47 protein-coding genes, 2 pseudogenes and 1 other annotated feature (1 of these 50 running past the window's edge) are annotated in these 57,671 nt (G+C 26.5%); of the genes and pseudogenes, 33 read left to right on the forward strand and 16 right to left on the reverse strand.

Annotated features, from left to right (window positions below; all coding sequences use genetic code 11):
- From argH to I2A66_RS03065, 3 genes and pseudogenes are all read left to right on the forward strand, one after another.
- Positions 1–613, forward strand: a pseudogene (gene argH, locus I2A66_RS03055) (argininosuccinate lyase) (it extends 701 nt beyond the left edge of the window).
- 70 nt (positions 614–683) lie between these two features.
- Complete coding sequence (gene lipA, locus I2A66_RS03060; RefSeq protein WP_122639413.1) at positions 684–1,541, forward strand: lipoyl synthase; 858 nt, start codon at positions 684–686, stop codon at positions 1,539–1,541.
- Between the two features lie 11 nt (positions 1,542–1,552).
- Positions 1,553–2,536, forward strand: a complete 984-nt coding sequence (locus I2A66_RS03065) for a lipoate--protein ligase (RefSeq protein WP_122639412.1) — start codon at positions 1,553–1,555, stop codon at positions 2,534–2,536.
- A 48-nt stretch (positions 2,537–2,584) separates the two neighbouring features.
- On the opposite strand, the gene I2A66_RS03070 is transcribed toward I2A66_RS03065, so the two are convergent.
- Positions 2,585–2,980, reverse strand: coding sequence for an RrF2 family transcriptional regulator (locus tag I2A66_RS03070; protein ID WP_122639411.1), 396 nt, complete (start codon positions 2,978–2,980; stop codon positions 2,585–2,587).
- A gap of 117 nt (positions 2,981–3,097) precedes the next feature.
- The gene (locus I2A66_RS03075; RefSeq protein WP_122639410.1) at positions 3,098–3,940 is read right to left on the reverse strand and encodes a L,D-transpeptidase family protein; all 843 of its coding nucleotides are present in this window, start codon (positions 3,938–3,940) and stop codon (positions 3,098–3,100) included.
- A 211-nt stretch (positions 3,941–4,151) separates the two neighbouring features.
- Here I2A66_RS03075 and hcp point away from each other — a divergent pair, with 211 nt between their 5' ends.
- Positions 4,152–5,876: a hydroxylamine reductase gene (gene hcp / locus I2A66_RS03080; protein WP_330566185.1), complete on the forward strand. Its 1,725-nt coding sequence runs from the start codon at positions 4,152–4,154 to the stop codon at positions 5,874–5,876.
- A 48-nt stretch (positions 5,877–5,924) separates the two neighbouring features.
- Here hcp and I2A66_RS03085 read toward each other — a convergent pair whose 3' ends face one another.
- Positions 5,925–6,398 (reverse strand): DUF2798 domain-containing protein, encoded by a 474-nt coding sequence (locus I2A66_RS03085; protein ID WP_122639408.1) that lies wholly within the window; start codon positions 6,396–6,398, stop codon positions 5,925–5,927.
- A gap of 172 nt (positions 6,399–6,570) precedes the next feature.
- Between I2A66_RS03085 and I2A66_RS03090 the strand changes: the two genes are divergently transcribed.
- Positions 6,571–6,996, forward strand: coding sequence for a MarR family winged helix-turn-helix transcriptional regulator (locus tag I2A66_RS03090; protein WP_122639407.1), 426 nt, complete (start codon positions 6,571–6,573; stop codon positions 6,994–6,996).
- A 66-nt stretch (positions 6,997–7,062) separates the two neighbouring features.
- Complete coding sequence (locus I2A66_RS03095; protein ID WP_147515423.1) at positions 7,063–7,845, forward strand: hypothetical protein; 783 nt, start codon at positions 7,063–7,065, stop codon at positions 7,843–7,845.
- Between the two features lie 43 nt (positions 7,846–7,888).
- Here I2A66_RS03095 and I2A66_RS03100 read toward each other — a convergent pair whose 3' ends face one another.
- Positions 7,889–8,704, reverse strand: coding sequence for a MerR family transcriptional regulator (locus tag I2A66_RS03100; RefSeq protein WP_122639406.1), 816 nt, complete (start codon positions 8,702–8,704; stop codon positions 7,889–7,891).
- A gap of 205 nt (positions 8,705–8,909) precedes the next feature.
- Here I2A66_RS03100 and I2A66_RS17080 point away from each other — a divergent pair, with 205 nt between their 5' ends.
- The 3 genes from I2A66_RS17080 (at position 8,910) to I2A66_RS03110 (ending at position 12,215) form a co-directional block, all read left to right on the forward strand.
- Positions 8,910–9,458, forward strand: a complete 549-nt coding sequence (locus I2A66_RS17080; RefSeq protein WP_330615447.1) for an MATE family efflux transporter — start codon at positions 8,910–8,912, stop codon at positions 9,456–9,458.
- Positions 9,459–9,471: 13 nt separating this feature from the next.
- On the forward strand, positions 9,472–10,107 hold the full coding sequence (locus I2A66_RS17085; protein WP_243238635.1) for an MATE family efflux transporter: 636 nt from the start codon (positions 9,472–9,474) through the stop codon (positions 10,105–10,107).
- Between the two features lie 239 nt (positions 10,108–10,346).
- The gene (locus I2A66_RS03110; protein WP_195250932.1) at positions 10,347–12,215 is read left to right on the forward strand and encodes a PAS domain-containing sensor histidine kinase; all 1,869 of its coding nucleotides are present in this window, start codon (positions 10,347–10,349) and stop codon (positions 12,213–12,215) included.
- Between the two features lie 43 nt (positions 12,216–12,258).
- Here the strand turns inward: I2A66_RS03110 and I2A66_RS03115 are convergent, their stop codons facing one another.
- Positions 12,259–13,254, reverse strand: a complete 996-nt coding sequence (locus I2A66_RS03115) for a LacI family DNA-binding transcriptional regulator (protein WP_122639404.1) — start codon at positions 13,252–13,254, stop codon at positions 12,259–12,261.
- A 380-nt stretch (positions 13,255–13,634) separates the two neighbouring features.
- Between I2A66_RS03115 and I2A66_RS03120 the strand changes: the two genes are divergently transcribed.
- The 11 genes from I2A66_RS03120 (at position 13,635) to I2A66_RS03170 (ending at position 28,653) form a co-directional block, all read left to right on the forward strand.
- On the forward strand, positions 13,635–14,900 hold the full coding sequence (locus I2A66_RS03120) for a sugar ABC transporter substrate-binding protein (RefSeq protein WP_147515421.1): 1,266 nt from the start codon (positions 13,635–13,637) through the stop codon (positions 14,898–14,900).
- A gap of 50 nt (positions 14,901–14,950) precedes the next feature.
- A complete protein-coding gene (locus I2A66_RS03125; protein WP_279265826.1) occupies positions 14,951–16,261 on the forward strand; it encodes a sugar ABC transporter permease in 1,311 nt (436 codons plus the stop codon).
- A 2-nt stretch (positions 16,262–16,263) separates the two neighbouring features.
- A complete protein-coding gene (locus I2A66_RS03130; RefSeq protein WP_122639402.1) occupies positions 16,264–17,118 on the forward strand; it encodes a sugar ABC transporter permease in 855 nt (284 codons plus the stop codon).
- A gap of 16 nt (positions 17,119–17,134) precedes the next feature.
- Positions 17,135–19,180: a beta-galactosidase gene (locus I2A66_RS03135; RefSeq protein WP_122639612.1), complete on the forward strand. Its 2,046-nt coding sequence runs from the start codon at positions 17,135–17,137 to the stop codon at positions 19,178–19,180.
- 180 nt (positions 19,181–19,360) lie between these two features.
- Positions 19,361–19,617: a binding site (T-box leader), on the forward strand.
- Positions 19,618–19,755: 138 nt separating this feature from the next.
- A complete protein-coding gene (locus I2A66_RS03140) occupies positions 19,756–20,322 on the forward strand; it encodes a tryptophan transporter (protein WP_122639401.1) in 567 nt (188 codons plus the stop codon).
- Between the two features lie 202 nt (positions 20,323–20,524).
- Positions 20,525–22,459, forward strand: coding sequence for a sensor histidine kinase (locus tag I2A66_RS03145; protein WP_195250933.1), 1,935 nt, complete (start codon positions 20,525–20,527; stop codon positions 22,457–22,459).
- Positions 22,460–22,573: 114 nt separating this feature from the next.
- Positions 22,574–22,999, forward strand: coding sequence for a hypothetical protein (locus tag I2A66_RS03150; protein WP_195250935.1), 426 nt, complete (start codon positions 22,574–22,576; stop codon positions 22,997–22,999).
- Positions 23,000–23,300: 301 nt separating this feature from the next.
- A complete protein-coding gene (locus I2A66_RS03155) occupies positions 23,301–24,002 on the forward strand; it encodes a response regulator transcription factor (RefSeq protein ID WP_122639397.1) in 702 nt (233 codons plus the stop codon).
- Positions 23,989–25,230 (forward strand): sensor histidine kinase, encoded by a 1,242-nt coding sequence (locus I2A66_RS03160; RefSeq protein WP_122639396.1) that lies wholly within the window; start codon positions 23,989–23,991, stop codon positions 25,228–25,230. Before I2A66_RS03155 ends, I2A66_RS03160 begins: the two co-directional genes overlap by 14 nt.
- A 117-nt stretch (positions 25,231–25,347) precedes the next feature.
- On the forward strand, positions 25,348–26,025 hold the full coding sequence (locus I2A66_RS03165) for an ABC transporter ATP-binding protein (RefSeq protein WP_122639395.1): 678 nt from the start codon (positions 25,348–25,350) through the stop codon (positions 26,023–26,025).
- Positions 26,026–28,653 (forward strand): ABC transporter permease, encoded by a 2,628-nt coding sequence (locus tag I2A66_RS03170; protein WP_147515417.1) that lies wholly within the window; start codon positions 26,026–26,028, stop codon positions 28,651–28,653. It abuts the gene before it with no gap.
- A 47-nt stretch (positions 28,654–28,700) separates the two neighbouring features.
- Here the strand turns inward: I2A66_RS03170 and I2A66_RS03175 are convergent, their stop codons facing one another.
- Positions 28,701–30,848, reverse strand: a complete 2,148-nt coding sequence (locus tag I2A66_RS03175) for a YhgE/Pip domain-containing protein (RefSeq protein WP_122639393.1) — start codon at positions 30,846–30,848, stop codon at positions 28,701–28,703.
- A 233-nt stretch (positions 30,849–31,081) separates the two neighbouring features.
- Here I2A66_RS03175 and I2A66_RS03180 point away from each other — a divergent pair, with 233 nt between their 5' ends.
- From I2A66_RS03180 to I2A66_RS03190, 3 genes are all read left to right on the forward strand, one after another.
- A complete protein-coding gene (locus I2A66_RS03180; RefSeq protein ID WP_122639392.1) occupies positions 31,082–31,783 on the forward strand; it encodes an ABC transporter ATP-binding protein in 702 nt (233 codons plus the stop codon).
- Positions 31,774–34,200, forward strand: coding sequence for an FtsX-like permease family protein (locus I2A66_RS03185; protein WP_195250937.1), 2,427 nt, complete (start codon positions 31,774–31,776; stop codon positions 34,198–34,200). Before I2A66_RS03180 ends, I2A66_RS03185 begins: the two co-directional genes overlap by 10 nt.
- 211 nt (positions 34,201–34,411) lie before the next feature.
- Positions 34,412–34,960, forward strand: a complete 549-nt coding sequence (locus I2A66_RS03190; RefSeq protein ID WP_122639390.1) for an NADH peroxidase — start codon at positions 34,412–34,414, stop codon at positions 34,958–34,960.
- Between the two features lie 51 nt (positions 34,961–35,011).
- Here the strand turns inward: I2A66_RS03190 and I2A66_RS03195 are convergent, their stop codons facing one another.
- Positions 35,012–35,776 (reverse strand): PucR family transcriptional regulator, encoded by a 765-nt coding sequence (locus I2A66_RS03195; protein WP_147515411.1) that lies wholly within the window; start codon positions 35,774–35,776, stop codon positions 35,012–35,014.
- A 64-nt stretch (positions 35,777–35,840) separates the two neighbouring features.
- Positions 35,841–36,836, reverse strand: coding sequence for a hypothetical protein (locus I2A66_RS03200; RefSeq protein WP_122640045.1), 996 nt, complete (start codon positions 36,834–36,836; stop codon positions 35,841–35,843).
- 132 nt (positions 36,837–36,968) lie between these two features.
- Between I2A66_RS03200 and I2A66_RS03205 the strand changes: the two genes are divergently transcribed.
- Both I2A66_RS03205 and I2A66_RS03210 read left to right on the forward strand, forming a co-directional pair.
- Complete coding sequence (locus tag I2A66_RS03205) at positions 36,969–37,889, forward strand: hypothetical protein (RefSeq protein WP_122640044.1); 921 nt, start codon at positions 36,969–36,971, stop codon at positions 37,887–37,889.
- Positions 37,890–37,973: 84 nt separating this feature from the next.
- Positions 37,974–39,584: a hypothetical protein gene (locus I2A66_RS03210; protein ID WP_195250939.1), complete on the forward strand. Its 1,611-nt coding sequence runs from the start codon at positions 37,974–37,976 to the stop codon at positions 39,582–39,584.
- 24 nt (positions 39,585–39,608) lie between these two features.
- On the opposite strand, the gene I2A66_RS03215 is transcribed toward I2A66_RS03210, so the two are convergent.
- From I2A66_RS03215 to I2A66_RS03225, 3 genes are all read right to left on the reverse strand, one after another.
- Positions 39,609–40,448 carry a CotA family spore coat protein gene (locus tag I2A66_RS03215; protein WP_122640042.1) on the reverse strand — a complete coding sequence of 280 codons (840 nt, stop codon included), beginning with the start codon at positions 40,446–40,448 and terminating at the stop codon, positions 39,609–39,611.
- Between the two features lie 131 nt (positions 40,449–40,579).
- Entirely contained in the window at positions 40,580–41,341 is a 762-nt protein-coding gene (locus I2A66_RS03220) for a CotA family spore coat protein (RefSeq protein ID WP_122640041.1), read from the reverse strand.
- Positions 41,342–41,548: 207 nt separating this feature from the next.
- Positions 41,549–42,658 (reverse strand): ABC transporter ATP-binding protein, encoded by a 1,110-nt coding sequence (locus I2A66_RS03225; RefSeq protein ID WP_122640040.1) that lies wholly within the window; start codon positions 42,656–42,658, stop codon positions 41,549–41,551.
- 220 nt (positions 42,659–42,878) lie between these two features.
- Here I2A66_RS03225 and I2A66_RS03230 point away from each other — a divergent pair, with 220 nt between their 5' ends.
- The 5 genes and pseudogenes from I2A66_RS03230 to I2A66_RS03250 all read left to right on the forward strand — a co-directional run bounded on the left by I2A66_RS03230 (position 42,879) and on the right by I2A66_RS03250 (position 50,429).
- Positions 42,879–43,919, forward strand: a complete 1,041-nt coding sequence (locus I2A66_RS03230; RefSeq protein ID WP_147515409.1) for a response regulator — start codon at positions 42,879–42,881, stop codon at positions 43,917–43,919.
- A gap of 159 nt (positions 43,920–44,078) precedes the next feature.
- Positions 44,079–46,790, forward strand: coding sequence for an ATP-binding protein (locus tag I2A66_RS03235; protein ID WP_195250941.1), 2,712 nt, complete (start codon positions 44,079–44,081; stop codon positions 46,788–46,790).
- A gap of 122 nt (positions 46,791–46,912) precedes the next feature.
- Positions 46,913–47,467 (forward strand): ferritin family protein, encoded by a 555-nt coding sequence (locus tag I2A66_RS03240; RefSeq protein WP_122640037.1) that lies wholly within the window; start codon positions 46,913–46,915, stop codon positions 47,465–47,467.
- Positions 47,468–47,782: 315 nt separating this feature from the next.
- Positions 47,783–49,375: pseudogene (locus I2A66_RS03245) on the forward strand (amidohydrolase).
- 154 nt (positions 49,376–49,529) lie between these two features.
- Positions 49,530–50,429, forward strand: coding sequence for a polysaccharide deacetylase family protein (locus I2A66_RS03250; RefSeq protein WP_243113368.1), 900 nt, complete (start codon positions 49,530–49,532; stop codon positions 50,427–50,429).
- A 310-nt stretch (positions 50,430–50,739) separates the two neighbouring features.
- On the opposite strand, the gene I2A66_RS03255 is transcribed toward I2A66_RS03250, so the two are convergent.
- Positions 50,740–51,090: a cupin domain-containing protein gene (locus I2A66_RS03255; RefSeq protein ID WP_122640035.1), complete on the reverse strand. Its 351-nt coding sequence runs from the start codon at positions 51,088–51,090 to the stop codon at positions 50,740–50,742.
- Positions 51,091–51,424: 334 nt separating this feature from the next.
- Here I2A66_RS03255 and I2A66_RS03260 point away from each other — a divergent pair, with 334 nt between their 5' ends.
- Entirely contained in the window at positions 51,425–51,769 is a 345-nt protein-coding gene (locus tag I2A66_RS03260) for a C-GCAxxG-C-C family protein (protein WP_330615441.1), read from the forward strand.
- Between the two features lie 78 nt (positions 51,770–51,847).
- Positions 51,848–52,657 (forward strand): CPBP family intramembrane glutamic endopeptidase, encoded by an 810-nt coding sequence (locus I2A66_RS03265; protein ID WP_122640034.1) that lies wholly within the window; start codon positions 51,848–51,850, stop codon positions 52,655–52,657.
- Positions 52,658–52,733: 76 nt separating this feature from the next.
- Here I2A66_RS03265 and I2A66_RS03270 read toward each other — a convergent pair whose 3' ends face one another.
- The gene (locus tag I2A66_RS03270; protein WP_195250943.1) at positions 52,734–52,997 is read right to left on the reverse strand and encodes a hypothetical protein; all 264 of its coding nucleotides are present in this window, start codon (positions 52,995–52,997) and stop codon (positions 52,734–52,736) included.
- Positions 52,998–53,223: 226 nt separating this feature from the next.
- On the opposite strand from I2A66_RS03270, the gene I2A66_RS03275 reads away from it, so the two are divergent.
- On the forward strand, positions 53,224–53,490 hold the full coding sequence (locus I2A66_RS03275; RefSeq protein ID WP_122640032.1) for an HPr family phosphocarrier protein: 267 nt from the start codon (positions 53,224–53,226) through the stop codon (positions 53,488–53,490).
- Positions 53,491–53,563: 73 nt separating this feature from the next.
- On the opposite strand, the gene I2A66_RS03280 is transcribed toward I2A66_RS03275, so the two are convergent.
- The 3 genes from I2A66_RS03280 to I2A66_RS03290 all read right to left on the reverse strand — a co-directional run bounded on the left by I2A66_RS03280 (position 53,564) and on the right by I2A66_RS03290 (position 57,423).
- On the reverse strand, positions 53,564–54,946 hold the full coding sequence (locus I2A66_RS03280) for a DNRLRE domain-containing protein (protein ID WP_207734715.1): 1,383 nt from the start codon (positions 54,944–54,946) through the stop codon (positions 53,564–53,566).
- 85 nt (positions 54,947–55,031) lie between these two features.
- The gene (locus tag I2A66_RS03285; RefSeq protein WP_195250945.1) at positions 55,032–56,858 is read right to left on the reverse strand and encodes an SdrD B-like domain-containing protein; all 1,827 of its coding nucleotides are present in this window, start codon (positions 56,856–56,858) and stop codon (positions 55,032–55,034) included.
- 244 nt (positions 56,859–57,102) lie between these two features.
- Positions 57,103–57,423, reverse strand: a complete 321-nt coding sequence (locus I2A66_RS03290; protein ID WP_124097566.1) for a hypothetical protein — start codon at positions 57,421–57,423, stop codon at positions 57,103–57,105.
- Positions 57,424–57,671 lie beyond the last annotated feature (248 nt).

Here is a 57,671-nt window from a genome sequence, read left to right on the forward strand (position 1 = left end):
AGAACTAATGAGTGATTTTTCTATAATAATGCATTTAAGTAGACTAAGTGAAGAGTTAGTACTATGGAGTAGCAAGGAGTTTAGTTTTGTAGAAATAGATGATTTATATACTACAGGAAGCAGTATAATGCCTCAAAAGAAAAATCCAGATGGAGCAGAATTAATAAGAGGAAAAACTGGAAGGGTCTATGGAAATTTGATAGGTCTTTTAACTGTTATGAAGGGATTACCATTAGCATATAACAAAGATATGCAAGAAGACAAAGAAGGATTCTTTGATAGTGTAAAACAACTAAAAATGTGTATACAAGTAATGGAAGAGATGATAGCTACATTAAAAGTAAATAAGGATCAAATGAAGTCGAGTGTACAAGGTGGATTTTTAAATGCGACAGAGGTGGCTGATTACTTGGTTAAAAAAGGAATTCCATTTAGAAGTGCTCATAGTATAGTTGGTTCTATTGTAATTTATTGTGAGGATAATAATAAATCAATAGAAGATTTAAATCTAGAAGAGTTAAGACAATTCTCCAATATATTCGATAACAAAATATATGATTTTATAGATTATGAAAAAATACTAGATAAAAGAATAAAACAAATAATTAAATAGTAAGATGAAGGAATTTAGAAGTTTTTATCTAATATTGTTCAAGTAATAAATTTTTATTAGGGGGAATAAAATGAGCATTAAAACTTCTAAAAGAAAGCCAGACTGGTTAAGAGTAAAGATTAATAGTGAAGAAACTAAAGAAGTTGAGTTTATGATGAGAGAATTAGAATTAAACACTGTATGTAAAGAAGCTAGTTGTCCGAATTTATGTGAATGTTATAAAAAAAGAACTGCTACATTTATGATAATGGGAAGTCAATGTACTAGAAATTGTAGATTTTGTAATGTTAATAATGGAAATCCGCAGCAACTTGATGAAAATGAGCCAATGAATGTTGCTAAAGCAGTTAAAGAATTAGGACTAAGTCATGCAGTTATAACAAGTGTTACAAGAGATGATCTAGATGACTGTGGAGCAAGTCATTTTGCAAAAACAATTAAAGCAGTTAAAGAACTTAATCCTAATACAACTATAGAAGTCTTAATACCTGATTTAAAAGGAATTGAAAAAAATTTAGATATAGTAATAAAAGAAAATCCACAAGTTATAAATCATAATATTGAGACAGTAAAGTCATTATATGATAAGGTAAGACCAGAGGCAATATACGAGAGAAGTTTAAATGTATTAAAGTATATAAAGACTAAAGCACCTAATATACTAACTAAAACAGGTATAATGGTAGGTTTAGGTGAAAGTGACAAAGAAGTTTATAATGTTATGGATGATGCTTTATCTGTAGGATGTGATATTTTTACAATAGGGCAATATTTAAGACCTTCAAAGAATCATATAGAAATTGAAGAATATATTACTCCAGAAAAATTTGAAGAATATAGGTTAGAAGGGATAAAAAAAGGATTTAAATATATAGCTAGTAGTCCCTTAGTAAGAAGTTCATATAAAGCAGAAGAAGCTATAAAATAAAGGAGTAAAATATGATATATGTAGAAAGTAATTCATTGAGTCCATATTTTAACTTTGCCCTAGAGTATTACCTAATGACTGAAAAAGAACTAGGTGATGATAATATATTTATGTTTTGGAGAACTAAGCCAACTCTGATGATAGGAAAATTTCAAAATACTATAGAAGAAATAAATCAAAAGTATGCAGAAGAAAATAATATAAATGTAGTTAGACGTATGAGTGGTGGAGGAACTATATATACTGATATGAATGGTTGGCAATTTACCTTTATAAATAAGAATTATAAAGGTAGTGGAATTGATTTTAGTGAATTTACAAAGCCAATAATACATGCATTAGAAAAACAAGGTATAAATGCATATTTTAATAGTAGAAATGATTTATTAATAAATGGACGAAAATTTTCTGGAAATGCTCAATATATAAAAAATGGTAGTAGACTTCATCATGGATCAATATTATTTAATACAGATATTGAATCTATGGTAAAAAGTATAACTGTAGCTGAAGATAAAATTATTTCAAAAGGAATAAAGTCTGTAAGAGAAAGAGTTACAAACATATCGGAACATCTAGATAAAGATATTAGTACTTTAGAATTTAAAGAAATTATGTTAGAAAGTTTGCTTAAAAATACTAAAAACATATATACACTTACTGATGAAGATTTATACAGAGTAAATGAGATATCAAAAGAAAGATTCGAGTCTTGGAACTGGAATTATGGTGCATCTCCTAAATTTAATATAACTAAGTCTAAAAGATATAGTGGTGGAAAAGTTGAATTTAAAATAAATATAGATAAAGGTATAATTAGGGATATATTTATAAATGGAGATTTCTTTGGAGAAGGTGAAGTTGAAGATATATCTAAATTACTTAGTGGATGCAGATATTCGAAAGAATCTATTATAGAAGTGATTAATAGTATCGATATAGAAAAATACTTTTATAAAATAAGTAAAGAAGATATTTTAGATTGTATAATCTAAATAAAAAATAGATGTATAAATTTATACATCTATTTTTTATTTAGAAATTTAAAGGATATCTTCTAAAGTATATTCACTAAATTTTTGTTTAAATGCATCTAAAGCATCATTTATTATAGGCTTTAGACTACATCTACCATTAAGATTACATGTATTACTATCATCAGAAAAACATTCAACAATATTTAAATTATCTTCTGTTATTTCCAATAAATTCCCTAGATTTATATTTTTAGGATCTGTTACTAATTTAATACCACCATTTCTACCTTTAGAAGAGAGAATATAGTTATTCTTTGCTAGTTTATAAATTATTTTTTTTATATGATGAGTAGATAAATCAAGTATAGAAGAAAGCTCATCTACTGTAAAAAGTTCGTTTGGATGATTTCCTAAATATATTAAGATTCTGAAACTATAGTCTGTAAATTTTGACAAGTACATAGAATACTCCTTAGTTAAAACGTTATTTATTAATTATTATTATTATATAAATAACTATATAATAAACACAATAATAAATATTGAATTAAATAAAATATTTTTTTATTAAAGTAAGAATTAATTGATTATTATAGTAGTAGTATCTAATATATTATCATAAATCCATTGAGCATTATCGACTGCTAATCTTATACATCCATGGCTTAAAGCTAATCCTAATCTATCATCAATTATCTCAGTACCCTGAGCATTAAATAAAATTGAGTGATAATAATAACTACCTCTAATTCTAGTTGCATATTTTACTCTATAAGTAGAAGATCCAAAATAAGGTTTTCTACCACTTACATAAAATGTACCTTTTATAGTTGGAGTACTAGGTTTTCCGATTGTACAAATCCATTTATATAGTAAAATCCAGTTATTATTAGAATCTTTTTCAAATATATAAGTAAATTTATTTTCCAAATTTGTTACAATTAAATTTTTAGTAGGACTCTTTATATTATTATCATTTACAAATTTAGTCATGTCTGTATTAAAATTAGTGAAATCATAACCTTCTGGAGGATTACCATCATCAGATAAAAAATAGCTAAATATATATCCTTCATCGTTATTATACATAACATGGCTCCAGTCTCCATTTACTGATAAAACTTGGACCATAGATTTATGAGGAAGTACTGTTACTGGATTTGACTCAGATGATGGATAAGATCTTAAGGTAACATCAGTCCATGTGAATTTAGTTTGTGATAGATACTCATTATATACATATCCTCTTTGGTTGTTATATATTACTTCATACCAATCTTCCTCACCATCAATTACTGTAACTCTTGATCCTGCTGGTATAACTGATATTATATTTGAAGATGTAGATTTACCTTCCCTTAAATTAAGGTTTGCTAAGGTGTATTTGTATACTTCTTGTGACTGTCTTTTATATTTCTTCATAATTCCACCCCATACTTAGACTTTAAAATATTCTATGATAAATTTAAAATAATTGTGTAAGGCTTTTCTCTTAAATATTAGAGTAAAGCCTATATAATTTTGAATTAATTTAAATAAATTAGAAATCTGTAACTTATGTTACGGACTTTATTTATATTTAAACTTATAATGTGTATATAAAATAAACATTAGAAATCTTGGAGGAATAATTATGGAAAAAATGTTTTGTTTTCAATGTCAAGAGACAGCAGGATGTACAGGATGTACTAAATTTGGAGTATGTGGAAAATCACCAGATTTAGCAAGAATGCAAGACTTATTAGTATATACAACTAAAGGATTATCAGAAGTAACAACAAGACTTAGAGCAGAAGGTAAGCAAGTAAGTAGCGAAGTTAATCACTTAATAACTATAAACTTATTCACTACAATAACTAATGCTAACTTCGATGATGCGGTATTTTATGCAAGAGTTAAAGAAACTTTAGCTATTAAAGAAGAGTTATTATCTAAGTTAGATAATAAAGAAAACTTATCAGAAGCAGCATTATGGAATGCAACTTCAAATGAAGATATGGATGTGAAAGTAGGAGTATTAGCTAAAGTAAAAGATGCTATACTTGGAAGCGGAAAAGAAAAAGAATCTGATGATATAGATAAATTATTAGATGAAAAATCTACTACAGTAGGAGTATTAGCTACTAAAGACGAAGATGTAAGAAGTTTAAGAGAACTTATAATATATGGATTAAAAGGTATGTCAGCTTATATGAAGCATGCTAATGCATTAGGATATGATAGTGAAGAGATAAATGCATTTATGCAAGCTACTTTAGCTAAAACTTTAGATGATAGCTTATCTATAGATGAATTAATAGCATTAACTTTAGAAACTGGTAAAGTAGGGGTAGATGGTATGGCTCTACTTGATAGTGCAAATACTGGAACTTATGGACATCCAGAAATAACTAAAGTTAATATAGGTGTTAGAAATAACCCAGGAATACTTGTATCAGGACATGACTTAAAAGACTTAGAATTATTACTAAAGCAAACAGAAGGAACTGGAGTAGATGTTTATACTCACTCAGAAATGTTACCAGCTCATTACTATCCAGCATTTAAAAAGTATTCTCACTTTGCAGGTAACTACGGAAATGCTTGGTGGAAACAAAAAGAAGAATTTGAAAGCTTCAATGGTCCAATATTAATGACTACAAACTGTATAGTACCACCAAAGGATAGCTATAAAGATAGAATATACACAACAGGAGCAGCAGGATTTGCTGGAGTTAAGCATATAAAAGGTGAGAGCGAAGATAATAAAGATTTTTCACAAATAATAGAACAAGCTAAAAAATGTGCTCCTCCAACAGAAATAGAAACAGGAGAAATAGTAGGTGGATTTGCACATAACCAAGTATTTGCACTTGCAGATAGCGTAGTAGAAGCTGTGAAAACTGGAGCTATAAAGAAATTCTTTGTAATGGCTGGATGTGATGGAAGAGCTAAATCAAGAAATTATTATACTGATTTTGCTTTAAGCTTACCAAAAGATACAGTAATACTTACAGCAGGATGTGCTAAATATAAATACAATAAATTAGATTTAGGTGATATAAATGGAATACCTAGAGTATTAGATGCAGGACAATGTAATGATTCTTACTCATTAGCACTTATTGCACTTAAATTAAAAGAAGTGTTTGAGCTTAATGATATAAATGAATTACCAATAGCATATAATATAGCTTGGTATGAACAAAAAGCTGTAATAGTATTATTATCACTATTATACTTAGGTGTTAAAAAGATACACTTAGGACCAACATTACCAGCATTCTTATCACCAAATGTTGCTAAAGTTTTAGTTGAAAACTTTGGTATAGGTGGAATAACTAATGTTGAAGATGATTTAGAAATGTTCTTAAAATAATATATAAAAAAAGTAGCAATAATAAAAATATTATTGCTACTTTTTTAGTTAAGCTACATTCGTATCTATTGTAGGAGGAAATATTTTAAAGAATAAACCTCTAATTAAAGGAGATACAATAAGTAGATTTAAAGGTATAGCGAAGATAAAGTTTTTTACTATACCCATACTATAAGCAGGTAACAAGTTAGGCCCAAAACCTACATTTGTAACGGCTCCAAAGAATGACATCCAAAGAACCATACCGCATCCTGTAAAGAAGGACATACATATTCCTACCTTCTTCATACTATCTCCAGGTTTAATTATTTTGCTAGCTATAATTTTTACTATTTTACCAACTATAAATAAATCTCCTATTAATGCAAATATAAATGCGGGGATGAATCCCATAATAGCATGTTTAAAAACATTTACTGAAAAGCCTTCTATTAATGTTATATTGTAACAACTCATTATGAATACCATAGTTGTACATATCATTAAAACAAATATAAGATGTTCTTTTTTATTTTTTCCCATTATTAGAAAATACCTCTTTCTTTAATATTGTAAACTTAGTTGACATAGATATGTTAACATAATGGAAAAATAATGTCAACTAAGTTTACGATATTAAAATTGTACTTAAAAAAACTTTGTAAAAAAGATATAATACTAATAGATACTAATTATAGAAAATAGGAGACAATATATGCAGTCATATTTTAAAGATTTAAATATAATAGACTTAATAAGCGAAAAGCATGCAAAACTTAGAAAATTGGTAAGAGATAAATGGGTAGAGTTGGGTGAGGAATATATAAGTGATACAGAATCGTATATATTAGCTATAATAGAAAGGGAACCTATGAGTGTAGCTCAGATAGCTAGAATAATAGATATATCACGTCAAGGTGTTCATAAATGCACAAAAGATTTAATTCTAAGAGGATATATATACACTGAATATGTAGAAGGTAACTCGAGAGATAAGATATTACTACTAACAGAAAAAGGTAAAAGATTTTTTGAAGAAACCTTATTATTAAAGGAGAGTATAGAAGAAGAGATAAAAACATCTATAGGAAGAAAAGAATTTGAAATATTAAAAGACTGCTTAAGTAAAAGATGGTTTTAAAAAATTATTTTATAAATAGAAAAATTGGGTATGAATATAAAAATAAATTTATAAAAAGGAAATAATATGAAAGATAAATTAATAAATGCAGTAATAAAAAATAAAGAAAAACTATCCTATATAAATATAAGCGAAGATAATAAGTATAATGGGTGGGTGTATAAGTTCAATATAATATTACCTAATAATAAAAATATGGGATTAGACTTAAAAGATGAAAATGATTTATTTTTATTATTTGTTCTATCATCATCATGGTCAAAAACAGGACCTTGGGAAAATACAGCATTTTTTATAACTTATCTGAAATTAAACAATAAAGATAAAATAGAATTATGGATGAATGATGATTTTGTAAATGATGAGATTGAAAGTCGTAATATTAATGCTAATGATATAGTAAAAATGTGTAGTGGATTAGTTCCTAGGAAGAAAGTAAGCTTTAGAAAGGACTATTATTCAAGTATATCTATAATAGCTAATAATTGGAATGATATAAAAGAGAGTTTAAAAATTTCTAATGAAAACAATGACTTTAGTATATTTATAAATTATATAAGCCAGATTGAAGGTTTAGGATCTGGTAAAAATAAAATGAGAATAAAAATTCCTTTAATTTTAAGAGAATTAAGGTGTCAAGAGGTATATGATAATATTCCTGGAGTGTTATGCTGTGTTCCTGATGAAAGAGTGAAATTGTCAGCAAAGAAAGTGGGTATAACAATTCCTAATGTAACATCAATAAGTAGTTTACTTAAAGCATCTAAAATTATTTATGAAAACTTTGGAGATTTATATGATATACCTTTATTTGCATATGAAGAAATAATAGACGATATAAAAGCCTAAGAGTAGATTATATAATCTATTCTTAAGCTTTTTATTTATAAAATTATTTTACTTTAATAGAAACTTTAATAACATAATTATTTATATCTTTAACGGATACCTCATCTATTAGAATATCCTCATAAGCATCTCCATTAATATGTAAATTATTTTCATTTATATAATCAAGTATTTTTTGATAAATAATCTGTACACTGTCATAATATCCTTTATGATATCCAACAACATATATACCTTTAGGCTTAATAAATATTTTTTCATTAGGAATATTCTCATCAACTTTAGTAAAATAGTAGCTATACTTAGATAAATTTCTTGTGAGCAAATCTTCATAGCTAATTATTCCACCCGCAGCAAATCCAATATTTAGATTATTATCAAAGCAATAATTTATATGATCTGAGTAGGTTTGGATATCATAAATTTGTTTTGTGTTATCAATTGGGTCACTTAAAATAAGATACTCTTCTTTTTGATTTTCTAAAAAAATAGATTTTGTAAAATTTTTACCCTCAGTAATTAGCTTTATCTTGTTAGACATTTGGACTTGCAACTTTTTTAGTCTATTAATTTCATTTTCAATTTCAATAATCTCTTCTTGAAAAAGATTTATTATATTATCAGGAGTTCTTCTCTCTATAAAATTTTTAATTTCTTTTAAAGGCATACCTATAGATTTTAAAATATATATAACATTTATAACTTCTAATTGGTGATGAGAGTAATATCTATATCCATTTGACATAACTTTTTCAGGTTTAAATAATCCTATTTCATCATAATGAAATAGCGTTTTTTTATTTATATTACATAATTTTGCAAATTCACCTGTAGTGAAATATTTTACTTTATTCTCCATATTTTATTCTCCTTATTGACTATCCTCTTACAGGATACTTTATTATAGTTTACATAAGAGTATTTTTCAAGGAGGAAATTATGAGTAATGCATTAGAAAAAAAGATTACATTAGGATCTTTGATAAAATATACATTGCCAACAATAGCAATGATGGTATATTTATTTCTAGGTTTGTAGGAGTAGATGTATTATCTGCATCAAATATAGTATATCCTGTAATTAATTTACTTATAGGAGTAGGGGTAATGTTTTCTACTGGAGGAGGAGCTATTGTAGCTAAGCTAATGGGAGAAGGCAAAGATAAAGAAGCTAAAGAAGGTTTTACAAGTATAGCAATTAGTGGCTTAGTAGTAGGTTGTATCGTATCTTTAATATGTATTATTTTTATAGATAAAATTATATATACTTTAGGTGGAAATGATCAATTATATAAGTATTGTTATGATTATTTATTATGGATGTTAATATTCACACCTTTTTTAATTTTAAAAATATATTCAGATTACTTTTTAATAACAGCAGGTGTATCTAAATTAGGCTTAATAAATGCTATTGGAGGAGGAGTATTAAATATAGTTTTAGATTATATATTTTTATATATTTTTAAAATGGGTATTACTAGTGCTGCTATAGCAACAGGGTTAGGATATGGAGTTCCTTCAATAATAGGTATAATTCATTTTTCTAAAAAAAGTAGTGCAATTCATTTTGTTAAATTTAAATTTAATTTTAAATTAATAAAGTTGTTTTAATGGATCTTCGGAAATGGTAACTCAGTTAGCAATTTCTGTAACCACATTTTTATATAATATAGTTATAATAAGATTTTTAGGAGCAAATGGAGTAGCTTCAATAACTATAATCTTATATATTCAATTTTTATTAAATGCAGTTTATTTAGGTTTTACATCTGGCGTATCTCCTAGAATTAGCTATAATTATGGTAGTAAAAATGAAGTAGAAATTAGGAAGTTAGTAAAATATAGTTTCTTAATTATAAGTGTATTTGGAATAGCTACATTTATTATATCTAGAGTTTTCTCAGATGTATTAATAGGTATATTTGTAGATGACAAGCAATTATTTAAGACAACGTTAGATGGATTTATAATTTTTTCGTTTAGTTTCTTGTATTCAGGTTTAAATATATTTATATCTGGAATGTTTACAGCATTTTCAAATGGTAAGATATCAGCAATACTTTCATTATTTAGAACATTTATTTTATTTATAATTGGAATTATAATTTTACCAATGATATTTGGTCTTAATGGAGTTTGGTTAGTTGTTCCAATTTCTGAGTTGATTGCTTTGTTTATATCTTTTATATTTGTATATAATAATCGATTTAAATATATGTATAGTAGAGCATTTAAAAATAAATCTTTATCCTATGAATAAAATGATTATTTGAGTTTATAAATTGTATAAATATAAAAAAGTTGCTTAATGTAATTACTTAATTATATTAAGCAACTTTTTTGTGTTAAAATTTTATATATAGGGAAAATAAGTAATAAAATGCAAAATAAACAATAAGTTACTTGTAAATATAGTAAAATATAGTAAAATATGGAATAGTAATAGAACATTGTGAATTTTTTAAGGAGATTAGCAAATAGGGATATATGGAAGAAAATATGTATAAGAAAATAGTAAAAAATAGTCCGATTGCTTACTGTTGTGCGGATATAATAAATGATAATTATGGCAATCATTTGGGCATAAAAATAAAAGATATAAATAAATCTTTTGAGGAGTTATTTGAGACAAAACTAGAATATATCAATAATAAGAATATAATGAATATGTTATCTGATGAGCAAATAAAAGATTGGATAAGTACATATAAAGAAGTTGATATTAACTCTAAGAAAACGATAAGAAAATATAATAAATTTATGAATATTATCTATGAGATGGATATTTATAATAAAGAAGATAAAGAATTATATATGGTATTTAGGCAAGTAAGTAAAGTATCACCAGCAATATCACCAGCAATGAGTAAAGCACCATTTCCAGCATGGATTAAAGATATAGATGGTAAGTACACAGACGTTAATAATGCATTTCTCAAATCTATGGGTTTAAAAATTACTGATGTTATAGGAAAAACAGAGTATGATATAATGGAAAAAAATCAAGCTGAAGAATCAAATTTTTATGATAAATCCGTTTTAAAAAAAGATACGCTTCATACATATAGACAAGCAATTATTAAAGATAATAAAAAAGAATATTATGAAATAACAAAATGGCCATGTATAGATTATACAAATGGATGCACAATAGGTACTATGGGAATATCCGTTGAGATTACGAAAGAAGTTATATCAATAGAAGAATTAGAAAAGAATCAAGAAATATTATCTCAAATAACAAATAATATAGATGAAATAATAATAATTGAAAATGATAAAACCCCTGTATATATAAGTTCCGCATTTGAAAAAATGTTTGGTATAAGACCAGAAGATATGAACTTATATGATAGTTGTGAAAATTGGGACAAGTATTGGGATGATAGAATAGAATACGAAAAAAAATACAATGAATATGATAATGAAAAAGAAATAGGTATATCGAAATTTAAAAATGAGTATGGATATAAATGGCTGAAAAAGGAGTATATGCCAATAAGGAGTAATAGTGATGATGTAAAAAAAAGGGTAGGAATAATAAGAGATATAACTAAGGATGTAGAAGCAAATGAGAGTCTAGAAAAATTAAGAATGGATTTTTTTGCGAATTTGTCACATGAGCTGAGAACACCTATAAATATAATTTTAAGTTCATTACAGGTAATAAACTTAAGGTTAGATAAATTAAATCAAGATGACTATGAATATTTTACAAAATACTTAGGAATACTTAGGCAAAATGGGCTTAGGTTACTTAAGCTTGTTAATAACTTAATAGATACAACTAAGGTTGATTCTGGTCACTTTGATCATAGCCCACAGAATGGCAATATAATAAGTTTTATAGAAGATGTGTGTATGTCTGTAAGTGAATTTATAAAAAATCATAATTTAAATTTAATATTTGATACAGATTGTGAAGAAAAAATAATTGCATTTGATAAAGATAATATGGAGAGGATAATGCTGAATTTATTATCTAACGCAATTAAGTTTAGTAAAGATAAAGGTAATATAGAAGTAAGTATATATTGTGAAGAAAGTATAAAAATAAAAGTAAGAGATAATGGAATTGGTATTCCTAAAGATAAGTTAGATGGCATATTTGGTAGATTCGAACAAGTAAAAAGTAAGATGAAAAATGAAAGAGAAGGAAGTGGAATAGGTCTTTCATTAGTTAAATATTTAGTAGAAATGCATGACGGAAGTATCTCTGTAGATAGTGAGTTAGAAGTAGGTTCAGAGTTTATAATAAATTTACCTGATAAGTTGTGCGAAAATAACAAAAATAAAGTTGATAGAGTCAACAATGTTAATCTAACCAATATAAGCAATATGAATATAGAGTTTTCGGATATATATTAAAAATAGCCTTCAATTTTATGAAGGCTATTTTAATATATGCTTATTATAAGCAAAAACTTTTTCTAATTATTAACTCAGAATTTAAAAGAACAGTCTTTTTAATAGTTCTACCATCTATTATTTGTTCTGATAGTAATGATATTGATGTTTTACATAGTTCAGGTATATCAATATGGAATGTACTAAGCGGTGGAGATACATATTTTGAAATATCAATGTTATTAATACTTATAACGCTAACTCTTTGAGGAATAGATATATTATGCTCATTTAATGCTTGAAGAACACCTATAGCTATAGCATCTGATGCAATAAAAAATGCTGTAGGTAAGTTATCATTTAAAGTTTCAATAGCTTTTTTAGTCATTTTATATCCTGTCTCTACTGAAAATTTTTTATCTATAAAAATATTATTTTCATTTAGTAAATTTTTATTATATAAATATGTTCTAAAAGCAATTTCTCTTATATCTTTTTCATGAACATTTGTGTCATGATTTAAATATGTACCACCTATAAATCCTATATTTGTATGACCAGCATTAATAAAATAATCCAGAGCCTTATGTGTTATTCTAGAAGTATTTGGTTGTACTGAATCGTATAAATCTGGAGTAGGATTTGAATCTATAAAAACACCATTCTTAGTTATTTTGTTCAGTTCTAATATTTCACTTGTTGAGAATCCACCTACAGCAATAAATCCACTTATATCTTTAGGTATTTTGCTTATACCATCTTGCTTTTTTATAGTGATTAACTCCATATTTTTCTCATTAGCATATTTTTCTATTTGTAAACGCATTTCCTTAAAATAAACGTCTTCTAACTCCTCTGTATCAGTAATCCAAAATAGTAATGCAATTTTTTCTATAATAGTTTTAATATACTTTCTTTCATATCCTAGGGATAAAGCTGTATTTAAAATCTTACTTTTTGTTTTTGGTGAGACTGATAAAGAGGTATCATTATTTAATAACCTAGATACTGTAGAAGTAGAAAATCCAGATTTCTGAGCTATTTCTTTTATAGTAACCATTAAATAACCTCCAATTTATTTTATTTAAAATTATATTTTTAACAAATTAAATTATAAAAGAGCTGATGTTTTAATTTATCATATATACATTATAACCATAATTAATCTTTATAGTAAAGATATTTACTATTTATATTTAGTAAATAATTTTACTAATAATATAAATGTTAATACTATTTTTAGATTAAAATTACTATAAATAATATTTAAAATAGTGTTTTATTTAAAATGTTTAATTTATGAAAAGTTAATTATAGAACTATAGTTATATCATTTACTATTTATTAATACTTTTTTAGTAAATATATTTACAAAATCAATTTACTTAATTATAATTAAAAGTGTAAAAACGATTTCATGAAAATTAGGGGGAATTAAATATGTTTAAAAGAATTTGTTCACTAATATTATGTGGAGCATTAGTAGTAGGTATGACAGGTTGTGGACCTTCAGATAGTAAAGGAGATGCCTCAACTAGTTCAGGAAATAATTCTGATTATGATTTATTAGTTTGGGAAGATCAAAGTAAATCAGGTGGGATAGAAGATGCAATTAAGAAATTTGAAGAAGAAAAAAATGTAAAAATAAAAGTTGTTGAAAAAACTTATGCAAATCAAATAGAGGACTTAAGATTAGATGGTCCAGCAGGGACAGGTGCAGATGTAATAACAATACCTGGAGATCAAATAGGAACAGCAGTTACATCAGGATTACTTAAAGAATTAGAAATAGATGAGTCAACTAAAGAGATATATACAGACTCAGCTATGGAATCACAAATAGTTAATGGGAAGGTTTACGGACTTCCAAAGGCTGTAGAAACTCAAATTTTATATTATAACAAAGATATAATATCTGAAGAAGATTTACCACAAACTACAGATGAATGGCTAGAGTATTCAAAGTCTGTTACTAAAGATGGTAACTACGGATTATTAGCATTATGGGATCAAATATACTACGCACAAGGTGTTATGAGTGGATTTGGCGGATATATATTCGGTAAAAATGAAGATGGAAGTTTTAATGCTGAAGATATAGGTCTTAATAATGAGGGTGCAATAAAAGCAGGAGAATACGTATCTAAGTTTTATGATAGTGGAGTATTTCCAAAAGGAATAGTTGGAGAACAAGGTATAAATACTTTAGATTCATTATTCACAGAAGGTAAAGCAGCTGCAGTAATATCAGGTCCTTGGAATATAGAACCATATAAGCAAGCTGGAATAAACTATGGTGTAGTAGAATTACCGACATTACCAAATGGAGAACATATGGGGTCATTAATAGGAGTAAAAAGCTACAATGTAAGTTCATATAGTAAGAACCCAGAATTAGCAGAAGAATTAGTTGAATTTTTAGCAAATGAAGAAAATTCAAAAGCTAGATATGAGGTAACTCAAGAAGTTCCAGCAATAAAAACATTAGCTGAGGATGAAAATGTACTTAGTACTGATAGTGCAAAAGCAGTTGCAGCTCAATCTCAATATGCAGAATTAACTCCTGGTATAACAGAAATGAACTCTGTATGGGAGCCAATAGATTCAGCTTTACAAACAATAGCTACAGGAAAAGCAAAGGCTAAAGATGCACTGGATAATGCTGTTACAACTATAAAAAATACAATAGCAGCAATTAATAAGTAATATAGTTTTATTTAAAGTAAAACAGTTACGATCAATAAGGGGGAATATAAATGGTAGAAGAAGTTACTAGTCAAGTATCACCAAAGATGAGTAATCAAAAAAAGTCTGACCATGGAAAAAAAGCAGCATTACTATCTTTAATACCTGGACTAGGTCAAATATATAACAAACAAATAGTAAAAGGATTGATATTTTTAGGTTTCTTTTTATCTTTCATCTTTGTATTTAAAGATTTATTTAATATGGGGTACTGGGGAATATTTACCCTAGGAGAGCAAGTACCTAGAGATAATTCAATATTCCTTTTAGCAGAAGGTTTAATTGCAATAATAGTAACAGCCTTTGGACTGCTATTTTACTATTTAAATATAAAAGATGCTTATGCTAATGGGAAAAGAAGAGATGATGGGTTCTCAGTTTACTCTGTAAGAGAACAATATCAAATACTTTTAGAAGAAGGATATCCATACTTTATAACAAGTCCAGCGTTTGTATTACTAGTATTTTCAGTAATATTCCCTATACTATTTAGTTTTGCTTTAGTATTTACAAATTATGATCTTTATCATAGTCCACCAGCTAGCTTAGTTAGCTGGGTAGGACTTGAAACATTAAAAGATATATTTACAGTAGAAATTTGGAGATCTACATTCTTTGATGTATTAGGATGGACTGTTGTATGGACGCTTGTAGCATCAACAATCCAAATTGCACTAGGTATATTTTTAGCAGTAGTAGTACATCAAAAAGGAATTAAATTTAAAAAGTTCTGGAGAACGATATTTGTATTACCTTGGGCAGTACCTGGTTTTGTAACAATACTTATATTTACAGGAATGTTTAATGATACATTTGGTGCTATGAATAATGTAATACTTCCTATGTTAGGTATTAGTGAAATACCATGGTTAACAGATGCTAACTTTACAAGACTTGCATTATTAATGGTTCAAGGTTGGTTAGGATTCCCATATATTTTTATAGTAACAACAGGTGTGCTTCAATCAATTCCAGAAGAATTATATGAAGCAGCAACAGTTGATGGAGCTACTTCTTTACAAAAATTTAAAAATATAACTTTACCTTTAGTTTTATACTCAATGGCTCCAATATTAATAACACAATACACATTTAACTTTAATAACTTTAATATTATATATCTATTCAATGCGGGTGGTCCAGCTGTACCTAACTCAACTGCAGGAGGAACTGATATATTAGTATCTTGGATATATAAACTAACAATGCAATCAGGTCAATATGCATTAGCAGCAGCACTTACTCTTTTATTATCAGTATTTGTTATAGGATTGGCTATATGGCAGTTTAGAAGAACAAATTCATTTAAGGAGGTAGAATAAATATGAATGTATTAAATTCAAAAAGTAAAAATAATATAAAAAAGGCATTAATATATTTACTATTAATTTCGGTATGTGTAATTATTATCTACCCACTTTTATGGACAATAGGAGCTAGCTTTAATCCAGGTAATAGTTTAGTGAGTACAAGCCTTATACCTGAAAATCCTACAACAGAACATTACTCACAGTTATTTGCGGGTGTAGGAACTCTACATTATAAACAATGGTATTTAAATTCATTAAAGATAAGTATATTTACAATGATATTCTCACTAATATCGGTATCATTTACAGCATATGCATTTTCTAGATTTAGATTTAAAGGAAGAAAAAATGGATTAATGGCGTTTATGCTTTTACAAATGATACCACAATTTTCAGCGCTAACAGCAATATTTGTTTTGGCACAAATGTTAGGATTAATAAATAGTCACTGGTTATTGATATTCATATATGTAGGAGGTCAAATTCCTATGAATGCATATCTTTTAAAAGGGTATATGGATTCAATTCCAAGAGATTTAGATGAAAGTGCAAGAATAGATGGTGCTAGTAGAACTAGAATATTTTGGCAAATAATAATGCCTTTATCAAGGCCTATGTTAGCAGTTGTAGCAATGAATGGATTTACAGGTCCTTTAGGAGATTTTGCTCTTTCATCAGTTATACTTAGAGAGCCTGAATCTTATACTTTACCAATAGGTCTTTACAAGCTAGTTAGTGATAAGATGGGAGCTAGTTACACAACATTTGCAGCGGGAGCAATATTAATTAGTATACCTATAGTAATAGCTTTCTTAGCATTACAAAAACACTTTGTATCAGGACTTGCAGCAGGTGGAACAAAAGGATAAAATGGGGGATATAAATATGGAATTTACATATAACAATGAGAAACGATTACTTCATGGAGGAGACTATAATCCAGATCAATGGCTAGATTATCCAGAAATTCTAGAAGATGATATGAGATTGATGAAATTAGCAAATGTAAATACTATGACAGTAGGTATATTTGCATGGAGTGCACTTGAGCCAACAGAAGGAAATTATAATTTTGAATGGCTAGATAAAATAATTGATGATATATATAAACAAGGTGGTAGGGTAATACTTGCCACTCCAAGTGGGGCAAGGCCAGCTTGGATGTCTAAAAAATATCCAGAAGTATTAAGAACAAATGAAAGAAGAGAAAAAATGCTTCATGGAGGAAGACATAATCATTGCTTTTCTTCACCGGTGTATAGAGAAAAAACACAATCTATAAATCGTAAATTAGCTAATAGATACAAAAATCATCCGGCATTAATAATGTGGCATATCTCAAATGAATTTAGTGGAGAATGTCATTGTGATTTATGCCAAGAAAATTTCAGAAATTGGCTTAAAAATAAATATAAGACCGTGGAGAATGTAAATAAAGCTTGGTGGGGACCATTTTGGAGTCATTCATACTCAGACTGGTCAGAGATAGAGTCACCTTCATCAATAGGAGAAGGTGCAGTTCATGGATTAAATTTAGATTGGAAGAGATTTGTAACTGATCAAACTATAGATTTTTATGAAAATGAAATTAAACCATTGAGAGAGTTAACACCTAATATAGCGATAACTACAAACTTTATGGCAGATACAAATGATTTAATACCATTTCAAAGCTTAGATTATGAAAAATTTTCAAAACATGTAGATATACTAAGTTGGGATTGTTATCCAGCTTGGCATAATGATTGGGAGAAAACTTCAGATTTAGCAAGTAAAGTTGGATTTATAAATGACTTATATAGAAGCTTAAAGCAACAGCCGTTTTTAATAATGGAATGTACTCCAAGTGGAGTAAACTGGCATAATGTCAATAAATCAAAAAGACCAGGTATGCATAAATTATCAGCAATGCAACTTGTAGCACATGGATCAGACAGTGTACTTTACTTCCAATGGAGAAAATCAAGAGGTTCTTCTGAAAAATTCCATGGTGCAGTAATTGATCATGATAATTCAAGTGAAAATAGAGTATTTAAAGAAGTTTCTCAAGTTGGAGAAGCACTTGAAAATATAAAAGAAATAAAAGGAAGTATGAAAAACTCAAAAGTAGCTATTGTATATGATTGGGATAATGACTGGGCATTAAAAGATGCTCAAGGGTTTGGAATAGAATCAAGAAGATATCCTCAAACGCTACAAGAACATTACAAATATTTCTGGAATAAAAATATATCTGTAGATGTTATAACTCCAAGAGCTGATTTATCTAAGTATAAATTAGTAGTTGCACCAATGATGTACCTTATGACAAAGGAAACTATGGATAATTTTAAATCATATGTAAGCAATGGTGGAGTTTTAGTTGGTTCATATATAAGTGGATTAGTTAATGAAAATGATTTAACTTATATAGGTGGATGGGCAAATACTCTTAAAGAGATATATGGTATAGATATATTAGAGTTAGATACATTATATCCTAAGGATAAAAATAGTATTAATTATAATGAGAAAAATTTTGATGTAAAAGATTATTGTAATGTAATATCTACTATAAATGCAGAAGTTTTAGCTAATTATGAAAATGATTTTTATAAAGGTAGTCCAGCTATAACTATGAATAGATTTAATAAAGGTAAAGGGTACTATATAGGTGCTAGAACAAATCAAGATTTCCTAAGTGAATTTTATGATAATGTAATATGTGACTTAGATATTATAGAAACACATGATTTTGAAACCCCTCAAGGTGTTTCTATACAAATAAGAGAGAATGAAGAAAATAAATATTACTTCATGATGAATTTCACAGAAGAAAATCAAGATGTTATAATAGATAATTTATATGAAGATTTAATTACTAATAAAAAGGTTTTAGGAAGTATAGAACTTAAACCCTATGATACATTAGTATTAAAAAAATCTAAATAAAAGTTATCAACTCCTTTTCTTAGAAGCTGTATATAAATATATTTATATGCAGCTATTTTTTATTAATATAGTCAAAATTAGTAACACGATTACATTTTTTACATATAAATAAGAGTATAAAGATAAAAAGAATTGACTTTATTAAAAATTAAGAATATAATTACAATAATTAAAAATTTTTATAATCCTAAGAAAAGGGATAGTAACTAAATTTAGGTTCAAAATAGAGAGTTGAGGATGGTGGAAGCTCAACAAGAAGAAATTTAGTGAATGGGCCTTTGAGGAGTAAACTGAAATCATATTATATGAGAGTAGGCTTTACCGTAAATCGCACGTTATAGCGAATGGGATATGATAGTATCCTAAAATGAGAGATGTATAACTTGATTTTGTTATACATAAATTAGGTGGCAACGCGGATAAACTCCGTCCTATTAATTTAGGACGGAGTTTTTTATTTTATAAATTAAAGGTGGTGATAAGTATGATATGAAGAAGAAAACATAAAGAATGTGATTTAAATATATGGCAATTATTGATTAAAAAATATTTAAAAGATTTAGGAGGACAATATTATGAAATTAAATACAAAAAAAATGGTTTTAAATGCATTACTTTTAGCATTAGGTTTAATTATACATCAACTTACACCAGCTATAGGTTTACCAATACAACCTGATATATCTTTGATTATGTTATTTACAATAATGATTATAAATAAAGGAGATTATAAAACTTCTCTAATTTGTGGTATAGCATGTGGAATATTTGCAGGTTTAACATCTAAATTTCCAGGTGGACAGATACCAAATATAATAGATAAAGTGATAACAACTAATTTAGTTTATTTATTTATGTATGTAATTTATAAGCTTCCTTTTGTAAAAAAACTAAGTGAAAGAATTCAGGATTTTATAGTTTCAATGATTATACTTCCAATAGGAACTTTAATTAGTGGTACTACATTCTTACTAGCAGCATTAGCCTTAGTTGGATTACCAGGCAGTTTTAAAGCTTTATTTTTAGTAGCTGTAGTTCCAGCTATAGGAATTAACCTAGTATGTGGTATATTTTTAGTTAAAGTTGTGACATCTTCTGTAAATAGATTAGGATATAAAAACTTAAGTAGTTTTAATAAATAGAGAGTTATGAAAAATCATTATGCTAAATTTAGTATAGTGATTTTTTTAATTAAATTCATAATAGAAAATTTTATGATAAAAACTTTAAAGTTAGAAATTACGTATATTTTGACGGAAAATGTTTATATTAAAAATGCGATTTTAGGTAGAAAATTACAATTTAATGTACTACTATTAACTTATCAGGGGGGATTAATGATATATGAACGAATGTGTCAAAAACATAATGAAGATATATATATTTATTTTAGTTATACTGCATATATTACTTGGAAAGTTTAGCTTTATACACATATATAGCGTATTACTTATATTAAATAGTACTATAGGGATTTGCGGATTTTTAGTAAATACATCTTATTCTGACTTAAATAAAGATAATATATATAAACACATATCCTTGGTTTTTGCGTTTTCTGGAATTATCAACTTAGTTTATGCTTTTTCGATGCTAATGTATAAGCATGAATATCAACATATAAATACAATTACACACATTGGATTTTTAGGTATAGGTGTAGAGATTTTACTAACAATGTACATTTTAAATAAACATAAAAATGAGATAAATATAAAAAAAATTATAAATACATTAATAATACTTACGGTTTTATCATTATTAGTGCTATGTAGAACATCAGTTATTCCAATGGTTTATAGCAAAAGTGGAATTACTGTATATTCTTTTATAGTAGAAATAGTATACATTATAGGTGCTATTTATATAATAAAAAATATAAAAAAACTAGATAATAGAATATCAAAAAGGGCTATGAGAGATATTCAAATATACAATGTATCCAGATTAGTTTATTTAGCTTTCATGTTAATATATGGAGTCTTAAGCGCATATTTAAAAATATATAACACATACATTTTCTTAACATTACTTCTAATATGCTTAGTAAATAGTATATGTATATCAAAAATTTGTTATATGGATATTATAAGAAGGCCAAATCAATTATTATACAGAAATCTACTTAGGGAGAAGGAAAGATTAGAAGAGGTAAATAAAGGATTTAAAGACTATAAAAATAGATATGAAGAGATATTAATGTATCTTCCAGATGGAGTAATAGTTTGTGAAGATGGAGTAATAGTTTTTGCAAATGAAAAAATTAATGAATATTTTAATCTATATAGTAGTGATTATATTTTAGGAAGAACTCTTTTTGATATAGTTGATGAAAGTGAAAGAGAAAGCATAAAGAAAATTGATGATATCAAAAAACCTGTTAAATATCTAAACCTAAAGTATTCATTCCGTGGAACAGAGTTTTATGGAGAGCAAACTAATATAATTAAAAGACGTAAAAATAAAACATTATCTATATTTATAATAAAAAATATGGAAGATAGAATAAAGTTAGCTAAAATAAAAGAAGAATTAGAGTATAATAAAACATTAGACGAAATAAAAAACCAAGTTCTAGCAAATATATCTCATGATTTTAAAACGCCAGTAAATGTAATTTACTCAACCGTTCAAATGCAAGATTTAAATATTAAAAAGAAAAAGTATGATAATTTAATTGAATTTAATCAAATTATTAGACAAAATTGCAATAGATTAATAAAACAAATAAATAATTTTATAGATTCTATCAAATTAGAAAGTGATAAATTACATGTGGATTTAAAGTATGTAAATATAGTTAGTTTAGTAGAAGATATAACTGACTCTGTATTAACATACGCTACAGAGAGAAATATAAATTTAATTTTCGATACTGAACATGAAGAAGTATATACTTCTGTAGATACACAATTTATAGAAAAAATAATTTTAAATTTATTATCTAATGCTATTAAATATAATAAAGAAAATGGATCTGTAGATGTAAAAGTTGAAGATACGGATCAGTTAATAATAATTTCAGTAAAAGATACAGGAGTAGGAATTCCTAAACGTAAGTTGAAAAATATATTTAATAGATATGAACGAGCAGAACGCGATTCTATAGAAACTAAAGAAGGTAGCGGAATAGGGCTTAATATAGTAAAACAAATGATAGAAGCATTAAATGGAGCAATAGATATTAGTAGTGTAGAAGGAAAGGGAACAGTAGTAAAAGTTATATTGCAAAAAAATGATGATGCAAAATTAGAAGAAGATGAAGCAATAAAAGCATAGTAATAAATTTAATGCATAATAACAATATATGTATATTGCCAGATATGATAATTTTTATTTGAATAATACAAATACTATATTCAATATGATAAAACACTAGGAGAGTGAAGCATTATGATTAAATATCTGGCAACTAAATCTTTAGAGAAACAAGCAGAAAAAAGATGGGAAGAAAACAAAAAAATTATAATGTATACAGGAATAACCATTTTAACAGGGTTAGGTGCATATTTTTCTTATAAAAAGATAAAAAACTATATACTTGATAGAGAAATGTCTGATGAGTTAAATTATTTAGATTATCTAGAAGATGAAGAGTCTTATGATAAAGAATGTGATGAGATTTACAATAAAAAAGATGAAGATGAAGAATTAAAAGAAAAAATAGATGAGTTTAATTCTAGACGATTAAGTTATGAAAATGATGAAATAGTATCACCAAAAGAATTAAATCATTATATAGATCAGATAAAAGTAGATAAATGTGATATAGAGGAAGAAGAATTTGAAGAAGATAAATATGAAAAATATGACGAATAATTGAGTTGACAATATCAACGAAATAGAATATACTAAATGCAGATGTAAAATGCGATTTAATCATTGAATACCCTATTAGATTCAATGATTACTTTATTAAATAATAAAATAAACCTATTAAAAAAAGAGATTTAAAGGAATTGTGCTGAAATTATTTAGTTCATTTCTTTAAATCTCTTTTTTGTACATTATCATATTAAAGTGACTAATATGTAATTTTATAAGAAGTATTATATTATATTATATTATTTTATATATTGTATAATAATTATAGGAAAATAAAATTAAATTGGAGGAAATTATGACAAATATTCTTATGATAGAAGATGATAGTACTATAGCATTTGGAGTAAAATATGCACTAGAACAAGAAGGCTTTAATATAGATATATGTAAAGATTTAGAAAGCAGTAGAAAAAATATTAATGAAAAAGAATATGGTATTATTCTCTTAGATGTAACCTTACCTGATGGAAATGGTTATGATTTTTGTGAAGAAGTTAGAAAGTCACAAGATATACCAATAATATTTTTAACTGCTTGTGATGAAGAAGTTAATATTGTAATGGGATTAGACATAGGAGCAGATGATTATATAACTAAGCCTTTTAGAGTAAGAGAGCTTGTATCTAGGATAAAAGCTGTGCTTAGAAGAAAAGGTAATAATAATGATAATAAAAAAATATTAAAGTTTAAAAATTTAAGTATACATACATTAGAAGCAAGAGTATTTAAAAATGGAGAAGAAATTTTTCTAACATCAGTTGAATATAAGTTATTGTTGATTTTAATACAAAATAACAATGTAGTTTTAAGTAGATCAAAAATTCTTGAAAAACTTTGGGATGTCACATATGACTTTGTAAATGATAATACTCTTACGGTTTATATAAAAAGACTTAGAGAAAAGATTGAAGATGATGCAACAGATCCTAAGTTTGTAATTACTGTAAGAGGTCTTGGTTACAAGTGGAATGGAAGTGAAGATAATGTTTCTATTTAATCCAGAGATGAAAAGATTTTTAAGAAATTGCTTTATTTTATTACTAATTAGTATAGGGTTATCTATAAGTATTACTTTTATGAATATAAATATAATAAAATTTAAGGTAGTTGAAAATAATCAAGCAATATTAGGAGAGATATTACATAAAAATCCAAATTTAGAATCACAAATAGTAGATATAATAACTCAAGGTGGTTCTAAGGAAAATATAGACTTAGGTAAAGATATCCTAGAAAATTATAATTATAATAAAAGTATAAGTTTTGGAAATGAACCTATTATAAGTGAGAGTATTAATGAACTTTTAAGTGTAAATATATTGTTTTTAGTATTTGTATTTGTTTTATTTTTAATATTATCTATATATTATTTTAAAAAGGTATATTCAGATATAACTGATATGACTGATTATGTTTATAATAGGTCAGAAGGAAGGATATTTGAAATGAAAAATTCCAATCAAGAAGGACAAATAGGTCTTTTAAAAACTGAGTTAATTAAGATGACGAATATTCTTAAAGAAAAAGTAGAGCTATTAAATAATGATAAAATATTTTTAAATGATACTATATCAGATATATCACATCAGCTAAAAACTCCTATGACATCGCTTATAATACTAAATGACCTTATGTATGAGGATATACCGAAGGAAACAAAGGTTGAATTTTTAGATAAAATAAAATCTCAGTTAACTAGGATGGAGTGGCTTATAAAAAGTATGTTAAAACTTTCTAAGGTAGAAGCTAAAGTTATAGATTTCAAAAAAGAAGAAGTGGATATTAAAGAGCTAGTAAGAAGAGCTCTTCAGCCAAGTTTAATTCCAATAGAGCTTAAAAATATAAATTTAGATATAAATGGAGATGATGATGCAACATATTATGGAGATATAGATTGGTCAACGGAAGCTTTATTAAATATAATAAAGAACTGTATAGAACATACTCCTAAAAATGGAAGTTTAACTATTATTTATGAGGAAAATCCATTATATTCAGAGATAATAATAAAAGACAGCGGAGAAGGAATAGATAAAAAAGACTTACCTCATATATTTAAGAGATTTTATAAGGGAAAGAATAGCTCAAAAGAGGATAGTGTAGGAATAGGGCTTGCAATGGCAAAATCTATAATAGAAGGTCAAAATGGAGATATATATGTTAAGAGTGAAATAAATAAGGGAACAGAGTTTCATATAGTTTTTCATAAAAGTTATAGTGACTAATATGTCACTTAAATCTTCACCTTAATGTAAGGCTTAAGTTCTAAACTATAAAGTATAGATTTGAGTTTGAATTTAAGAAGAAATTTAAATAAAGATATAACAATTATGGAGGATAATATGGAAATTTTGAAAGTAGAGAATCTAGCTAAAAGTTACGGCAAAGGCGAGGCAAAAGTAGATGCCTTAAAAAATGTAAATTTGTCAATAAATAAAGGTGAATTTATTGCAATAGTAGGACCAAGTGGTAGTGGAAAAAGTACATTATTACATTTATTAGGAGGAGTAGACAAGCCAACTAGTGGTAATGTTTATATAAATAATGTAGATATATATACTTTAAAAGAGAAAGATTTGTCTATATTTAGAAGAAGAAATGTAGGTCTTATATATCAATTTTATAATTTAATACCAGTACTTAGCGTAAAGGAAAATATATTACTTCCTGCAGAATTAGATAATAGAAAAATAGAAAAAGAATACTTAGATGACTTATTAAAAACTTTAGGACTAAAAGAAAGAGAAAACCATCTTCCGAACGAATTAAGTGGAGGGCAACAACAAAGAACATCTATAGGAAGAGCTTTGATTAATAGACCATCTATAGTTTTAGCAGATGAACCAACAGGAAACTTAGATAGTAAAAATTCTAAAGAAGTGCTTGAGCTATTAAAGCTATCAGTAAAGAAATATAATCAAACTTTAATAATGATAACTCATGATACTAATATTGCTTTACAAGCAGATAGAGTGATAACAATAGAAGATGGAATAATAAAACAAGATGAGGTGATATAAATGAACTTATATACATCTCTAACCATAAGATATTTAAAAGAAAATAAGAAGAGAACAATAGTTACTATAATAGGAATAATACTTTCAACTGCACTTATTTGTGGGATTGGAAATATATTTGAAAGTTTTATGGATTATCAAATTAGAGAGACTATATCTAATGATGGTGCATTCCATGCTACATTTTATGATATAAAAAAGGATGATATAGATACTATAACAAAGTCAGCAGGAATTTCTAAATCAGCTTTAAGTGATAATTTAGGATATTCTAAGATAAAAAATAATGATAATAGCTTAATTCGAGTTAAAAGTTATGATAATGAATCGTTTGAGGGATATCAAATTAATTTAAAAGAAGGTAAGCTTCCAATAAATGAAAATGAAATAGTACTTAGTGAATCGGCATATTCCTTAGTTAATAAAAATATAGGAGATACTATAAAACTTCAAATAGGAAAAAGAGAATCTAAAGATGGAGATAATGTATCAGGTTATTATTCACCAGAACAAGGGGAAAAATTAGTTGAATTAGAAAGTAAAAACTTTAAAATTGTTGGCATTATAGAAAGACCAGGATTTGAGTATAATGGAAATGGTGTAGTTACGGCAATAACTCACCTAGATATAAATAAGTTGCCTAAAAATAAAGATATAAATGTATCTATATGCGCTAATAAGCCTTCAGAAATATATGATATAGCCTCTAAAATATCTAAAAATTTAGGTTTTAAAGAAGATATCGTAAATGAAGAAAATGTATATGAAAGTGATTCATTATATTATTCTAGTGATAAAGGTGTATTTTATGAAAACTTATCATTTAATGAACATTTATTAAGAATACAAGGTGCAAGTGCATATACACATATAAATAACACTATATATATGATAATGTCAATTGTTACAATTCTAGTAGTTGTATGTACAATTGCAACTGTATATAATGCTTTTAGTATATCTATTAGCGAACGTAAAAAACAGTTTGGAGTACTTAACTCTATAGGTGCTACAAAATACCAGGTTATGAAATTAGTATTTATAGAAGCGCTTATAGTTAGTATAATAGCTATACCAATAGGGATAATTTGTGGTAGTTTAGCAATAGATTTAGTATTTAAATGTATACAAAGTTTATTTAAAAATTCATTTATAGCACAGATGAACTTAAGAGTGGTCTATAAACCATATATAATTATAGGAAGTTCAATTATAGTGATGATTACAATATTTGTATCAGCAATACTTCCAGCAATGAGTGCAGCAAAAACTTCTCCTCTTGAAGCTATAAAAAATAGTAGTAATTTGAAATTAGGAAAAGTTAAAGATTCCAAAATTATTAAACTATTATTTAAGGCTGAAGGAGTTCTTGCATATAAGAATTTAAGAAGAAATAAAAAGAAATTTAGAATAACTTTATTTTCTTTAATAATAAGTGTAGTTATATTTATATCATTTAGTGGATTTATGGAGTTATTTGTAAGATCAAATGAAATTCATACAGGTCAAATGAATTATGATATGAATCTATATAAAAATGGAGAAGTAGAAGATAATAATTTAATTAATGACTTAAGAAATATAAATGGAATTGAGAATTTTAGCATTAACAATTATTATGCAGTGGGAACATATATAAAAGAAAGTAATATAGATGAAATTTATAAAGATTTAGTAAGTAAATATTTCGAATTTGAAGAGAAAAATAATGAATTTATATATGATTTCTTAAATAATCACATTATGTTCCCTGGAGATTATGCTATAGGTAAATTAAATCTTACTAGTGGAAGTATTGATAAAGAAAGAGCTATAAATGAAAATGGTATAATACTTAGAAATAAAAGTTATTATGAAGAACCAGGTAAAAAAGGTGATGTTTCTTTAACTAATTACAAAGTCGGTGATACTATAGATATTTATGAAGTAAGTTATGATGAAAATACTGGTGAAGAAATAAAAACACCAATTAAATTAAAAGTACTAGCTACTACAGAAGACTTACTTCCAGGAAATTTATCATCAACTCATATGGGAATTGATTTTATAACTTATGATGAAGTAGGAGAAAAATTAGGGTTTGATATAGATAAAAGTATGGTTTATATATCTACAAATAAAAATGAAGAAAGTAGAGATCTTATAAAAGCATTAGCAGAAAATAATGGATATAATGTTAACGATGAACTTGAATATGCTAAAGAGATGGAAGAGTCAGCAATGGCAATAAAAGTATTTGTATATGGATTTGTAGTTGTTATATCATTAGTAAGTATAACTAATATAGTAAATACAATAAGTACAAATATAAATTTAAGAAAAAGAGAACTGGCTATAATTAAATCAATAGGTGTAACACCTAGAGGATTTAACAAAATGATATATTTAGAAGGCTTACTGTATGGAGTATTAGCATTATTATATGGAGTTCCAATAGGGCTTGGAATAGATATACTTATGAATAAAACACTTGGAGATGTTATAGATGTTGGTATGATTCTTCCTTGGGGTGCTGTAGGTATATGCTTTGTAGGAATATTTGTTATAACATTTATTGCTTCTTATATACCAATGTCTAAGATAAACAAAGAAAATATAATAGAAAACATTAGGCAGGAAAGTATATAATTGAATAAAAAAAGGAGTATAAATTAATTTATACTCCTTTTTTTATATTAATGTCCAATTAAACCACTATCTGAAAGTTTATCATTAAACTTTTTAGTTACTCTATTTATAGGACCTTTGAAGATAACACTAAGTATAGTAAATATAGCAAAGAATATTAATAAAGCAATAATATCCTTATTTAAATTTGGCATATAAACACCAGCAACAGCTTCTCTTTGAGCTGATATTGCATAAGTAAATGGAAGTAATGGATTTACAGCTTGGAAAAACTTTGGTGTAACCTGAATAGGGAATGTTCCTCCAGAACCTGCAACTTGTATAACTAGTAAAATAACAGCTATAGCCTTACCAACATTTCCAAATAGAGAACACAATGAATAAACTATAAAAGTAAACACAAATGAAGTAAGTAATGAAACTAAAACAAATAACAATGGATTAGTCATAGTTACTTTTAAAATGAATATATCACCTAAACTTACTATAAGTGCTTGTAATAGTGCTATAGTAAGGAATGTAAGTCCTCTACCAAAGTAAACTTCATAAGGTTTATACTCACCATGTACTTCTGTTGAAAGTAAGGAGCAAAGTAATAATATTCCTACCCATAAAGAAAGTACAGTATAAAATGGTGTCATAGCAGATCCATAGTTTGCAACTGGATATAAACTGTTTGTTACTATTTCAACTGGTTCTTTTAAGAAATCTGAACGAGTTGTTATATCATTTTTCAATAAAGATATTAGTTCTTTCATATCCTCACTATTATTTACTTTAGATACAGCATCAACTAATTCATTTATAATATTTTTAGCCATTGGTATTTTTTCTTTTATAAAATCTACAGTTTCATCTGCACTTCCTGAGAATTCTAGAGCAGTTGATAGAATATTATTTACTTTAGGAAGCTTATTTTCAGCAGAATTTAAAACATCTAAAATATTATTAGCAACTGTAGTACCTTCATCAAATATATTATTTATAGGAGTAGTTATTTTTGAGTCAAAGTTATTTATTATATTTGATGTAATGCTATTAATATCTTTGACTACTTTTAATATACCATTTAAATTAGGTAAAGATGGAGTTTGTCCATTAGCTAACTGATCTTTTATAGCATTTAAGCTACTAGTAGCAGCATTTAATTTAGTATTAATACTTTCTAATTGAGTAATTACACCACCAAGTTGATTTCCAGGGACTAGTTTATTAAGTTTATTTAAGAAACTAGTCAAAGTACTTGTTGTAGAAGATAAATTTGAAAGTTTATTAGATAAACTATCTATTAATTCTGGAGCATTATCGTACCCTTTGTTTATTGCATCTATTATATCAGATACAGCAGATATTGCAGAGGATGATACGCTATTTATTATTTCTAGATCACTTTTTATAACTGGAGCAATGCTATTAACACTTGATTGTGTATCATTTAAAAATGATTTTACATCATCAGCTAATCCAACAGAATTAGTTAGTGTAGTTTGAATTAATGGCATATCTTTTTGAAGTTCTTTGACAATATCAGAAATTTGACTTGTAGCATCAGATGCTAAGTCAATAGTTTTATCAATATTTTTAAACTTATTTTGAACTTCAATAAGAGAAGTTTCAATTTTATTTAACTTTGGAAGTTCTGTCTCTAGTGTTACACCAATATCATTAAGAGCTTCAAACATTACTTCGCTTACTGTTTTTACAACTGTTTGATTTACCTCAAGTTGAATTGAGGTAGCTCCTTTATCTGTAATTTTTGGAGCAATAGCATTTATTTTCTCATTAACAGTATAGATTATTTCACCTTTTTTAACATCTTCCCTAACTAAAGAAGTTAAATTTTGTGAAAAATTAGATGGAATTTCTATTGATGCATAATACTTACCGGTTTCAACGCCTTTTAAAGCTGTAGCTTTGTCAACAAATTGCCATCCAAGTGCATCGTTATCTTTTAATTTTTCGACTACTTGATCACCTAAATTAACATCCTTATTTAATACAGAGCTACCCTTATCCTCATTGATAACAGCAACTTTTATATTACCTGTATTACCATAAGGATCCCAAGATGCTTTTATATTAAACCAAGCATATAAAGATGGTAAAATTGATAAGCCAACTATAACAATTAATAATGCAAAGTTGGTAAATACATTGCTAAAATCTTTTTTTAAGATTTTTAATATATTTTTCATATAGTTATACCTCCGACATATTATTATAAATTCAGAATGTTATTTAAAAATATAATATAACAATCATTTATTTTTGACAATAAAAGACAAGTGAAATATAGATAAAAGTAAAAAAGTGACGCAAATTCTTGTTATTTACATGATTTTATTTTATGTAAAAAGTAGACTTTTTATAGGGTCATAATTAATATTTAATTGATATGGTTAATATCCATTCAGATTGGGGGAAAAACATGAGTATTGTATTAAAAAATATTAGTAAAATTTATAAAAGTGGAGAAGTTGAAACCGTAGCATTGAAAAATATTAACCTAGAAATAAAAGATGGAGAGTTTGTAGTTATATTAGGTCCTAGTGGTAGTGGGAAAAGTACCTTATTAAATGTAATAAGCGGATTAGATAGTCCAAGTGAAGGTGAGATTTATTTTAATGATACTAAAATTAGTGATTATAATGAAAAGCAGTTGACTAAATTTAGAAGAGATTATTTAGGATTTATATTTCAGCAGTATAACTTATTACAAAATCTTACTGTAAGAGAAAATGTTGAAATAGGTAGTGCAGTTAGCAAAGATTCACTTGGGATTGATGAGGTACTAAAGTCAGTATCAATGTATGAAGACAAAGATAAATATCCATATCAATTATCAGGAGGAGAGCAACAGAGGGTATCTATAGCAAGAAGTATTGCTAAAAATCCAAAGATAATGTTTTGTGATGAACCAACAGGTGCACTAGATGAAAAAACAGGAAAACAAATATTAAATATTATTCAAGTTATGAATAATAACTTAAATACTACAACTATTTTAATAACCCATAATACAAACATATCATATATGGCCGATACAATAATAAAAATGAACTCAGGTAAGATTGTAGAGGTTATAAAGAATGAAGAAAAAAGAAAGGCAAGTGAAATATTATGGGCTTAAGAATCCTTTTAAAGAATACATTAAATATTTTTAAGAAAAAAAGATTACAGCTCTTAGCTATTGGAATTATAATTGGAATTAGTTCATTTTTATATACAACAATGTTTTACACATTAAATAGTATGAAGGATCCTTTTGAAAAGTTTGTAAAAGAATATAATCAAGAGGACTTTTCTATAAATATTGTAGATGGAATTACTAGCTCAGACATAGATTTATTAAATGAAAAAGAAAAATCTACTGTAAATAACATGCTTACATATAGCTTAAATGATATAAAAAATAAGAATAAACAACTATATAATAAAATTTTAGATAATAGAATTAAGAGATTTGAAGATACTTACAAAGACTTTGAATTAGAATTAAGAAAATATAAAGAGGTTAATTTTACATATAAAGGTGAAGGCAATAAAATTACATTCATTAAAGATGGAGAAAGTATAAATTTATCATACATAGAAGAAGGAGATAAACCTAAAAGTAACAATGAAATTGCAGTTAGTAAAATTTATGCAAATAAAAATAATTTAAATATAGGAGATAGTATACAAGTTAATAAAAATCTATACAAAATTACAGGATATGTTTTATTTCCAGATATGACATTACCAATAAATGGATCGGATTTTATAATAGATAACTCAAAAATTACACCGGCTCTTGTTGTTGATAATGAGTTTGAAAATATAAGTAGTAAAGAAGAGATTTATTTATCTGGTGTTGTGAAAAAAGAGTATAACAAAAACTATGGAAGTATAATGAATAAATTTGATAAAAAAGTAGTAGCTACATTTACTGAGAATAAAGATTTGGACTTTATAACAAATATAATATCAACTAAAAATCAAATAAGAAGTGGAGCGATATACGAAGAAGTTAAATCTGGTCAAGAAATAACTATCATACTAAGTGTAATTATGCTTATTATTGCTGTTATGATAGTCTTAATTTTAATTTATAAAATTATTAGAAATGAAAAATCTCAAATTGGATTATTAAAGTCAATAGGATATTCAGAAAATTGTATATTAATTCCATACTTAATTATACTTATAATAGTATCACTTCCAATGTTAATTATAGGTTATATTGGAGGAGTGTATGCATCTTCAAAAATGAAAGACTTTTATTTAGATTTTTATTTGATTCCAGATGCACCTATAAAAAGTAATTTGTTTATACTAGCTACATCAGTAATTATACCAATGTTAATAATTTTACTTCTTTCATATATTATAATAAAGAAATTGTTATCTAAAAAAGTTATAAATTTACTTAAAGAAAATAATATAGAAAAGGTAAGTAAATTAAATAAGATTAGTAATATATTACTTAAAAATTGTTCAGCAAAAAATAAGTTCAAATACTCTTTTATATTTAATAATACTAGCAAATTTGTAGTATTTTTTATAGGTATATTCTTATCATCAATGCTTATAATAATGAGCTTTATGATGATAGGATTTTTCGAAAAAATGACAACTGATTATTATAATGATGTAGATTATGTATATGAAGGATATGTAGATTTTACAAAGGGATTACCTTCTTTAAAAGAAGATGAAGAACAATTTATAAGTATAGAAAGTATAAAATATAAAGGCAATGTTATTAATATAAAAGGAATTTCACCAGATAATAAACTTCATAAGTTATATGATAAGAAATATAAGGATATAACGAAGGATTTAGAGAAGGGAGTAATTATAAATAAAAGTTTCAGTAAAATTTACAATATAAAAAAGGATGACATAATAGAAATTGAAATAAATAACCAACGAATAAAAAGAATTGTATCAAATATATCAAAAGATTATGGTAATGAAACTATTTATTGGAGGCTAGAAGACATAGAGCATATTATTACCTACAAAAAAGATTTAAATTTAGGAATAAATAAAACTTACTTTAATGGGGTATACTCAAAATCTAATTTGGATGAATCCAATTATATAAGTGTAATAAATAAAAATGATATAATAAGTCAAAGTAAATTAATGCAAAAATATGTTGAGATTGCAGTTTATATAATGATTGGATTTGGTATTTTTATAGGAGTATTAGTTCTTTATATTCTTACTACCTTAACTACTGAAGACAATTATTATAATATTTCATTATTAAAAGTAATGGGATATTCTAAAAAAGAAGTTAACTCTATGATTTTAAACAGTTATCTATTGCATGCAATAATTTCATATTTTATAAGTACATATATTACTGTGGTAGGTTTTGACTATATCATAGGTTATATGGGCAAAGAATTTGGCATTGTTATGCCATTTGAATTTAAGATAAGCCACTTAGTATCAGGATTACTAGTTATAATAATTATATTTTTTTCTGGCACATTTGCAGCAAAGAAAAGAATAGATAAAGTTTCACTTCAAGAAGTATTAAAAGAATATAGATAATAAGATAAATTATAAGAAATTAATGGCTATAATCAAAGAATTACGATTATAGCCATTTTAATTTTGAAGATTATACGAGTTATTAAATTTAAATGGTAGAATCACTTTAGTATAATTAGTAAAATTATTACTAATAATATAAGTATGATTTTTCTATTTAATTATATGAAATACATAAAGTAGATACATATTTTAAGGAGGTACTAATAAGATGAAAAAATGGGTTTGTACAGTATGTGGATACATTTATGAAGGAGATGCACCACCTACAAAATGTCCAGTATGTGGAGTTGGTCCAGATAAGTTTGAAGAAATGAAAGGTGAATTAAAATGGGCTGATGAACATAGAATAGGAGTTGGACAAGGGTTAGATGATGAAATACTAGAAGGATTAAGAGCTAATTTTATGGGTGAATGTACAGAAGTCGGAATGTATTTAGCTATGAGTAGACAAGCTGATAGAGAAGGCTATCCAGAAGTAGCTGAAGCATATTCAAGAATTGCTTATGAAGAAGCTGACCATGCAAGTAGATTTGCAGAAATGTTAGGTGAAGTAGTTGAAGCAAGTACTAGAAATAATTTAAAAGCTAGAGTAGAAGCAGAATATGGAGCAGCAGAAGGTAAGTTAAAGTTAGCTAAAAAGGCTAAGGAATTAGGACTTGATGCAATTCATGATTCTGTACATGAAATGTGTAAAGATGAAGCTAGACATGGTAAAGCGTTTTTAGGATTATTAAATAGATATTTTGAAAATAAATAAAAATAAAAAAGTAACATACTTATATTTATTGAGTATGTTACTTTTTTATTTTTAATTTTTGGACAAAAAATAACTATTTATACTTAAATAAAATATCATTGCATCCTTAAAATTTTTTAAATCTAAATCAAGTAATTCCTTAATTTTATCTAATCTATATATAAGTGTATTTCTATGTAAAAATAATGATGAAGAAGTTTTTGATATATTTAAATCGTTTTCAATAAATTTAATTCCTGTATGTAGTAAACTTTCATCAATATTTTTTATCTTATCAAAATTCATAAAATAATATAATAATTTATCTTTACATAATGTTGATATATTTTTTTGTAAAATTAAATCTTTAGATGTAATAAACTTATTAGATGGATTACTTTTTAATATTATAGGAAATAGTTCATTAAATAAGTTTATTTTAAAATCTAATTCTTGAATATTATTGATTTTATCTAATTGAAAAATATAAGTATTACAATAAGTTTCTGATTCTATTATTTCACTTGTATCATTATTTATTGTTAGTGGTAATTTTGAACGTATTAATAAATGTTTTTGATATTGTAATATAGTAATATCTTCATATAAGTTATGAAAAATATTACTTAAAATATTAAAATCTAAATTAACTTGGTAAATTAAATAAAAGTATCCATTAGGATCTAAATTTATACTATCACTATTAATTTCAATAATGTATAAGTTATTTTTAAATGTAATTAACTCTTGTCCTTCTTTTAATTTTTGATTTTTATATTCAAATATACTTACCTTTTTATTTATTTCTTTTTCAATAAAACTCTCTAAGTCTATCATTATAATCCCTCCCCCAAAAAATATAAAAAGTAAGGTTAACTACCTTACTTTAATATATCATTTATTATAATATGATACTACCATCTTTTAGACCAAAAACATCAGAACCATTAAAATGTTTACTATTAGAATGATATTGATATCTTAAAAAGGGATCATTAGATGAAACTAAGTCTACATTTGGAGTGGTCCAAGTATTACCAGAATCATAAGAAATACATTCGTATAAGTTAAAATACTCAATCCATTTTATATATAATTTTGATTTATATTTAAATATACTAGGGAAAGCACACATGGGATCCTTACTTAATAATTGCTGATTATAAATTTTAAATGATCTATATTTTAATTGACCTTTTAAATAAGTACAGAAATATTTGCCTGAATTTTTTTCTGAAAAAGTAATATGATAGATTCCACTATCATCAATTAAAGCAGATAAATAAATTTTACTTTTCTTTGAATTAGTTATTTGTACTGGGAAAGACCATTTAAGAAGATTAAAATCAAAAGTAGATACAAAAAGTTCTTCAAATCCATTTACAAGCTTGAAATAAAATATGCTAGGTATATCTTTATTGAATATTACAATAAAATTAGTCATTATATCATAATTAATAATATCAATCCTACTTTTCTTAGATAATTTATCTGAATTATATATATGTATTAAGTAAGCAGAATAAGGATGTTTTTTATTTATAGAATAATAAAATATATGATTATCATTGAATACATATTTTATATAAACAAATTTAATCATAAAATTTATAAAGTCATACTTAAGAATAGAATCAGTATTAATAATTCCATTGGAGATATTTAATTTAAGAAGTTTACCAGCTTTATTATTTATAATTCCATATATAGTGTCATCATGAGTTATATCTAAGCAAATATCAATAAATGAAAATTCACCATCTAATATAGTATGAGATTGTTCTTTACTGGAACTTAAATCTATAGAAGTGTATATAATATTATCATCAAATGTAAATAGATTTAACTCACCTTTAGAACTTTCAATTAGTATTTCAGTTTTATCAATAAAAGACATAATTTTCCTCCGATTAAATAGTTATATTAATTAATATGTTACTAATATGGTAACATGAACCTATTTTAGTCATATATTTTAATAAGGAGAGAATGGAGTCTTTTCTAAAAAATAGACAGGAGTGTGTTATTTATGAACGATATGGAATATAATAACATTTGTCCAGATAATTATGGATGTGATTGCAATAAATACAAAAATGTAAACGACAAGCATCCAATGGAATGTTGTAACCAAGATGAAGAGCCTTTAGATGTAAGTACAGCAAAGTGTATACCAGTTTTATGTGATAGAATATATGACTGTGTATTTCTTGAAGATAAGCAAAGAAAGTTTTTAAAAGATATTAAGTTTACTATAACATCTAAAGGGGATTATAAACAAGGTGAAAAAATTTGCATAGAAAAAACTTTCGTAAAATATAAATGTATAGGGTTAATAGACCAAGAGATAGAATCAAGAATTGATAGTCTAGAAAATGAGATAGAGCTACGAGCTTGTAATGGATCAGAAACTTGTAAGTTTAACCTTGAAGTCAATGGAGAAGTTTGTGATACAAAAGTATATAATATTTACAAAGGAAGTAAGATGCTAGATATAGACTGTTGTGGGTATGAAGGAGAAAAAGTATTAATTGGGGAAGATTGTTTAAAATTCTATATATGCAAAGCTAAAGTAATAGTTAAAGGAAAAATAGGATGTGAACCATTTAGAGCAGAAAGTACAGAATTTACTGGAAAATTAAGTGAAGGATTTGGATTTAAAGAAGTAGATTTATTTGGTAATATATGTTTACCTTGTGGTAAAAATAGAGTTGATTTTCAAGTAATGTATGATGGATGTTTCTCAATAGATTGTATAAGAGCAACACAAACATATTGTGAACCTTATAAAAATAGAAATGCAAGAGAATTTTATGCAGATGCATTCTCAACATTATTGATAACTAAAAAAATATATGCCACAGTAAAAGATGAATTAATAGTTTATACAAATCCAAGAAAAGTAATTTGTAATGATGGAAATATAGATTCAATCTGTGATTATGAGTAATATTTTATAATTAACATAGAGCATAAAATCTCCTTTTTATACATAGGTATAATAAGGAGATTTATTTTTTTAGGAGGAGTTGCTTTGAGTAAGTATGATAAGTCAATTTCTAAGATACTTATAATCTTAGAAAATCTAATGCATGGAGTAGCAAATAGAAAGGATTTTTTTATTGAATTAGAAATAGTAACTAGAGAAGGCAATAAAAGTTTAATTAAATGGAACTCAAATAATAAAGGTAAAACTAAAATTAATAAGAATATGTTAGTAGTAAATGATAAGTCATTGATATCATTAGATGATATTATAAAAATAAAGATATTAAATACTAATATGGATAAAGAAATAAAAGATAGATTAATATATGAAATAAAAGATAGTGTTAAAAGTGAATATAGTCAACAAAATCGTGGAAGAAACTTAAATTATAATAAAAGAAATAACAGTATGTTAAAAGATAGAAAAATAGAATCACTTATAAGAGGTAATAATTCAAATATAAAAACAATAACTTTTGATGGTATAAAAAGAGATAGTATTGGTTGCATAGATAATTTTGATAATATAGATGTGTTAAATAATGGGACAGATATAGATATTAAAAAGGAAAGTGTATTAGGAGATATTGATATATTATCAGAAGATTGTAGTGTAGTATCATCAGTAGATGAAACAAAAGAAAGTGTAGTAAAAAATATAGAATTTGAAGAAAAACTTGTTTTAACTGATAAAGCTAAAGAAATTGAAGTCGCAAAACCAATACAAGTAGAAGAGTTAGATATTGTTACAGATATACAATTAGAGGATTTGAATATATTATCAAATCCTAATAAAGCTAAAGTAATAAAGGATATATCAGAGAGTAAATCAAAAGCAATTATAAATATAGATAAAAATTTTAAAAGTAATATAGTTGGTAATATAGATAAGTCTACACAATTTATTAAGCCAGAAAGAATTAATATTTTAGATATATCTCCAATGAATAATTATATAAATAAAGAGGAGGTGGTAAATAAACCATTAGTACTAGATCCTACTGGAGAAAATTACATAGGCGTTATACTGGATGATGGTACATTTGAACCACTGACAATTACTATGAAAAGTATAACTGTTATGCCAGAAGTTACAGATAATATATTAATTAATATTAATGAAGAAAATATAATAAGTAAAGTTATGGAAGATATAAGCTATGAAACTAATGATTTTTTTAATTCTTTAGACATTCAATATAATGAAGATGTAATAGAGGATAAAGATGATAAATTAAAATCAATGAATGAAGTTATAAAAATGTCCAATAAAAGAATAAAAAATATTTTAAATGAAGATGAGACAGCATTTGTTACGAGTAAAGAATATTTAGAGTCAATTAAGAGTATAAAAGATACTGAAAATACTTTAGTATCTAAAATTAATAATATAAAAAATACAGATGTTATTAATTATGTAAACTCTAATAAGACACAAAAGGATGTAATAGAAGATGTTTTATTAAATAAAAAATGTAATAGTGTTGTTGAGAATATAGAATATAGTAATAGAGCTGTACTTCATCCAAATGAAGAAAATATAGATGGTATTATAGAATTTGTTGGTAATGGAATTATGCTAGTTAATGAAGAACTAGGAATTACAATATACTCTACAGAAAAGATAAAGAATATAAACAATCCCCCTATAAATTAAATATAAGGGGATTTATTCTATTTATTAGAATCCAAATACAGAATTTAAGCAAACAAAGTAAAAACGTAAACGAGGAGATAATAATCCTGCATTTCTAGTATTAAATATAGCTATATCTCCTATTCTTCCAAAATAATCATATCCAGCTAAAGCTAACCAACCAGCAGTAATATTAAGACCACCCATAGAACAATCAATTTGATTTAATATACTTTCATTACAGCAACAATTTTTACAATCTGTATGTTTACATTCATGTAATTCACAATCACCATCGTGTTCGTTTATACATTTATCTAAAGCTTTTTTAAAATCATTATAGTTGGATAAACGTGTTCCCTCAACACCAGGAGTAGGAACAAAACCAATTCCAAAAGCATCTAAGCTACATAAAGATAATCTTTCAACTTTTAAGTCGGGTTCTCCAATTGGCTCTGGAACATAAGGTCTATATACATTAGCTCCACCATTAGGTAATGAAATAAAGCCACAATTACATGGATCAAAGCTAACTGCACTAACTTGTAATAAATCGATATTATCTGGGTTACCTAATAATCCAGCTTCTGGTTTAGCACCTATGAAGTATTCTTTACCTATAAATCCAAATTGAGCATTTGCATCTAATAAAGTTCTAAATTTGTCATTACACAATAATAAATTGAAAAGTATTTCAAAGTCTTTCTCACAACAGCAATCATCTTTTTTTTGATAAGGGTTTCTCATATATTCATCTTTATAATATTCATCTTGGTAGTATTGTCTTTCAGGTTCTCTTTCATAAGAACCTATAGGTATTCTTTCGTAAGAGTTTTCTGGTTCTTTATTATAAGATTTTTCATCATTCCAACCATTTTTGCTCATAATATATATCGCTCCTTAAAAAAATTTGTATTATATAGGCATTATAAACCCTATATATTATATATATTAAATTTAAAGAAATTTGCTACCTAAAACATACAAGCTAAGCTTTATGTCAAATAAGATACTTATTAACTAATTGTTCCTGTTCCAAAGTAAGAGATAGAATCTAAGCAAATAAAGTAAATTCTATTAGGTCTATTAGCTGAAGTATTTTGAAATACAGCTACGTTTCCAAATCTTCCTAAATATCTAGCTTGATATAAAGCTAACCATCCAGCAACTAAATTAATATAATTAGTAATAAAGCCAATTTTATTAAGTATAGAATCATTACAACAACAATCTTTACATTGAGGAATAGTGCAGTCATGGCTATCACAATCAAGTACTTTTTTTAGATTATCTATAAAATTAGTTGCATCTTCGTTATAGTCAAAGACAATAGCATCTAGATTACATAAGGAAACTTGTGCAATTGGCAAAGTTATTTGTTGATCGTCAGCATCATCTGGATTTGTAGCTGTAGGGTATGCTAATGAAGAACTTGATACATTAATATATCCACAAGTACAATTATCAAAACCATCAAAGTTAGCTGATGGAGCAGAAATATTATCATTAAATAAAGTAGCCCAATTAGTATAAAGCTCTAATGTTGTACCAAGTAATAAATTCTTACCAATGAATGCAAAATTAGCACCACTAATACCAGATCTTAATTCATCACATACAAGTATTTTTAAAAGATCATACATATCATCACTGCAACAACAGTCATTATTTTTCTTGTCTTGAAAGTGTGGATCTGGCATGTACATAGGTTTATAATAATCTTCTTCATACTGTTTATTAAAATTAGGTCTTCTTTCACTCCAATAATTTTTACCCATAATAGATATCGACTCCTTGAAAAATTTGTACTATATAGGTCTTTTGATTTCCTATATAGTATATAATATTAAATTTAGAAAAAATTGTTACTAAAAGTGATAAAGAAAGAAGTTGTTGTCGAAAAATGTATAATAATGAATAAATTTATATAAAAAAAGTAAGATATAAATTTGTAGAAAGTTTATATCTTACTTTTTTTATATAGATTAAATTATTGTCATTTCAGTTTCTTTATCAAAAATATGAATATGATTTTTATCCATAGCAAGTTTTATTTTTTCACCGTAGTTAACTCTATATCTACCATCAAACCTTGCTGTAACACTAGAATTACCTAATTTTAAATAAGCATATATTTCAGCGCCCATAAGTTCACTTAATTCAACTTCTGCTTCAAATACAGTATCTAAACTGTTGTCTATGAATAAATCTTCTATATGTATATCTTCAGGTCTTATACCCAATACAACTTCTTTTCCTATATAGTTATTATCTATAAGAGGTTGGCAGTTACCTTTGCTTAAATGCATATTTAAGTTATCATTAAATGCATATATTTCTCCGTTTTTTTCTTCTAATCTAACATCTATAAAGTTCATTTGAGGAGCACCTATAAAGCCTGCAACAAACATATTAGCTGGATGGTCATAAATTTCTTGAGGTGTAGCTATTTGTTGAACTATACCATCTTTCATAACAACTATTCTATCTGCCATTGTCATTGCTTCTACTTGGTCATGTGTTACATATATAAATGTAGTTCCAAGAGATTTATGTAATTTACTTATTTCAGTTCTCATTGATGTTCTAAGTTTAGCATCTAGATTTGATAAAGGCTCATCCATTAAGAAAACTTGTGGATTTCTAACAATTGCACGTCCTAGAGCAACTCTTTGTCTTTGTCCACCAGATAGAGCCTTTGGCTTTCTATCTAAAACCTTTTCAAGATCTAGTATTCTAGCAGCTTCTTTAACTTTTTTATCTATTTCATCTTTTGGCATTTTTCTTAGTTTTAATGCAAATGCCATATTATCGTACACTGAAAGATGAGGATATAAAGCGTAGTTTTGGAATACCATTGCTATATCTCTATCTTTAGGATCAACATCATTTACTAACCTATCTCCTATATGTAATTCTCCAGAAGAAATTTCTTCAAGTCCAGCAATCATTCTTAGTGTAGTAGATTTACCACATCCTGATGGTCCAACTAACACTACAAACTCCTTATCTTGTATATCAATATTAACATTTTTAACAGCATTATATCCATTACTATAAGATTTACAAATATTTGTTAAAGTAACTTTAGACATTTTTAATTCCCCCTAATAAATTTGATTATTAACTTAATCTTTATAATTAAATAATAGTGTGAAAATGTTTTCTAAACAATGTTTATACTAACTAAAAATATTTGTACAAAATGTACAAATGTTTTTAGTTAAGTGTTGTAAATATGAAAATATAGAGTATATAATAGTAGTGCTATAGAATGTAAAAAAATGTAAAAAATAAAGATATTGAGGAAGATAAATGAAATTAAAACATATTTTAGTTATAGATGATAATGTAACTAACCTAAAATTTGCTGAGAAGACATTAAAACCTTACTATAAAGTAAGTTTATTGATTTCAGGAGCACAAACGCTAAAGTTTTTAAGTAAAAACAAGCCAGATTTAATCTTACTAGATATAAATATGCCAGACATGGATGGTTATGAAACAATAAAAAATATAAAGGCAAATCAAGATTTAGAAAACGTACCAGTTATATTTTTATCAGCAATTACTGATAGTGAAAGTGAAGTTCGAGGGATTGAGTTAGGTGCAGTTGATTTTATAAACAAGCCATTTGTACCACAATCTATGTTAAGTAGAGTAAAAATGCACCTAGAACTTAGTGAATATAAGAAAGAATTAGAATCTAAAGTTTCTGAAAAAACTGAAATGATAGAACATTTACAAGATGTAATGATGCTATCTCTTGAAGAATTAGTGGAATGCAGAGATGAAAATACAGGTGGACATGTAAAACGTACTGCTGAATATGTAAGACTTTTAACAGAAGAAATTGTAGACGCTGATTTATATAGTGATATATTAACACCAGAGTATATAAAAGATATTGTTCGTTCAGCTCCACTTCATGACATTGGTAAAATTGGTATAAATGATTCAACTTTGCTAAAAACAACTTCATTAGATAATGATGAGTTTGAATATATGAAAAAACATGTTGAACTTGGAAGTCAATCATTGCAAAAAATGATAAATGAAACAGGAGATGAAAGCTTTTTGTATATAGCCAAGGATATGGCACATTATCACCATGAAAAATGGGATGGTACTGGTTATCCAGAAGGATTAAAAGGTGAAGATATACCAATAAGTGCAAGAATTATGGCAATAGCAGATGTATATGATGCTTTAACTACAAAAAGACCATATAAGGAGCCATTTTCTCATGAAATGGCCGTTAATTTAATAATAGATGGAAAGGGTAAAGGATTTGATCCTAAAATTGTAGATGTATTTGAAAAAATACATTATAAGTTTGAATTAGTAAATTTTTAAATTATAATGATTAAACTATAGAGCCTAGTATTGTAAGGGTAAGTATATAGTTTCTAAGATAGAAGTAGTGTTAAAATACGATAGTGAGGTAAATGTTTATAAATTTTATAACAATGAGACAATATCTATCTGTTTATTTTAATTGAAAGGATAGGTATTATGAGTGATATTATAGATATAAACTTAGAATTAGAAAAACTAAAAAAAGAAAATGAAGTACTCAAAAAACAAAACTTAAGACTAAAAAAAGATATAGAAAATGCAAAACTTCATTTTAAAGAAAAAGATATAATAGATAAAAAAATAAAGCAAATTAAAGAGGAACGATTAGAATATTTTAATTTATTTCTAAAGTTCTGTAAAGAAAGCGTTATAGCTCTTGATTCAGACTTAAGATTTATTTATACAAGTGATAGTTTTTTTAAAATGATAGGTCATGAAAGTAAAGAGAATTTAAAAGGAAAGCATGCATACGATGTATATTCTAAATATAGAGGAAAAAAAAATGGAGAAGAGTTTTGTGATTTATGTAGAGAATGCTTAAAAAATAATGAAACTATAGAAAGACAAATTCAATATAAGAGTAAAATAGATGGATCTACTAAATATACAACTATTACCATATCTCCAGCAACTAATAAAATTGGTGAACTTCAAAATCTTGTTATAGTATTGAAAGATATAACTGCATTTTATGAAATGAAGGAAAAGGCTGAGAATGCAGGTAAAGCTAAAACTCATTTTTTAGCCAATATGAGTCATGAAATAAGAACACCTATGAATGCTATAGTTGGAATGGTTGAGCTTATTATGAGAGAGGATATAAGTGACACAGTAAGAGAACATGTATACAATATAAAGTCAGCAAGTACAAATCTTTTAGGAATTATAAATGATATTCTTGATATATCTAAAGTTGAGTCCGGAAAAATAGAATTAGTTGAAGATGAATATGAGTTTGCATCTATAATAAATGATATTACTAATATGGCTGTTGTTAGAATAGATGAGAAGGATATAGATTTCTTAGTAGAAGTAGATTCAAATATTCCTTATAAATTATTTGGAGATGAGATAAGGCTTAGGCAGATAATAATAAACTTAGTAAATAATGCAATTAAATTCACTAAAAAAGGATATGTAAAGCTAAGAATAGAGTCAAGTAAAATAAATGATAATAAGGTTAGTTTAAGTGTTTCGGTAAAAGATACAGGTATAGGAATTAAGCAAGGTGATTTATGCAAGTTATTTGAATCTTTTAAACAAGTAGACACAAGAAGAAATAGAGATATAGAAGGAACAGGTCTTGGTCTTGCAATATCAAAATCACTTGTTGAGCTTATGGGAGGTAATATTTCAGTAGAGAGTACATATGATAAAGGTAGTAATTTTAGCTTTACTATTACTCAAAAAGTTACGAACTACAAAGGCTTTGCACAAGTAGAAGGAGATAATTTAGAAAAGAATATATTAGTTTATGAAGAAAAATATAGTGATAAAGAATCTATAAGATATATATTTGATAGCTTAAAACTTAAAGCAGATTATTGTAGTGAAAGTTCTATATTCTTGAACATGCTTAAATCTAATAGATATAGTCATGTTTTTGCATCATATAAAATTATAGATAATTATAAAGATTTTATATTAAAAATGAATGCGGATGTAAAACTTATAAGCATGATAAATAGAGGAGAAGAATACCACATATTAGATAATGTTACATATATTCAAAAACCTATTTACTGTTTACCCGTAGCATCTATATTAAATGATGAAAATATATCATTATTATATTCAAAAGATTGTAGTGATAATCAAATATCATTTATAGCTCCAGATGCAAAGATACTTATAATAGATGACAATGCTGTTAATTTAAAAGTTGTATGTGGATTTATGTCGCAGTATGAAATGGAAATGGATACTGCATTTAGTGGGTTTGAAGCTTTAGAAATGGTAACAAAGAAAAAGTATGATATTATATTTATGGATCATATGATGCCAGATATGGATGGTATTGATACTACTAAAGCTATAAGAAGTCTTACAGGAGAATACTACAAAACAGTTCCAATAGTAGCATTAACTGCAAATGCAATAAGTGGAGCGAAGGAGATGTTTTTAGCTAATTCTATGCAAGATTTTTTATCGAAGCCTATAGATAGTAAAAAATTAAATACCATTCTTAAAAGATGGATTAGAGAGGAACTTAAAATACATCCAAGAGAAAGTAGATTAGTAAAAAATACACCAGAAGAAGATAAAAGCATAATTAAACTAGATTTATATGGAATAGACCATGAAATGAGTATGAAAAAAAACAGTCTTGATATAGAAGATTATATTGATATTTTAAAGGTATTTCTAAAAGATGGTAAGTCGAAAGTTGATAAACTAGAGTATTATGCAAGAGAAGAATTAAAAAGATATACTATTGAAGTTCATGCTATAAAAAGTTCTAGTGATAGTATAGGAGCATATGCATTATCAAAACAAGCAAAAATATTAGAATGTGCAAGTAAGTCTGGCGATATAAATATTATTTTTGATAATAATACTGAGTTTATAGCTGAATATATAAAGATACTTAATAGCATAGAAGAAAATATTAATAGATTAAGACATAAACGTGATAATAGTTACTATAACCATAAAGAAGAAATTAGTAAAGATGAGTTAAATAAAACTATACAAGATATAAAGAAGGCCTTAGACAACTTTGATTCTGATATGGCTATTGATCTTTTAAATCAAATTAAGAATACTAAACTAGATAATACATATGAAAAAATTATTGATAAAACACTTGAGCTTATAAATATATTCGAATACGATGAGGCGTTAGAGTGTATAGGAGAAATCAGTTAATAAAATTTTTTTATAAAATGTTTAATATAAATTTTTGCGGGTATAAAATTATTATCTTATTAAATTAGAGATTAAAAATGTAATTATTACATTGGAATATATATATTAGGAGGATAAAGATTATGAAAAAATTCGTATGTACAGTATGTGGATATATTCACGAAGGAGAAACAATAGAAGGATTTGTATGCCCAGTATGTAAAGTAGGAGCTGATAAATTCGAAGAAATGTCAGGAGAATTAAATTGGGCTGATGAACACAGAATAGGTGTAGCACAAGGGGTAGACGAAGAAGTTATCGAAGGATTAAGAGCAAACTTTGTTGGAGAATGTACAGAAGTAGGAATGTACTTAGCAATGAGTAGACAAGCTGATAGAGAAGGATATCCAGAAGTAGCAGAAGCTTATAAAAGAATAGCATTTGAAGAAGCAGAACATGCTGCTAAATTTGCTGAATTATTAGGAGAAGTAGTTGTTGCTGATACTAAAGAAAACTTAAGAGTAAGAGTTGAAGCAGAATACGGTGCAACTGATGGAAAATTAAAATTAGCTAAGAAAGCTAAAGAATTAGGATTAGATGCTATACATGATACAGTTCATGAAATGTGTAAAGATGAAGCTAGACATGGTAAAGCATTCTTAGGATTATTAGAAAGACATTTCGGTAAGCAAAACTAATTATAAGTTTTATTATTCAAATAAATTTAACAATAAAAAATACCTTAAGAACCATAGTTCTTAAGGTATTTTTTATTGTTAAATTTATTTGAATTTGTGTCATTATCAAGTGAGAATATGATATATCATTAAGAAACAATATTGCTATAGTAAAATCATTATAAATTCAAATAATTATAAATTAAAAATAAATTGCAGGCTTAATAGACAAAGTAGTATAATGAAATACATAAACCGACAAATTTAATTAGTAAGATTTATTAAAAAAATACTTTAGCTTATGTTAAATGTATTTTTATCAGGAGGTCAAATAAAATGGCAATTAATGAAAGATTATATTTTAATGGAGACATACTAACACTTGAAGATGAATTATATGCTGAGGCAGTGTTAGTTAAAGATGGTAAAATATTTAAAGTAGGTAAGAGAGAAGATTTATATAAGGAATCAAGTGAAAATGTAGAATTAATAGACTTAGAAGGTAAGACTTTAATACCATCATTTATAGATGCACATAGTCACTTCTCAGGATATGCAAGTGGATTTACACAAGTTAATTTAGCAGAATGTACAAGTTTTGAAGAAATAGCTGAAGCTATAAAGAAATTTATAGAGAAGAACAATGTACCAGAAGGTAAATGGGTTCAAGCTACAGGGTATGACCAAAACTTCTTAGATGAAAGAGTACATCCAACAAAAGAAATATTAGATGTAGTATCTCCAAAAAATCCTGTAATAGCTAAGCAAGCATCAGGACATATGGGAGTACTTAACTCTTTAGGTATAAAATAATTTGGAATAACAGTAGATACTCCAAATCCAGAAGGTGGGTTAATAGAAAAGAAAGATGGAGAACTAACAGGATATATCGAAGAATCAGCGTACTTTGAGTATGTTCAGAAATTACCAATGATATCAAATGAAGAATTCTTTGGTAGTTTAATGAAAGCTCAAGCTGGCTACGCTAGTTATGGTATAACAACAGCTCAAGAAGGATTTGTTGTAGAATTATTAGCAGATGTATATAATTACTTAGCTTATGCTAATATGTTAAATATAGACTTAATTGGATATATGGATATGTCTAAAGCAGAGATATTAAAAGAGAAATTCGCAACAAGTTTAAATAAGTATAATAATCATTTCAAAATAGGTGGATATAAGACATTCTTAGATGGTTCACCGCAAGGAAAAACTGCTTGGATGAAAACTCCATATCAAGGTGAAGAAGAGTATTGTGGATATGGAACTCAAAATGATGAGCAAGTAAAGGCTAGCCTTGAAATAGCATTAAAAGATAATATGCAAATACTAGTTCACTGTAACGGTGATGCTGCTTGTCAGCAATATATAGATCAATATAAAGCTGCAAAAGAATCAACAGGACTAAATAATGACATAAGACCAGTTATAATACATGCTCAATTATTGGATAGAGATCAATTAGATGATGTTAAAGAATTAGGAATGATACCATCATTCTTTGTGGCTCATGTAATGCACTGGGGCGATATACATATAAATAACTTCGGGATAGAAAGAGCACAAAGAATAAGTATAGCTAAATCGACTGGAGATATGGGAATACCATATACATTCCATCAAGATACACCAGTTATAGAGCCTGATATGCTTGAAACTATGCATGCTGCAGTAAATAGAGTAACTAAGAGTGGAGTACTATTAGGTGAAGATGAAAGAATAAGTGCTTTAGATGCATTAAAAGCTGTAACTAAGAATGCAGCATTTCAATATTTTGAAGAAAATATAAAAGGAACTATAGCAGAGGGTAAATTAGCTGATTTAGTTATATTAGATAGAAATCCATTAAAAGTTAATACTAATGAAATAAAAGATATAGTAGTTCTTGAAACTATAAAAGAAGGTAATACTATATTTAAAAAATAATATAATTTTAAAAATTAATATATAAAATAGATGAAGCCTTTTTCATCTATTTTTTTATTTTAATAATAGATAATTGAAAGAGTTTTTATGATTAGGACAAGTTATTACTTCATATATATAACAGAATAATAAATCTGTATATGGAGGTATAAACGTGAGCAATAAAAAAAGTCCAAATCAGATTCTATTCTTTGCATGGCTTACTTGGCTTATAATAACATTAAACTATAGTGCTATGGAATTAACTGAATATAGAATTGAGATAAAACAAAAGCAAATAGAAATTCAAAAAGAGCAAGAAAAAGAAGAAAGAGAAAAAAAGGCTAGAGAATTAGAAGATCAAAAAAAAATGGTTGGAGTTATTCATGAAGCAAAGCAATATACATATGATGCTAGAAAAATACAAGATAAACTAAATACACAGAATTATTCTAATAATGGTAAAAAAATTGTATTTTTAACATTTGATGATGGACCATCAACCACTGTAACTCCTAAAATACTAGAAGTTTTAAAAGAAGAAAATGTTAGGGCAACATTTTTTGTAAATGGAAAAACTTTAGAAAATGGAGGGGAAGATGCAAACGAAATACTTAAAGAATCTTTTAATTATGGAAATGCAATAGGAAATCATTCATATAGTCACGACTACCAAATACTTTATCCAAATAGACATTTAGACATAGATAGTTTTACCGATGATTTTGAAAAAAATGAAGAAGTTTTAAAAAGTGTACTAGGAGATTACTTCTCAACTAGAGTAATAAGATGTCCAGGTGGATATATGTCTTGGAAGGATATGGATAAGCTAGATGAATATTTAGATAAGAATAATATGGCAGAAATAGATTGGAATGCATTAAATGCTGATTCAGAAGGTAAAAAGAAAAATGCTCAAGAGTTGGTAAGTGAAGCAATTAAAAGTTCTAATGGAAAAGAGATTGTGGTTATTTTAATGCACGATACCTATGGAAAAGATGAAACTGCTAAAGCACTTCCTCAGATTATAGAATATTTTAAAGATCAGGGATATGAATTTAAAACATTATCGTAATATTATAAAAAATCTATCACAGAATAATTTTAAATTGTTTATGTGATAGATTTTTTAGGTGAAAATTTAGAATAACTAGTTTATAAAAAGTATATATTATATAAAAAGTATATGTTATAGGGGATTATATGAAATATAGTTTGTATAAGTTGGTAATACAGATAATAGAGAATTTTTACCGAACTGTAGATAGATAAAGGAATACAAATAAGAGTTCAAGGTAGATGTTAAGGAATATACATAAATAAATTTAAATAAAAATATGGAAGCAGCCATATTGGCATACTTCCATATTTTTATTTGAATTTATCTATGCATCTTTAAACTCTGAGCCAGCACCAACTTTTGTTATTTGAACTGCAACCATATCATTGTCACTTCCATTTGTTATGCTATGCCACTCATTTGCTGATACTAATATCATAGCTCCTTCTTTTACGTGATGTTCCTTTTCTCCTACTGTCATAACTCCACATCCCTTTAAGAAAACAAATATTTGTTCTCCGTTTGGATGTTTATGTTCTTTTAGTACTTGATTAGGTCTAAAATAGTAAACTTCAGAAGTCATATCATTACCTGAGAAAACAGGTATCTTAGGAACTACAGAATCATTAAATTGTTCTAATGAACCATCTAGTAAGTTTTTGTGTATTTTTTCCATAATAAACCTCCTACAAACTTTTATATATATTATATTTTCCACATTGAGAATAACTATTCTTAAATAAATTATTAATACAAACTTGATTTAGTATAGAAAAAAATAATAGTCCTATATAATAATTCAATGACCATAATGTCTAGAATATAGTAAAATAGTGCATGTAACAAAATAATCAGGGGGATTTTATAATGATCGTTTGTAAAGAAGTTAGTTTAAAAAAATTAGAGGACAAGCGGAAGAATTGTTTAGAGGAGGATTTTTTTGTTTAGAGGCAGTTGTAAGTGCAATAAGAAGTAATTTTGAGCTTAATATATCATAGGAAGCTATAGCTATGGCGTCAGGATTTCCTGTAGGAATAGGTAGATCTAAATGTCTATGTGGAGAAGTGTTTGGAGATGTTATGGCACTAGGTATGTTCTTTGGAAGAACTAAGCAAGGGGATAAAAAGGTAGAGAAAAATTTAGAGCTTTCTAAAGAATTACACGATTATTTAAAAAATACAAATGGGAAAAATACATTATATTGCCGTATATTAACAAAAGAGTTTGATATGTCTCAAGGAGAGCATAAAGAACAATGTATTTATTTTACAGTATTAGTAGAAAAAGTTGCTGAAATAGTAATAAGAGAGTTAGGTCTTGTAAATATAGATGATAAAAAATTAATAGAAGCTTAACAAATTTGATATTTAGATAAGAGTTAAATTGTGGTAAACTTAAATAATCAGACAAACTATGATCATGGGGGCACACAGATGAATAAAAAGAAAGCTGCAATTTTAACAATATCAGGATACTTAATTGTTATGATAATAGGAGTATTTGCATCTAATCTAATATTAAATTTAATCGGTGGAGTTAGAGTAGATGGAATGCATATTAATGAAAGTAATATAATTAGTAAACTAATTATACAAATACCTCCTACAATTTTTATATTATATTTTATAAATAAATATTATGGATGGAAAAATGTAGGATTTTCAAAAATTAATGAAGGTGGACTAATTTGGTGTATACCATATGTTGTTGTAATATTATGTATGTTGAGTAAGTTTATATCGGAAATTTTAAAAAATATACAATCATTTACCACAATGACTTGTATTACAATAATATGTACATTTATAGGAGCATTTTTAGCAGGATTTTCAGAGGAAGTTATATTTAGAGGTGTGTTCCTAAACTCATTTAAAACAAGAAGATCTGCAATCGGAGCAATGATACTTAGTAGTTTAGGATTTTCAATCATGCACTTAACTACTATAGTTATGGGAATACCTTTATTAGATGTAATTACTAGAGTTATAAATTCAAGTTTACTAGGTTTTGCTTTTGTAGGATTAGTTATAAAGGTAAATAATATATGGCCAATAATAATTTATCATGTTATTTGGAATTATATAATAATGGTATCTAGTGCAATTGGATTAGAGATATCTAGCATAACTTCAATTTGTAATATATTAAATTTAATAATGGCTATTATATTATGGATTATAATAATAAAGGATGAATTACATAGAAATAAATTTGTATACCATATAGATAATCTTTTAGATTAAAAAATAAATAATTAAATAGTATTTAAAAATAAAAACATATGGCTAAGGACTATACAATAACCTTAGCCATATGTTTTTATTTTCTCTTTTTAGATTTTTTCTTTTTATTGTTTTTATTTTTTGCTTTTTGTTCTTGTAGTCTAGCTTTTCTTTCAGCTTTAAACTGGGCTTTTTGAGCTTCGGCCTTTTTTTCTTCCATTGTCACATATATAGTAAGGGCTGCTAATAATAAACCTATTATTACAAACTTGGTATCTTTCGCAACTAATCCTAAAATTACTATCATAGCATTGATAGCCATTGTGATATTATTCTTATGCTTTGTAAAAAATTCTTTCATCTTAGACCTCTTTCGATTTTAATTATAGTTATATTATTATATTATATAATATATATTAAAGTATCAAGTTAATAAGATAAAGTATTATTATAAAATAAAAATTAAACTTATATTACAGTTTGAATAATTTAAATATATAAATATTTTTTTATGGCCAAATAGATTGACTATAAAAACGATTTCCTATATCTTTTAGGTATTACTACTAAAAATGGGGGAAAGAGATATGATAAAAAAAAGGATAGAAATTATAAATAGATCAGGGCTACATGATAGATTAGGAACATCTTTTATAAGAAAAGCATCACAGTATAAATCACAAATATTTATAAGTAAGGGACGTTCAAAAATGAGTGCAAAGAGTATATTAGGATTTTTTAGTTTGGGAATTAGTGAAGGTGATGTTATAGAAATTGAAGTTAATGGGGAAGATGAGGATATAGCAATTAAAGAGTTAATAGAGTATATAATAGGAATTGATGAGAATAAGTAAACATACGATAAATAAAAAGTTATAAATTTAAGTATTTATGCTAAAATTTATAACTTTTTTATTCATATAAAAACTAAGTTATTAGTAAATCGGCAATTTTAAAAATAGTTATAGATGAAGCTCTATCAATAAGAGGCGGAAGTATTATATCAACACTATTAAATGACATAAGTGATAGTTTTTGACCAGCTGATATTGATAAAATTACTGAAGAAGATGAGGATATGTTAGATGGAGAAATATACATGGTTGTACCAGGAGATTGAACTCCATCAACAAATAAAGCTAAAGTAAGATTTTGACTAGATGTTATATTAGGAAAAATTAAATAGCAATCTATAACATATACACCAGACTCTAAAAATATAAATTCATCTTGAGAAAAAAAAGATATATTTACAAAATTACCATTAGAGCCTATAAAAGGAACACCTGAATTAGCAATTAATCTTACACTAAAAGGTACATAAAAATATGCATAAGAAGATGATAATGATCCGTTAGGTCCAGTTGGTCCGGTAGGACCAATTTCACCCTGAGGACCAGTAGGACCAACAGGTCCCTGAATACCGATAGGACCTTGAGGACCAACCTCACCAGGAGGACCAATTTCACCCTGAGGACCAGTAGGACCAACAGGTCCCTGAATACCGATAGGACCCTGAGGACCAACCTCACCAGGAGGACCAATTTCACCCTGAGGACCAGTAGGACCAACAAGTCCCTGAATACCAATAGGACCCTGAGGACCAACCTCACCAGGAGGACCAACTTCACCCTGAGGACCAGTAGGACCAACAAGTCCCTGAATACCAATAGGACCCTGAGGACCAACCTCACCAGGAGGTCCAATTTCACCAGGAGGGCCAGTAGGACCTTGAGCTCCAGTAGGTCCAACAACTCCTTCAGTACATTCTATAGGACAAAATTTATATAGATTATAATCAAATTTATAATTTATATCATAATCTAAACTAATATAAGTTTTATTATCGCTATAGCTAAATTTACAAATAAAATTAGAAAAGTAATCAGAGTAAAATGCAATTCCAAGGTTTGAAGAATTATCATTTACCCAATCTAAAACTAAGCTTGTAATATCAACTTTTATATAAGAATTTATATTGAGTTTAGATACAGAAAAGAATAAATTTGAATTTGATATTTGTAGCAGATTACTATATGGATATTTAAAAAATTCACTATCAACTCTACCAATATTGATATTAATTTTATTTGAAATATCATGGATATTTAATTGATTAGGATACAAGTACAAATAAGCTTTGTTTATAGATATTGAACATAGATTAGAAAAATCAAATTTTAATAAAAACTTATATTTATTATTTGAGTTAGAATTAAGATTATTTCCAACAATAAGATCTGATGTAGATGTAACTGTACTATTGCACATAGTTAGTTTATTAGTAGGAAATAAATTAATATTGGACATATTATATTCCTCCATATATTTAACAAATGGGTAACTCTTTATAAGAATTACCCATTTTATTATTTTAACGAATATATGACTTTATTTAGCAACAATCATGACAACTATTTGAATTTATACATGAATGTCCGTTAGGTTTTCTGTAAACTGGTGCATTTACATCTAATCTAGATTCTCCAGGACATAAATTAAATACTAGAGATAAACCATTTGAATTTACTAAATGATTAGATTTTATATAAACATAGTTACAAGGTAAATCTCCAAATTGTATATAGTAAGAACCAGATGGTACATTATTAAATATATATTTACCTTTACGAGATGTAGTAGTAGAGTCAATTAGTTGATTATTACAGTCATATAAGGAAACATCTACATTAGGAATTCCCATCTCTCTAGAAGATTTACATCCATCTCCATTAGAGTCTAACCATACATACCCGCCAACTGTTCCTAATTCGTAAGGAATTATATCATTATTATTACAGTTATCTGAAGATGGATAATCATAATTATCATCTTCTATACAGCCACAACTTGAATTAGAAGTATTATTATTTACACAGTTAGGACAAAGTCCAACATTAAGGTTTGTTATATTTTGACCTGGACATAATGTAAATACATCTGTTTTACCATTTCTAGAAACAACACCAGTTTTAGTGTTGAAAGAGTATTGGCAAGGAATATTATTAAATATCAAGTAATAGTTACCTGGATTTACATTAGAAAATTGATAATTACCATTTGAGTTAGTTAAAACTGTTGATACTACACAATAAGTATTTGCATTATATAAAGAAACAAATACATTTGGAACTCCAATATCTTCAGTATCTATTACACCATTGCAATTATAATCAGCAAATACAATACCTGTTATACTACCTGGTACAGGTGAAGTTGTAGTAGTTGTAGTAGTTGTAGTAGTTGTTGTTGTACGTACTGGACATATAGTTTGGATACAAACTGGTAGTATAGGTATATCTAAATCAACTCTATTTTCTCCTGGATTCAATCTAAAACAATTAGTTCTTCCGTTAGTATCAGCAACCCCATTTGATTGAATAAATTTATATCCAGGTATAGGATCAACTTTAATGTAGTAAGCAATATTAGGTGCAAGATTATTAAATGAATAATTACCTAGGCTATCAGTATATACAGATTGAATAGGATCATTAGTATTACAGTTATATAAAGTTACAAATGCTCCAGGATATCCTGGTTCAGTTGGGGCTTGAGTTCCATCTTGATTTAAGTCTACCCAAATTGTACCACTTACAGATGCTAAACCAGAAGAGGTAGTTGTAGTAGTAACAGGGACTGTAGTAGTTGTAGTAGTAACAGGGACTGTAGTAGTTGTAGTAGTAACAGGGACTGTAGTAGTTGTAGTAGTAACAGGAACCGGAGTAGTTGTAGTAGTAACGGGAACCGGAGTAGTTGTAGTAGTAACGGGAACCGGAGTAGTTGTAGTAGTTACTATTGCAGGTAATATAGGTGCATCAATATTTGTATTATCAGTAGGATCATCATCATATTTTACACAGAATGGTTGAGTTCTACCTGTAGTATCAACAACACCATTTGATTGTATAAATCCATAGCCTTCAGGTATATTAGAGAATATAACATAGTAAGTACCTGGATAAACAGTATCGAATATATAATTACCATTAGCATTAGTAGTAGTAGTAGCAACTTTAGTTTTATTATTATAGTTATATAAATCTACAGTAACATTACCCATACCAGGTTCGCCATTATCTTGTATACCATTTTGGTTTAAGTCAACCCAAACCGTATCACCAATTAATTTTGTTGGCTGGGAGCAGTCTGATTCTGAAATAGTCATAGCAATTTCATTAAGAACTGTATTTTTTAGATAGTTAGTATCTTTTGAAATCATGATATCAACTCCATATTTTAAAATTTTTTATTAATAAACACTCATACATAATATATGTTTTCATCCATAGATATGTTAAAACTTATTATTTTTAAATTTAACACTTAGTCTAAATTAAGAGTATAGTGTAAGATAAGTTAATACTATAGTATGATGTAAGTATTCAAAAGTGACAAAAAAATTGCATACTGATAAAAAGCCTTATAGAGTATAATATACTGCTATAAGGCCGATTATAAGTTATCTAAAAGTTATTATAGTATCTATTGGAACAGTTTTTAGGACAACTGTTAGAATTGCTAAGAGAATAATTAGATGGGTTAACCCATAAATTATAATTCATTACAGATTGTACATTATTATTACAAGTACTATTGCAATTAGGACATTGGCTATTATTACATTTATTAAAACAAGTATTAGCTTTAGGACAGTAATTATTACAAGGATTACATGTATTTACTTGGCTACAGCAATTGCAGCAATTACAATATTTTTTAGTACAACTACATTGATTTAAAGAATATTGATTTGCACAACACTTATTAGAGTAGTTAATTCTCATTTTGTCACCTCGCTATCTAGGAGATAGATATTATTGCTCCTCCTTAATATATACTATTAAAAAATGCAGAATATGTTACATTATAGCAAGGATTGTTGAAAATAAAATTATCTGAAAATATTTAAAATAAATACAATTTTGTATTTACATAAAATGTAAGATATGATAATATTGTCGAAAGGAATTATTTTAATAAGGCAAAATTATTATATTGAAGTAATTCAAAAGAGATTTTATTACAACTTTAT

The organism is Romboutsia sp. 1001713B170207_170306_H8 (assembly GCF_015550495.1).
GTDB lineage: Bacteria > Bacillota > Clostridia > Peptostreptococcales > Peptostreptococcaceae > Romboutsia_E.

Bases quoted from the DNA above. Each gene is read 5' to 3' on its own strand.
- I2A66_RS03160 (WP_122639396.1), top strand. From the start codon at position 23,989: ATGTTTCTATTTAATCCAGAGATGAAAAGATTTTTAAGAAATTGCTTT.
- I2A66_RS03275 (WP_122640032.1), top strand. From the start codon at position 53,224: ATGATAAAAAAAAGGATAGAAATTATAAATAGATCAGGGCTACATGAT.
- I2A66_RS03290 (WP_124097566.1), bottom strand. From the start codon at position 57,423: ATGAGAATTAACTACTCTAATAAGTGTTGTGCAAATCAATATTCTTTA.
- I2A66_RS03185 (WP_195250937.1), top strand. From the start codon at position 31,774: ATGGGCTTAAGAATCCTTTTAAAGAATACATTAAATATTTTTAAGAAA.
- lipA (WP_122639413.1), top strand. From the start codon at position 684: ATGAGCATTAAAACTTCTAAAAGAAAGCCAGACTGGTTAAGAGTAAAG.
- I2A66_RS03100 (WP_122639406.1), bottom strand. From the start codon at position 8,704: ATGGAGAATAAAGTAAAATATTTCACTACAGGTGAATTTGCAAAATTA.
- I2A66_RS03205 (WP_122640044.1), top strand. From the start codon at position 36,969: ATGAACGATATGGAATATAATAACATTTGTCCAGATAATTATGGATGT.
- I2A66_RS03230 (WP_147515409.1), top strand. From the start codon at position 42,879: ATGAAATTAAAACATATTTTAGTTATAGATGATAATGTAACTAACCTA.
- I2A66_RS03065 (WP_122639412.1), top strand. From the start codon at position 1,553: ATGATATATGTAGAAAGTAATTCATTGAGTCCATATTTTAACTTTGCC.
- I2A66_RS03155 (WP_122639397.1), top strand. From the start codon at position 23,301: ATGACAAATATTCTTATGATAGAAGATGATAGTACTATAGCATTTGGA.
- I2A66_RS17085 (WP_243238635.1), top strand. From the start codon at position 9,472: ATGGTAACTCAGTTAGCAATTTCTGTAACCACATTTTTATATAATATA.
- I2A66_RS03260 (WP_330615441.1), top strand. From the start codon at position 51,425: ATGGCGTCAGGATTTCCTGTAGGAATAGGTAGATCTAAATGTCTATGT.
- I2A66_RS03285 (WP_195250945.1), bottom strand. From the start codon at position 56,858: ATGATTTCAAAAGATACTAACTATCTAAAAAATACAGTTCTTAATGAA.
- I2A66_RS03115 (WP_122639404.1), bottom strand. From the start codon at position 13,254: ATGGTTACTATAAAAGAAATAGCTCAGAAATCTGGATTTTCTACTTCT.
- I2A66_RS03255 (WP_122640035.1), bottom strand. From the start codon at position 51,090: ATGGAAAAAATACACAAAAACTTACTAGATGGTTCATTAGAACAATTT.
- I2A66_RS03190 (WP_122639390.1), top strand. From the start codon at position 34,412: ATGAAAAAATGGGTTTGTACAGTATGTGGATACATTTATGAAGGAGAT.
- I2A66_RS03125 (WP_279265826.1), top strand. From the start codon at position 14,951: ATGGTAGAAGAAGTTACTAGTCAAGTATCACCAAAGATGAGTAATCAA.
- I2A66_RS03165 (WP_122639395.1), top strand. From the start codon at position 25,348: ATGGAAATTTTGAAAGTAGAGAATCTAGCTAAAAGTTACGGCAAAGGC.
- I2A66_RS03225 (WP_122640040.1), bottom strand. From the start codon at position 42,658: ATGTCTAAAGTTACTTTAACAAATATTTGTAAATCTTATAGTAATGGA.
- I2A66_RS03235 (WP_195250941.1), top strand. From the start codon at position 44,079: ATGAGTGATATTATAGATATAAACTTAGAATTAGAAAAACTAAAAAAA.
- I2A66_RS03270 (WP_195250943.1), bottom strand. From the start codon at position 52,997: ATGAAAGAATTTTTTACAAAGCATAAGAATAATATCACAATGGCTATC.
- I2A66_RS03265 (WP_122640034.1), top strand. From the start codon at position 51,848: ATGAATAAAAAGAAAGCTGCAATTTTAACAATATCAGGATACTTAATT.
- I2A66_RS03220 (WP_122640041.1), bottom strand. From the start codon at position 41,341: ATGGGTAAAAATTATTGGAGTGAAAGAAGACCTAATTTTAATAAACAG.
- I2A66_RS03180 (WP_122639392.1), top strand. From the start codon at position 31,082: ATGAGTATTGTATTAAAAAATATTAGTAAAATTTATAAAAGTGGAGAA.
- I2A66_RS03215 (WP_122640042.1), bottom strand. From the start codon at position 40,448: ATGAGCAAAAATGGTTGGAATGATGAAAAATCTTATAATAAAGAACCA.
- I2A66_RS03095 (WP_147515423.1), top strand. From the start codon at position 7,063: ATGAAAGATAAATTAATAAATGCAGTAATAAAAAATAAAGAAAAACTA.
- hcp (WP_330566185.1), top strand. From the start codon at position 4,152: ATGGAAAAAATGTTTTGTTTTCAATGTCAAGAGACAGCAGGATGTACA.
- I2A66_RS03110 (WP_195250932.1), top strand. From the start codon at position 10,347: ATGTATAAGAAAATAGTAAAAAATAGTCCGATTGCTTACTGTTGTGCG.
- I2A66_RS03200 (WP_122640045.1), bottom strand. From the start codon at position 36,836: ATGTCTTTTATTGATAAAACTGAAATACTAATTGAAAGTTCTAAAGGT.
- I2A66_RS03240 (WP_122640037.1), top strand. From the start codon at position 46,913: ATGAAAAAATTCGTATGTACAGTATGTGGATATATTCACGAAGGAGAA.
- I2A66_RS03070 (WP_122639411.1), bottom strand. From the start codon at position 2,980: ATGTACTTGTCAAAATTTACAGACTATAGTTTCAGAATCTTAATATAT.
- I2A66_RS03075 (WP_122639410.1), bottom strand. From the start codon at position 3,940: ATGAAGAAATATAAAAGACAGTCACAAGAAGTATACAAATACACCTTA.
- I2A66_RS03140 (WP_122639401.1), top strand. From the start codon at position 19,756: ATGAAATTAAATACAAAAAAAATGGTTTTAAATGCATTACTTTTAGCA.
- I2A66_RS03130 (WP_122639402.1), top strand. From the start codon at position 16,264: ATGAATGTATTAAATTCAAAAAGTAAAAATAATATAAAAAAGGCATTA.
- I2A66_RS03150 (WP_195250935.1), top strand. From the start codon at position 22,574: ATGATTAAATATCTGGCAACTAAATCTTTAGAGAAACAAGCAGAAAAA.
- I2A66_RS03145 (WP_195250933.1), top strand. From the start codon at position 20,525: ATGAACGAATGTGTCAAAAACATAATGAAGATATATATATTTATTTTA.
- I2A66_RS03085 (WP_122639408.1), bottom strand. From the start codon at position 6,398: ATGGGAAAAAATAAAAAAGAACATCTTATATTTGTTTTAATGATATGT.
- I2A66_RS03090 (WP_122639407.1), top strand. From the start codon at position 6,571: ATGCAGTCATATTTTAAAGATTTAAATATAATAGACTTAATAAGCGAA.
- I2A66_RS03195 (WP_147515411.1), bottom strand. From the start codon at position 35,776: ATGATAGACTTAGAGAGTTTTATTGAAAAAGAAATAAATAAAAAGGTA.
- I2A66_RS03120 (WP_147515421.1), top strand. From the start codon at position 13,635: ATGTTTAAAAGAATTTGTTCACTAATATTATGTGGAGCATTAGTAGTA.
- I2A66_RS03135 (WP_122639612.1), top strand. From the start codon at position 17,135: ATGGAATTTACATATAACAATGAGAAACGATTACTTCATGGAGGAGAC.
- I2A66_RS03175 (WP_122639393.1), bottom strand. From the start codon at position 30,848: ATGAAAAATATATTAAAAATCTTAAAAAAAGATTTTAGCAATGTATTT.
- I2A66_RS03170 (WP_147515417.1), top strand. From the start codon at position 26,026: ATGAACTTATATACATCTCTAACCATAAGATATTTAAAAGAAAATAAG.
- I2A66_RS03280 (WP_207734715.1), bottom strand. From the start codon at position 54,946: ATGTCCAATATTAATTTATTTCCTACTAATAAACTAACTATGTGCAAT.